Origin of the sequence: Streptomyces sp. NPDC004647 (genome assembly GCF_040609575.1) — a bacterium.
Taxonomy (GTDB): domain Bacteria; phylum Actinomycetota; class Actinomycetes; order Streptomycetales; family Streptomycetaceae; genus Streptomyces.
Genome location: NZ_JBEXKU010000055.1, coordinates 1 through 52,061, shown reverse-complemented (window position 1 = coordinate 52,061; position 52,061 = coordinate 1). Strand labels below are relative to the sequence as shown.

40 protein-coding genes and 1 pseudogene are annotated in these 52,061 nt (G+C 70.3%); 20 read left to right on the top strand and 21 right to left on the bottom strand.

Features of this window, described 5'->3' with window-relative positions:
- Positions 1 to 133: 133 nt before the first annotated feature.
- The 3 genes from ABZW18_RS23380 to ABZW18_RS23370 are packed head-to-tail and all read right to left on the bottom strand — an operon-like array spanning position 134 to position 2,847.
- The gene (locus ABZW18_RS23380) at positions 134 to 895 is read right to left on the bottom strand and encodes an amino acid ABC transporter ATP-binding protein (protein WP_356190468.1); all 762 of its coding nucleotides are present in this window, start codon (positions 893 to 895) and stop codon (positions 134 to 136) included.
- Entirely contained in the window at positions 892 to 1,833 is a 942-nt protein-coding gene (locus tag ABZW18_RS23375; protein ID WP_356190466.1) for an amino acid ABC transporter permease, read from the bottom strand. Before ABZW18_RS23375 ends, ABZW18_RS23380 begins: the two co-directional genes overlap by 4 nt.
- A 54-nt stretch (positions 1,834 to 1,887) precedes the next feature.
- Positions 1,888 to 2,847 (bottom strand): ABC transporter substrate-binding protein, encoded by a 960-nt coding sequence (locus tag ABZW18_RS23370; protein ID WP_356190463.1) that lies wholly within the window; start codon positions 2,845 to 2,847, stop codon positions 1,888 to 1,890.
- Positions 2,848 to 3,371: 524 nt separating this feature from the next.
- Between ABZW18_RS23370 and ABZW18_RS23365 the strand changes: the two genes are divergently transcribed.
- The 4 genes from ABZW18_RS23365 (at position 3,372) to ABZW18_RS23350 (ending at position 8,196) form a co-directional block, all read left to right on the top strand.
- Positions 3,372 to 4,577, top strand: a complete 1,206-nt coding sequence (locus ABZW18_RS23365) for an NADP-dependent malic enzyme (protein WP_356190461.1) — start codon at positions 3,372 to 3,374, stop codon at positions 4,575 to 4,577.
- Positions 4,578 to 4,973: 396 nt separating this feature from the next.
- Positions 4,974 to 5,558, top strand: a complete 585-nt coding sequence (locus ABZW18_RS23360; protein ID WP_356190458.1) for a phosphoesterase — start codon at positions 4,974 to 4,976, stop codon at positions 5,556 to 5,558.
- Positions 5,555 to 7,108, top strand: coding sequence for an alkaline phosphatase D family protein (locus ABZW18_RS23355; RefSeq protein ID WP_356190456.1), 1,554 nt, complete (start codon positions 5,555 to 5,557; stop codon positions 7,106 to 7,108). Before ABZW18_RS23360 ends, ABZW18_RS23355 begins: the two co-directional genes overlap by 4 nt.
- 125 nt (positions 7,109 to 7,233) lie before the next feature.
- Positions 7,234 to 8,196 (top strand): zinc-binding dehydrogenase, encoded by a 963-nt coding sequence (locus ABZW18_RS23350; protein WP_356190454.1) that lies wholly within the window; start codon positions 7,234 to 7,236, stop codon positions 8,194 to 8,196.
- Positions 8,197 to 8,308: 112 nt separating this feature from the next.
- On the opposite strand, the gene ABZW18_RS23345 is transcribed toward ABZW18_RS23350, so the two are convergent.
- The 3 genes from ABZW18_RS23345 to ABZW18_RS23335 form a co-directional block, all read right to left on the bottom strand.
- Positions 8,309 to 9,286, bottom strand: coding sequence for a helix-turn-helix transcriptional regulator (locus tag ABZW18_RS23345; protein ID WP_356190452.1), 978 nt, complete (start codon positions 9,284 to 9,286; stop codon positions 8,309 to 8,311).
- Between the two features lies 1 nt (position 9,287).
- Positions 9,288 to 10,283, bottom strand: a complete 996-nt coding sequence (locus tag ABZW18_RS23340; RefSeq protein WP_356190450.1) for a DUF4097 family beta strand repeat-containing protein — start codon at positions 10,281 to 10,283, stop codon at positions 9,288 to 9,290.
- A 169-nt stretch (positions 10,284 to 10,452) separates the two neighbouring features.
- The gene (locus ABZW18_RS23335) at positions 10,453 to 10,632 is read right to left on the bottom strand and encodes a DUF6104 family protein (RefSeq protein WP_356190447.1); all 180 of its coding nucleotides are present in this window, start codon (positions 10,630 to 10,632) and stop codon (positions 10,453 to 10,455) included.
- A 234-nt stretch (positions 10,633 to 10,866) separates the two neighbouring features.
- Here ABZW18_RS23335 and ABZW18_RS23330 point away from each other — a divergent pair, with 234 nt between their 5' ends.
- The 6 genes from ABZW18_RS23330 to fxsT all read left to right on the top strand — a co-directional run bounded on the left by ABZW18_RS23330 (position 10,867) and on the right by fxsT (position 22,730).
- The gene (locus ABZW18_RS23330) at positions 10,867 to 12,924 is read left to right on the top strand and encodes a trypsin-like peptidase domain-containing protein (protein ID WP_356190444.1); all 2,058 of its coding nucleotides are present in this window, start codon (positions 10,867 to 10,869) and stop codon (positions 12,922 to 12,924) included.
- 145 nt (positions 12,925 to 13,069) lie between these two features.
- Positions 13,070 to 14,074: a MoxR family ATPase gene (locus ABZW18_RS23325; RefSeq protein ID WP_356190442.1), complete on the top strand. Its 1,005-nt coding sequence runs from the start codon at positions 13,070 to 13,072 to the stop codon at positions 14,072 to 14,074.
- 6 nt (positions 14,075 to 14,080) lie between these two features.
- Positions 14,081 to 17,338, top strand: a complete 3,258-nt coding sequence (locus tag ABZW18_RS23320) for an SAV_2336 N-terminal domain-related protein (protein WP_356190440.1) — start codon at positions 14,081 to 14,083, stop codon at positions 17,336 to 17,338.
- A 108-nt stretch (positions 17,339 to 17,446) separates the two neighbouring features.
- On the top strand, positions 17,447 to 17,641 hold the full coding sequence (fxsA, locus tag ABZW18_RS23315; RefSeq protein WP_356190437.1) for an FxSxx-COOH cyclophane-containing RiPP peptide: 195 nt from the start codon (positions 17,447 to 17,449) through the stop codon (positions 17,639 to 17,641).
- Between the two features lie 692 nt (positions 17,642 to 18,333).
- Positions 18,334 to 19,620: an HEXXH motif-containing putative peptide modification protein gene (locus ABZW18_RS23310; protein WP_356190435.1), complete on the top strand. Its 1,287-nt coding sequence runs from the start codon at positions 18,334 to 18,336 to the stop codon at positions 19,618 to 19,620.
- 98 nt (positions 19,621 to 19,718) lie between these two features.
- Complete coding sequence (fxsT, locus tag ABZW18_RS23305; protein ID WP_356190432.1) at positions 19,719 to 22,730, top strand: FxSxx-COOH system tetratricopeptide repeat protein; 3,012 nt, start codon at positions 19,719 to 19,721, stop codon at positions 22,728 to 22,730.
- A 134-nt stretch (positions 22,731 to 22,864) separates the two neighbouring features.
- Here the strand turns inward: fxsT and ABZW18_RS23300 are convergent, their stop codons facing one another.
- The 9 genes from ABZW18_RS23300 to ABZW18_RS23260 form a co-directional block, all read right to left on the bottom strand.
- A complete protein-coding gene (locus ABZW18_RS23300; protein ID WP_356190430.1) occupies positions 22,865 to 26,815 on the bottom strand; it encodes a multifunctional oxoglutarate decarboxylase/oxoglutarate dehydrogenase thiamine pyrophosphate-binding subunit/dihydrolipoyllysine-residue succinyltransferase subunit in 3,951 nt (1,316 codons plus the stop codon).
- Between the two features lie 293 nt (positions 26,816 to 27,108).
- On the bottom strand, positions 27,109 to 28,209 hold the full coding sequence (locus ABZW18_RS23295) for an ATP-binding protein (RefSeq protein ID WP_356190475.1): 1,101 nt from the start codon (positions 28,207 to 28,209) through the stop codon (positions 27,109 to 27,111).
- Positions 28,210 to 28,235: 26 nt separating this feature from the next.
- Complete coding sequence (locus tag ABZW18_RS23290; RefSeq protein ID WP_356190427.1) at positions 28,236 to 28,985, bottom strand: response regulator transcription factor; 750 nt, start codon at positions 28,983 to 28,985, stop codon at positions 28,236 to 28,238.
- Positions 28,986 to 29,121: 136 nt separating this feature from the next.
- On the bottom strand, positions 29,122 to 29,847 hold the full coding sequence (locus tag ABZW18_RS23285) for a spermidine synthase (protein ID WP_356190425.1): 726 nt from the start codon (positions 29,845 to 29,847) through the stop codon (positions 29,122 to 29,124).
- Between the two features lie 149 nt (positions 29,848 to 29,996).
- Complete coding sequence (locus tag ABZW18_RS23280; RefSeq protein WP_356190423.1) at positions 29,997 to 30,614, bottom strand: hypothetical protein; 618 nt, start codon at positions 30,612 to 30,614, stop codon at positions 29,997 to 29,999.
- Between the two features lie 22 nt (positions 30,615 to 30,636).
- Entirely contained in the window at positions 30,637 to 31,941 is a 1,305-nt protein-coding gene (locus ABZW18_RS23275) for a hypothetical protein (RefSeq protein ID WP_356190420.1), read from the bottom strand.
- Entirely contained in the window at positions 31,938 to 32,747 is an 810-nt protein-coding gene (locus ABZW18_RS23270; RefSeq protein ID WP_356190418.1) for an ATP-binding cassette domain-containing protein, read from the bottom strand. Before ABZW18_RS23270 ends, ABZW18_RS23275 begins: the two co-directional genes overlap by 4 nt.
- A gap of 10 nt (positions 32,748 to 32,757) precedes the next feature.
- Positions 32,758 to 33,180 (bottom strand): hypothetical protein, encoded by a 423-nt coding sequence (locus ABZW18_RS23265; protein WP_356190416.1) that lies wholly within the window; start codon positions 33,178 to 33,180, stop codon positions 32,758 to 32,760.
- A 96-nt stretch (positions 33,181 to 33,276) separates the two neighbouring features.
- The gene (locus tag ABZW18_RS23260; protein WP_356190413.1) at positions 33,277 to 33,429 is read right to left on the bottom strand and encodes a hypothetical protein; all 153 of its coding nucleotides are present in this window, start codon (positions 33,427 to 33,429) and stop codon (positions 33,277 to 33,279) included.
- A gap of 232 nt (positions 33,430 to 33,661) precedes the next feature.
- Between ABZW18_RS23260 and lon the strand changes: the two genes are divergently transcribed.
- On the top strand, positions 33,662 to 36,088 hold the full coding sequence (gene lon, locus ABZW18_RS23255) for an endopeptidase La (RefSeq protein ID WP_356190411.1): 2,427 nt from the start codon (positions 33,662 to 33,664) through the stop codon (positions 36,086 to 36,088).
- Between the two features lie 198 nt (positions 36,089 to 36,286).
- Here the strand turns inward: lon and ABZW18_RS23250 are convergent, their stop codons facing one another.
- Entirely contained in the window at positions 36,287 to 36,619 is a 333-nt protein-coding gene (locus ABZW18_RS23250; protein WP_356190409.1) for a hypothetical protein, read from the bottom strand.
- Between the two features lie 206 nt (positions 36,620 to 36,825).
- Positions 36,826 to 37,638: pseudogene (locus tag ABZW18_RS23245) on the bottom strand (lysozyme); the annotation flags it as partial.
- A gap of 253 nt (positions 37,639 to 37,891) precedes the next feature.
- Here ABZW18_RS23245 and ABZW18_RS23240 point away from each other — a divergent pair.
- Positions 37,892 to 38,377: a MarR family transcriptional regulator gene (locus ABZW18_RS23240; protein WP_356190473.1), complete on the top strand. Its 486-nt coding sequence runs from the start codon at positions 37,892 to 37,894 to the stop codon at positions 38,375 to 38,377.
- A 243-nt stretch (positions 38,378 to 38,620) separates the two neighbouring features.
- On the top strand, positions 38,621 to 39,313 hold the full coding sequence (locus ABZW18_RS23235; RefSeq protein WP_356190407.1) for a methyltransferase domain-containing protein: 693 nt from the start codon (positions 38,621 to 38,623) through the stop codon (positions 39,311 to 39,313).
- 122 nt (positions 39,314 to 39,435) lie between these two features.
- Here the strand turns inward: ABZW18_RS23235 and ABZW18_RS23230 are convergent, their stop codons facing one another.
- From ABZW18_RS23230 to ABZW18_RS23215, 4 genes are all read right to left on the bottom strand, one after another.
- Positions 39,436 to 40,326: an alpha/beta fold hydrolase gene (locus tag ABZW18_RS23230; RefSeq protein ID WP_356190404.1), complete on the bottom strand. Its 891-nt coding sequence runs from the start codon at positions 40,324 to 40,326 to the stop codon at positions 39,436 to 39,438.
- Positions 40,327 to 40,467: 141 nt separating this feature from the next.
- Positions 40,468 to 40,788 (bottom strand): DUF397 domain-containing protein, encoded by a 321-nt coding sequence (locus ABZW18_RS23225; RefSeq protein ID WP_356190402.1) that lies wholly within the window; start codon positions 40,786 to 40,788, stop codon positions 40,468 to 40,470.
- Between the two features lie 101 nt (positions 40,789 to 40,889).
- Positions 40,890 to 41,597 (bottom strand): helix-turn-helix transcriptional regulator, encoded by a 708-nt coding sequence (locus tag ABZW18_RS23220; protein ID WP_356190399.1) that lies wholly within the window; start codon positions 41,595 to 41,597, stop codon positions 40,890 to 40,892.
- 532 nt (positions 41,598 to 42,129) lie between these two features.
- Entirely contained in the window at positions 42,130 to 42,984 is an 855-nt protein-coding gene (locus tag ABZW18_RS23215; RefSeq protein WP_356190397.1) for a hypothetical protein, read from the bottom strand.
- Between the two features lie 409 nt (positions 42,985 to 43,393).
- Here ABZW18_RS23215 and ABZW18_RS23210 point away from each other — a divergent pair, with 409 nt between their 5' ends.
- The 7 genes from ABZW18_RS23210 to ABZW18_RS23180 all read left to right on the top strand — a co-directional run bounded on the left by ABZW18_RS23210 (position 43,394) and on the right by ABZW18_RS23180 (position 51,516).
- Positions 43,394 to 46,663: a nitrate- and nitrite sensing domain-containing protein gene (locus ABZW18_RS23210; RefSeq protein WP_356190394.1), complete on the top strand. Its 3,270-nt coding sequence runs from the start codon at positions 43,394 to 43,396 to the stop codon at positions 46,661 to 46,663.
- Positions 46,660 to 47,181 (top strand): roadblock/LC7 domain-containing protein, encoded by a 522-nt coding sequence (locus ABZW18_RS23205; RefSeq protein WP_356190391.1) that lies wholly within the window; start codon positions 46,660 to 46,662, stop codon positions 47,179 to 47,181. The genes ABZW18_RS23210 and ABZW18_RS23205 overlap by 4 nt, the downstream gene beginning before the upstream one ends.
- Positions 47,178 to 47,579 carry a DUF742 domain-containing protein gene (locus ABZW18_RS23200; protein WP_356190388.1) on the top strand — a complete coding sequence of 134 codons (402 nt, stop codon included), beginning with the start codon at positions 47,178 to 47,180 and terminating at the stop codon, positions 47,577 to 47,579. Before ABZW18_RS23205 ends, ABZW18_RS23200 begins: the two co-directional genes overlap by 4 nt.
- 10 nt (positions 47,580 to 47,589) lie before the next feature.
- Complete coding sequence (locus ABZW18_RS23195) at positions 47,590 to 48,216, top strand: ATP/GTP-binding protein (RefSeq protein ID WP_356190470.1); 627 nt, start codon at positions 47,590 to 47,592, stop codon at positions 48,214 to 48,216.
- 66 nt (positions 48,217 to 48,282) lie between these two features.
- Positions 48,283 to 49,521, top strand: a complete 1,239-nt coding sequence (locus ABZW18_RS23190) for a styrene monooxygenase/indole monooxygenase family protein (protein ID WP_356190385.1) — start codon at positions 48,283 to 48,285, stop codon at positions 49,519 to 49,521.
- Between the two features lie 983 nt (positions 49,522 to 50,504).
- Positions 50,505 to 50,813: an HAD hydrolase-like protein gene (locus ABZW18_RS23185; protein ID WP_356190382.1), complete on the top strand. Its 309-nt coding sequence runs from the start codon at positions 50,505 to 50,507 to the stop codon at positions 50,811 to 50,813.
- Between the two features lie 541 nt (positions 50,814 to 51,354).
- Positions 51,355 to 51,516, top strand: a complete 162-nt coding sequence (locus ABZW18_RS23180) for a hypothetical protein (protein WP_356190380.1) — start codon at positions 51,355 to 51,357, stop codon at positions 51,514 to 51,516.
- Positions 51,517 to 52,061: the final 545 nt, after the last annotated feature.

The following is a 52,061-nucleotide window of genomic DNA, read 5'->3' as shown; positions in this document are numbered from 1 at the left end:
GTGTTTGTGTTTTTGGGGGGGGGGTTTTGGTTTTTGGGGTTGGGTTTTCACTTTAGCGGGTGCCGGGCGCCGGTCCCGGCCCCGTACCGCCTCTCTTTCTCCAGTGCGATCTTCCGCCGCTACAGCACCTTCGTTACAGCACCTTGGAGAGGAAGGACTTGGTCCGCTCGTGCTGCGGGTCGGTCAGGACGTCGCGCGGGTGGCCGGACTCGACCACGACGCCGTCGTCCATGAAGACCAGCGCGTCACCGGCCTCCCGGGCGAAGCCCATCTCGTGGGTGACCACGATCATCGTCATGCCGTCCTCGGCCAGCCCGCGCATGACGTCGAGGACGTCACCGACCAGCTCCGGGTCGAGAGCCGAGGTGGGCTCGTCGAAGAGCATGAGCTTGGGTTCCATGGCCAGCGCGCGGGCGATGGCCACCCGCTGCTGCTGGCCGCCGGAGAGCTGGGAGGGGTAGCTGCTCGCCTTGTCGGAGAGCCCCACCCGGTCCAGCAGCCGTGTCGCGCGCTCCCGCGCGACCGCCTTGGTCTCTCCCTTGGCCTGGACCGGGGCCTCGATGACATTCTCGATCGCGGTCATGTGGGGGAAGAGATTGAAGCGCTGGAACACCATGCCGATATCGCGGCGCTTCAGGGCGACTTCACTGTCCTTGAGCTCGTAGAGCTTGTCGCCGTGCTGCCGGTAGCCGACCAGGTCGCCGTCGACGTACAGCCGGCCGGCGTTGATCTTCTCGAGGTGGTTGATGCACCGCAGGAAGGTGGACTTGCCGGATCCGGACGGGCCGATCAGGCAGAACACCTCACGCGGGGCGACCTCGAGGTCGATCCCCTTGAGGATGTGAGCCGGGCCGAAGGACTTGTGAACGCCCTCGGCCTTCACCATCGCGCTCATGCGCCACCTCCGGAGGGACGGTTGCTGAACGCGGCCAGATTGACCTTGATGCGCTGCAACGGAGTGAGCGGCAGGCTACGGACCGAGCCACGGGCGTAGTACCGCTCCACATAGTACTGGCCAATGCTGAAGACGCTGGTCGTGATCAAGTACCAGAAAGCGGCGAGGAAAAGCATCTCGACCGTGGCGCCTGTCGTCTGGCCGATGTCCGAGGTGCTTCGCAGCAATTCGGAGTACTGCACGGCCGAGCAGAGAGACGAGGTCTTGAGCAGATTGATGAACTCGTTTCCGGTCGGCGGCACAATCACCCGCATCGCCTGCGGGAGAACGATCCGGCGCAGGGTCTTCGCGTGGGTCATGCCCAGCGCGTGCGAAGCCTCCGTCTGGCCCTCGTCCACCGACTGGATGCCGGCCCGCACGATCTCCGACATATAGGCGGCCTCGTTCAGGGCGAGCCCGAGGAAGGCGGCCATGAACGGCGTCATGAAGTCGCTCATCTCGTCTTTGTAGAAGCCGAGATTGAGGTACGGGAAGATCAGCGCGAGGTTGAACCAGAGCAGGAGCTGGACGAAGACGGGGGTGCCGCGGAAGAACCACACATAGCCCCAGGCCACCGAAGAGGTGACCGGGTTCTTCGACAGCCGCATGACGGCGAGCACGATACCGAGGAGCACGCCGACGATCATCGACAGGACCGAGATCAGCACGGTCTTGCCCAGACCGGTCAGCACGGTGTCGTTGAACATGAAGTCCGGGATGGCCCCGTAATTCACATCCGCGCTCGCGAAGGCGTTGACGATCAGGGCCAGCAGGGCCAGGACCACGATGCCGGAGACCCAGCGTCCGTAGTGCCGGACCGGAACGGCCTTGATGGCCTCGGGCTCCGAGCTCGGTGGCGGGGCGTCGTCAGGCCCCGCCTTGTCGAGGGGAACATTCACGGGTGTTGCCTTTCAGCGCTTCAGTGAACCGTGTGAATCAGCGAAAACCACGGTTCAGGAACCGCCGTTGATCTTGGCTTCCTTGATCTTGCCGTCCTCGACGCCCCACTCGGTGAGGATCTTGTCGTACTCGCCGTTCTTGATGATCGCGTCGATGGCGGCCTTCAGAGCGTCGCGCAGCTGGGTGTCCTTCTTGCCGACGGCGATGCCGTACGGGGCGGCCTCGACCTGGTCGCCCACGACCTCGAAGTCCTTGCCGCCACCGGAGGTCTTCACCGCGTACGCGGCCACCGGGAAGTCGCTGGCGCCGGCGGCCGCGCCACCGGCGCGCAGCCGGGTCTGGGCTTCCACATCGGTGTCGAAGGCCTCGATGGAGATCTTCTTGTCGCCGTCCTTGGCGCACTTCTCCGACTGGGCCTTGGCCAGGTCGTGCGAGACGGTGCCGCGCTGGACCACGACCTTCTTGCCGCAGAGGTCCGCCCAGCCCTTGATGCCCTGGGTGGCGCCCTTCTTGGTGTAGATCGACACGCCGGCGGTGAAGTAGTCGACGAAGTCGACGCCCTCGAAGACCTTCTTGCCGGTCTCGGGGTCGATGCCGTTCTGGCGGTCCTTGGTGTCGGTCATCGCGGACATGGCGATGTTGTACCTGCCCGAGCGCATACCGGTGAGCAGGGTGTCGAAGGTGCCGTTGTTGAACTCGAACCTGACGCCGAGCTCCTTGCCGAGCGCGTCGGCGATGTCCGGGTCCAGGCCGACGGTCTTGCCGTCCTTCTTGAACTCGACCGGCGGGTACGCGATGTCCGAGCCGACCTTGATGACCTTGGCGTCCTGGATGTCCTTGGGCAGCTGGTCGAAGAGCGGGGCGGCGGAACCCTTGGCGGTCTCGCCTTCCTTGGCGCCTTCCGTCTGGTCGCCGCACGCGCTCAGCAGCAGGGCGCCTGCGACCGCGATCGCGCCGGCGGCGGCCATCCGGGACCTGGCGCCGGCCGAGCGACGAGTGGTGCTTGCGGTCATTGCTGGTTCCTCCTGCGGGTGAGGGAGTAGCCGAAGGCCGTAGCACGCGTTTTCTAGCGTGACGACCTCGTGTGATTAGGGCATCTTGCCATCCGGACGGCTCCGATCAGGGGGCCAGCCATGTCAAAATCGGATAACGGGCGATCCCCTCGGTATGCCGAGCCGGTCCATACGACGGACTGTGCGGCATACACCCGGAGCGAGACCAGCATCACGCACGGCATGTCTCCGTACTTGGACATCCGGTAGCGGTTCGACCACTTTCACCGTAAATGCCAAGTGGTGGCACGTCGCTGCAATGGAAGTCACTCGTTCATGCCCTCGCGCGTCCGGTAGAAAAGACACTTACACCCCTCACCCGGGGCTCAGGGCGCGTGTGCGGCGCGCCCGGCGTCCGTATTTCCCCCCGCGGCTCCCGCCGCACGGCCGGCCATCCGCCGGACGGGGGCACGGACGCGGTGCCCGCCCGCTCCTCAACCTGGGGCGGTTACCCTCGACGGAATTCAGACAAAAAGGGGTCAACAGTGGCAGCGGAGATCGTGAATCCTCGCAGCGATGGTGAAACGGACGACGGTGAGCCCTTCGATCCGGCCTTCGCGCTGCACCGCGGCGGCAAGATGGCCATTCAGGCGACCGTGCCGGTCCGGAACAGGGACGACCTGTCCCTCGCCTACACGCCGGGCGTCGCCAAGGTGTGCAGCGCAATCGCCGAGAAGCCGGAGCTCGTCCATGACTTCACCTGGAAGTCCCAGGTGGTGGCCGTGGTGACGGATGGCAGCGCCGTGCTCGGGCTGGGTGACATCGGGCCGGAAGCGTCACTTCCGGTGATGGAGGGCAAGGCGATCCTCTTCAAGCAGTTCGGTGGGGTGGACGCGGTGCCGATCGCCCTGGACTGCCGGGACGTGGACGAACTCGTCGAGACCGTCGTCCGGCTCGCGCCCTCCTTCGGAGGGGTGAACCTGGAGGACATCTCCGCACCGCGCTGCTTCGAGATCGAGCGGAAGCTCCAGGAGCGGCTGGACATCCCGGTCTTCCACGACGACCAGCACGGCACGGCGGTCGTCAGCCTCGCCGCGCTCCGTAACTCCGCCCAGCTGACGGGCCGTGCGCTCGGCCAGCTTCGCGCGGTGATCTCCGGCGCGGGTGCGGCGGGGGTCGCCATCGCCAAGATCCTCGTCGAGGCCGGCATCGGCGATGTCGCGGTCTGCGACCGCAAGGGCATCGTCAGCCAGGACCGCGAGGACCTGACGGATGTGAAGCGGAATCTGGCCGGGTTCACCAACAAGGCCGGCCTCTCCGGATCGCTGGAGGCCGCCATGGACGGTGCGGACGTCTTCATCGGCGTCTCCGGTGGCACCGTCCCGGAGTCCGCGGTGGCGACGATGGCGAAGGACTCCCTGATCTTCGCCATGGCCAACCCGGACCCGGAGATCCACCCGGACGTCGCGAGCAAGTACGCGGCCGTGGTGGCGACCGGACGCAGCGACTTCCCGAACCAGATCAACAACGTGCTCGCCTTCCCGGGGATCTTCGCAGGCGCGCTTCAGGTGCGGGCCTCGCGGATCACGGAGGGCATGAAGCTGGCCGCGGCGGAGGCGCTGGCGGCTGTCGTCGCCGACGATCTGAGCGCGGACAAGGTGATTCCGTCGCCGTTCGACGAGCGGGTCGCCCCGGCGGTGACGGCGGCGGTGGCCGCGGCCGCGCGGGCGGAGGGCGTCGCCCGGCGGTAGTCCTGTCACCGGCCTGATCGGTCGGTTCTTTCACGGGCCGTGGCTCATTCTTCGGGATGAGCCACGGCCCGTTGTGCGTACGGAATTCCGGGCGTGGGGCCCGCCTGTCCAGGCGGGCACGCGCGGGGCCCCCGCCGGCGCGCCCGTCCACGGGTGCCCCGGGCAGTCCACCCGCCCGCGACCTCCGGCCTGGAACGGCCCGGATGCCGCCTGTCGCCCCACGGCTCTGCGGCGGAGCCCGGCCGTCCGGCAGCCGTGAGGATCCGGCAGCCGTTGAGGATCCGCCGGACAGCAGGTCCCGGCCAATGTTCCGCCGGTGTCTTCCGCTGGTTCACGTGTGGCTGGTGGGATTCCTGACGCGACGCCGGACGGGTCGAGTCGGGGAGGCATACGGCAGTGGATCTCGTGGTGAATGGGGACGCGGAGAGCGGGCCGGGAGGTACCGCCGAGCCGGTGGAGTCCGTCGTCGGGTGGACGGTCCGGCAGGGGGCGCCCGCGCTGATCCGGTACTCCGTCGGTGGGGGATACCCGGAGCCCGGGGACCCCGGGCCCGCCCAGCGCGGCAGCCGGTTCTTCTCCGGCGGCAACTCGCCCCGCACAGCCCTGGTCCAGGACGTGTCCCTGCCCGCGGCCGGCCGTACGGGCCGCCGGGCGGTCGACGCCGGGCGGGTGCGCTTCACCGCCACCGCCTGGCTCGGCGGATATGCGACGCAGGAGGACGGCGCCCGGCTGTCGGTGGAATTCCGGGATGGCAAGGGGACGCCGGTCGCGCTGGCGGTCCTCGGCCCGGTGACCGCCGCCGAGCGCAAGTCCGCCACCGGCCTGTTCGAGCGGAAGGCCACGGCCGCCGTGCCGCCCGGCGCCCGAACCGCCCGGCTGCTGCTGGTCCTCACCCGCTCCGGAAGCGGCATGTCCAACGACGGCTACGCCGACGCGATCTCCCTCACCCTCGAAACCACCACTGGAGACCGGTCGTCGTGAACCTCAACCGCCGTGATCTGCTGAAGGCCGCCGCCACCGCGGGTGCGCTCAATGTCCTCTGGCCGCTGAGCGCCGGACTCTCGCCCGCGCAGGCACGCGAGGCCGCCGAGGCGCTGGGCGCCGACTACGACCCCGCCCCCTTCACCCTGGGCGTTGCCTCCGGCGACCCGCAGCCCACCGGTGTCGTGCTGTGGACCCGGCTGGCGCCGGAGCCGCTCGCCGCCGAGCAGCAGCTCCCCGAGATCGTCGAGGTCGACTGGGCCGTCGCCGAGGACAGGTCGTTCAAACGGGTCGTCGCCCGCGGCACCGCGCCCGCGTCGGCCACGCTCGGGCACAGCGTGCACCTGCCGGTCGGCGGCCTGCGGCCGGGCCGGCACTACTGGTACGCGTTCGAGGCGCTGGGCGTGCGGAGCCGCATCGGGCGGACCAGGACCGCCCCGCTCGGCAGTGTGCCCAAGGTGCGCTTCGCCGCCGCCAACTGCCAGGCCTTCCACGACGGCTTCTTCGCCGCGCACCGCGGGATCGCCCGGGAGAACGTCGACTTCGTCGTCCACCTCGGCGACTACATCTACGAGCACGGGCCCGTGGGCGGGGACCACGTCCGCGACCACGACGGCCCGGAGATCTTCACGCTCGCCGACTACCGGCGCCGGCACGCCCTCTACAAGGGCGACGCGTCGCTGCGCGAGGCCCACGCCGCCCACCCCTGGTTCCTGACCTGGGACGACCACGAGGTGGCCAACGACTACAGCGGTACGGGCGGCGGCGCGCCCTTCATGCAGCGCCGCGCGGCCGCGTACCAGGCCTGGTACGAGAACATGCCGCACCGCGACAGCGGCGGCTCGGCACTGCCCGACCCCGAGATCCACCGGGTGCGCCGCTGGGGCGACCTGCTGGAGCTGACCGTCCTCGATCTGCGCTCGTACCGCTCGGCACAGAATCTGAGCGACGGCACCATCCTCGGCGCCGAGCAGAAGGCGTGGCTGAAGAAGGGCATCGACGGGGCGGCCGACAGCTGGCACGTCTGGGCCAACTCGATCATGCTCAGCCAGCTGCGCGACAAGCCGGGCGGCGGCTATATGTTCACCGATCAGTGGGACGGCTTCCTCGCCGAGCGCAAGGAGGTGCTGACGCATGTTCACGACAGCGGCCTGGAGGACCTGGTGGTGATCACCGGTGACTGGCACTCGGCGTTCGTGGACGACATCCGGCCGGACTTCGACGAGGCGTCCTCGCCGGTGGTCGGCACGGAGTTCACCGCCCACTCCATCACCTCGGGCGCGTACTCCGCCGAGTGGAACAAGGCCAACGGCCCGGTCATGGGCCGGGCGAATCCGCACCTGACGTACTTCGAGGGCAACCGCTACGGCTATGACGTGTACGAGGTCACCCCGGAGCGGTGGAGCACGCACATGCGGGTGATCGCGGACCGCCGCGACCCGGCTTCCCCCGTCAGCACCCTGACCACCTTCCATGTGGACCGCGGCACGGCGGGCAGCTACGAGGACCCGGCGACGAAGAACTCGCCCGCGCAGTACCGGAGGGACTGAGGCTGAGGGCTGCGGGCTCAGCCGGGCTTGAGAGGGGCCCGGAAGGACCGGGTCGGCGGGGACGCGGCGCGTGTCACACCGGCCCGTGGTTCCGCCGCGTCCCGCTCCGGCCTAGGGTCAAGGTCATGTTCGCCGCATACGCAGCCCGCATCGACCGTGACCAGCCGCTCAGTGGTCTGGAGTTGGGGGACCGCCCCGCCCCGGACGCCCGCCCCGGCTGGACGACCGTCAACGTCAAGGCCGCTTCGCTCAACCACCACGACCTGTGGTCGCTGCGCGGCGTGGGCCTCGGCGAGAAATCGCTGCCCATGATCCTCGGCTGCGACGCCGCCGGGATCGACGCGGACGGCAACGAGGTCGTCATCCACTCCGTCATCGGTCAGACGGGACACGGCGTGGGCCCGGACGAGCCGCGCTCCATCCTCACCGAGCGCTACCAGGGCACCTTCGCCGAGCAGGTCACCGTCCCGGCCTGGAACGTACTGCCCAAGCCGAAGGAGCTGTCCTTCGAGGAGGCGGCCTGTCTGCCGACGGCCTGGCTGACCGCGTACCGGATGCTCTTCACCAACGCGGGCGTACGGCCCGGCGACAGCGTCCTCGTCCAGGGAGCGGGCGGCGGGGTCGCCACCGCCGCGATCGTCCTGGGCAAGGCGGCCGGGCTGCGCGTGTACGCCACCAGCCGCGACGAGGCCAAACGCAAGCGGGCCGTCGAGCTGGGCGCGGTCGAGGCGTACGAGCCGGGGGCGCGGCTGCCGCAGCGCGTGGACGCGGTCATCGAGACCGTGGGCGCGGCCACCTGGTCGCACTCGGTCAAGTCGCTGAAGCCCGGCGGCACCCTGGTCATCTCGGGCGCCACGAGCGGGCCCAACCCCGCAGCCGCCGAGCTCAACCGGATCTTCTTCCTGGAGTTGAAGGTCGTCGGATCGACGATGGGCGGCAAGGACGAGCTAGAGGACCTGCTCAGCTTCTGCGCGACGGCGGGGGTGCGGCCCGTCATCGACTCCGTGCTGCCGCTGGACCGGGCCCGCGAGGGGTTCGAGAAGATGGCCGGTGGCGAGCTCTTCGGAAAGATCGTCCTGACCGTCTGACGGCCGACCGTCTGACAGCCGACCGTTTGACCGTCGGCCCGTCAGGCATTGCGCGGCGCAGTCCGACGGCGGCCCTGCAGGCCTCGCGCCGCGCAGTACGACGGTCCGCCTGTCAGGTCTTGGGGCCGCGCAGCAGCGCTGAGATATGGGCCGCCGCCGTCGAGAGATGGCGGCGGGCCTCGCCCAGCTCATCCGTGCTGACACCGTGGTCGCGGGCCGCGTCACGGATGTCGTCGCGGAAGCGGTCCAGAAGCCGTTCCAGGTCGCGTGCGGGGTCGGCCGACGGATCCGCCGGTTCCTCGGCCCACTCCGGCTGACGGACGCCGGCCGGATCGGGCTTGACGTACGGGGGCCAGGCGGTCGTCCGACCGGTGCCCCTGCCCAAACCGCTCATCTGCCGGGCGAGTTCCGTCATGCCCTCGTGCAGCGCGCCCTGCCAGTCGCCGGCCTTCGCACGCGACTGCACCTGGTCCTGCACTTGGCGGGCGATCCGCTGGACCTCCTCGCGGGCGAAGTCCTGAGCGTCCTTCGCCTGCTTACGGGCCTGCTGCGCGTCCTGCTTGGCGCGGCGGCTCTCGTCCTTGGCCCGGCGGGCCTGCTCCTTCCACTCCTCCTTGGCCCGGCGCAGCTCCTCCTTCGCCCGGCGCCAGGCCTCCCTGTCGCCCCAGGGCGTCTCCCGGCCCTCTTCGCCTCCCCCGGGCGTACGGGCCTCCCGGGCGGCCGCGCGCATCTCGCGCCGCAGATCGCCGGCCGAACCGCGTACGTCCTCACGGATCTCGGCGGCCAGCTCGGAGACGGACTCACCGATCTCCAGCTCCAGTTCGGCCAGTTCGCCCTGCCGGTCGGCGAGTTCGGCGCGTCCGGCGTCGGTGATCGAGTAGACCTTGCGGCCGCCCTCGGTGGCGTGCGTGACCAGGCCCTCGGCCTCGAGCTTGGCGAGGCGCGGGTAGACGGTGCCGGCGGACGGCGCGTACAGACCGTGGAAGCGCTCCTCGAGGAGCCGGATGACCTCGTAGCCGTGCCGCGGGGCCTCCTCCAGCAGCTTGAGGAGGTACAGGCGCAGTCGGCCGTGGGCGAAGACGGGGGGCACGTCAGAGCACCTTCTCGCCGACGGGCCCGGCGGGGGATCCGGGGGCGCCGGAGGAATCGGGGCCACCGGAGGTGTCGGGCGGGCCGGGCGCGGGGGGAGCGCCGGGCGCTTCGGGGTCGCGGGGGATGCCCGGGGCGTCGTGCGGGGATTCCTCGGCGGACGGCCCGCGCAGCAGGGCGATCGCGCCGGAGACGGTGGTGGCCTTGAGCCGGCCGTTGCCCGGGCCCAGGGTGCCGGTGATCCGCTTGGCCCCCCACTGACCGGTGACCCGCAGATCGTCGAAGGCGCAGGAGACGGCGCCGCCCGCGGTGTTGGCGTCGACCTTCGCGTCGGCGGGGTCCGGCAGCCGGATGGCGATCTCGCCCGAGACGGTCGTCAGCGCGATGTCCGCACCCTTGGCGGTGGGGGCGAGGTCGAGGACGATGTCGCCGCTGACGGACTCGGCCTTCACGGCGCTTCCGGAGCCCTCGACGACGGTGAGATCGCCGGAGACGGAGTTGAAACGCAGATCGCCGGTGACGGCCTGGGCCTCCACCCGCCCGGAGACGGTGTCGGCGCGGACCGCCCCGGTCAGCCGGACGAGCGTGCTGTCCCCCGAGACACCGCGCAGATCCGTATGCCCGGAGATCCCGGAGACCACGGCGGCGGCGCTGACGACGCCGACCTCGACGCGGGTGCCGGCCGGGACGGTGACGGAGACGACGGCGCTACGGTTCCAGCCCTTGCGGTCGAGCCACTTGAGGAAGCCGTTCCAGGGGAGGTCGTCGTACGCGACGGTCAGGGTGCCGTGCTCGTGGGTGACAGTGAGCGGCGGCCCGTGCACTGCGCTGATCTCGAGCCGTGCGGGGGCGGCGCCGTCGGTGCCGACGATGTTGACCGTGCCACCGACGGTTCGTACCTGGACGGCGCTGACGGGCTCATCGAGGTCGAGCTTCCGCGGCTCGTGGGGGTCTCCCCAGCGGTAGCCGGGGGAAGACCACTCGGACCGGGCTGACATCTCTGACCTCCTCCGGATGACGCAGTACGCAACATATCGCGTCTCTCGATAGACACGATATATCGCGCATGCTGGAAGTCAAGACAGCCGGGGACGTCGCGAGTGGACGGATCGGCCTGAACCCTCGGCCCGCTCAGCCGCGGGTGCGTCCGCTCGCCTGCCTGTCCGGCTACTCGTCGTCCTCGTCGTCGAGCCGCGCCAGCCAGGTCGCCAGCCGCTCGACCGGAACCTCGAAGTCCGGGTTGAGATCGACGAACTCGCGGAGCCGTTCGGCGACCCAGGCGAGAGAGACATCCTCCTCGCCGCGCCGGCTCTCCAGCTCCTCGATACCGCGGTCGGTGAAGTACAAGACGGTGCTCCGAAACAGAAACGACGGGAGTACGGGAAAATTGCGACGACTGTGCGGGGTCCGGTGTGTGAATACCCGGCCCCGGAAAACACAGCATGCCCAGGATAGACAGCCTCAGCCGATCCCCTCGCGCCCGCCGGAACCGCGGACTAGCCTTCTGCATCATTGTGGGGGAGCGGGGGGATTGCGTATGCCCGACGGAATCAGGCGGCCCGGCGACGGCGGCACGCCTTCGTGAGCTCCCTGCATGCTCTCGTGCGCAGGTCCGTGGTGCGCATCGCCGCGCCCGGGGACGGGTATGACCCGCAGGGCACCGAATACTGGGGCAGCGGCTTCTTCGTGGCTCCGGGCTGGGTGCTGACCTGCGCGCATGTCGTGGGAACAGGGGGTGGCGCCGTGTGGAGCGGAGAGCGCGTCGTCGGCATCTCCTGGCAGGGCGGCCAGGCCCTCGGGGAGGTCGCCCTCGCACTGCCGCGCCCGCCCGACCCCGATCTGCCGCCGCGCACCTGGCCGCTGCCCGACCTCGCGCTCGTCCGGGTGCCGGACGCCCCCGATCACGACTGCGTATGGCTGGGCGACATCTCGGGCGCCGGTCCGGTGGACATCAGCCTGCACGGCTGGTCGGCGGAGACCGGCGATGTGGCGTACCGATGGGTCGCCGGAGAGACCAGCGGCCGGGACGGCCGGGACGGCGGCGCCATGCTGCTGCGCGGTGAGCAGCCGGTGGACGGCTGCTCCGGCGGGCCGGTGGTGGACACCGGCCGGGGCAGCGTCATCGGGCTGTGCAAGGCCCGTATCGTGGACGATCCGACCGCCGGCCACGCGGTGCCCGTCAGCGCGCTGCGCGCCCTGTGCGACATTCCGGGCGGCGAGCTCTTCCACGAGGTGATCCGGGCCCATGACCGCCACCACCTGCAACGGCACCGGGCGGCGGGAGCCGACGACAGCTGGACCGACGTTCAGGCCGGGCTGCGGCCGGACGAGCCGGGCGGCTTCGGCCCGGTGCTGCGGACGAACCTCTACGGCAGGCTGGCCGAACTCACTCCGCCCCTGACGCCCGGACAGGTCACCGTGCTGGTGGACGACGTCAAGCGGCGGGTCTTCCGGGAGGCGTACCAGCCCGGCGTCGACCACGACCCGCGCTCCTGGCGCGAGGGGGCCGGGCTGCTCTACGACCTCCGGGACCGCAGCGCGCCCGGCAAGAACCCCGGCAGGAACGCCGAGTTGGAGGCCGTACTGCTGTACGCGGCCAAGGTCTGGGGCGCGGTCGGCCGGCTCGGGCACCCCGAGGACGACGTCGCGCTGGGCCAGCTGCGGACCTGGCTGGAGAGCACCGCCGAGCCGCTGCCCCGGGTCGTGCGCCAGGAGATCGAGGAGATCCTGGACGCCGTCGAGCTCCCCGGGACCGAGGACGGCCCGCGGGCGGACGTACTGATCGAGATAGACCAGAGCCTCTACGGCGACCGGTACCCCTGGCGGGTCAAACTGCTGCACGACGGGCGCCTGGTCACCCCGATCCACGGCGACGAACAGGGCGTCCCCCGGGCCGATCTGCGTGCCGCCTTACGGGAGCCGATCGCCGACGCGCTGCGGCGCGGCGACGTGGGCCACCATCTGGCGGCGGTGGAAGTGGCCCTGCCGCCTGAGCTGTTCGACGAGCCCCTCGACACCTGGCGGCTGGCTCCCCGGCACACCCCCGAGGGCTGGACCGATCTGCACGGCCTCCCGATCGGTGAGCGGCGCGTGGTCGTGGTGCGTGACCGCCAGCGGACCGGCACCGGGAATCCCGAGTGGCGCCGCCGCTGGAGCGGCGTCCAGCGCGGCCCCCTGACCGCGATCCCGATGCGCGACGGCATTCCCGGTTCCGGTCAGGAGCACGGCGCCTCCCGCGGCGAGAGCTGGAACGCCGCGTACGACCGGCTCTCCCGCGCCTCCTGGCCGTCCGTCCCGGTCTTCTGCGGACCGGTCGCCGCCGGTGACGGGGCGACCGCGATGGACGCGGCGCTCATCGCCGGCCACCCGGTCGCCATCTGGCGCAGATGCGCCGGTAGCCATTCGGATTGCGCCGAATTCCACCGTGCGGTGGAACGTCTCGTGACGCAGGCCGGGCGGGCCGACGGCCTCCACGAGCACATCCGGAGCCTGCGCATCCGGGCCGCCGACCCCGACCCGGACCGGGACGAGGCCGCCTGGGCGCAGTCGATTGCCCTGCTCTACGACCCACCGGATCGCCCCAGCTCACCGGGCGGACCGCTGTACGAGCCGGGCATGGCGCCGGAGCACCGATCATGACGCGGCGTCAACTCATGGACACGCTGGCGGAAAGGGGCTCAACACCCCGTGCCGCTGCCGGTACCGTCGATCGCGAACCGGTGGGGCACACGGGGAGAAGAGCGCGGAGCAGCGGCCAGGTTCACCACCAGCTGAGGAGCCCGATGTGAACGATTGGCGCATCTACCGGGGCGCAGGCCTGCCGCACGACGGAGTGGAGCGCTTACCGAAACCCCCGCCCTGGCGGGACTTCTCGCCACCGGATTCCGAAGCGGAAGCGGGAGTCGACCCCAGCACCGCGCGCAGGCTGGGCGTGCAGCGCAGGCTCGTGGAGAACCACCACCCGCGCCCGGAGGAGGTCGAGGCGGTCAACGCCGCGCTGTATCTGCGGCGCCCGCTGCTCGTCACCGGCAATCCGGGCACCGGAAAGTCCACGCTGGCCCACGCGGTCGCCCACGAGCTGGGCCTGGGCAGGGTGCTGCGGTGGCCCATCGTCAGCCGTACGACCCTCCAGGACGGCCTGTACCGGTACGACGCGATCGGCCGCCTCCAGGACGTCCAGCTGGAGCGCGCGGGAGGCGCGGGCGGACAGTGGCGGTCCATCGGCTCCTACGTGCGGCTCGGCCCGCTGGGGACGGCGCTGCTGCCCGCCGACCGGCCGCGTGTCCTGCTGGTGGACGAGCTCGACAAGAGCGATATGGACCTCCCCAACGATCTTCTGAACGCGCTGGAGGAAGGCGAGTTCGCGCTCCCCGAACTGGAGCGCATCGCCGACCGCGAACCCGAGGTCGAGGTCTCGACGGACGACGGCGGGCGGGCCGCGGTCCGGGACGGCCGGGTGCGCTGCACGGCCTTCCCCTTCATCGTTCTGACATCGAACGGCGAACGCGACTTCCCCGCGGCCCTGCTGCGCCGTTGCATCCAGCTCGAACTCAAGCCGCCGGGCGAGGACCAGCTCACGGCCATGGTCGAGGCCCACCTCGGCGATGTGGCCGTATCCGAGGGCCAGCCCCTGATCCAGCGCTTTCTGCACCGCGACCCCGGCGAGGTGGTCGCCGCCGACCAGCTGCTGAACGCCCTCTTCCTCACCCACTACGCCGCCCGCACCGAGAATGTGATGCGCGACCGGCTCGCCGAGATGCTCATGCAGCCGCTGGACCGTCCGAGGTGATGACCGATGACGGCGCCGCCCGACCGGCGGCTCAGAGAGGTGATCGGCCTGCTGCGCGCGGCCGGCTGGGACGTCACGGCGGAGGAGGTCGCGGACGCGCTCTGGCTGGCCCGGTGGACGGACGGGTCAGGACCGGCCGCACTGCCCTCTCAACGGCTGCCTGATGACCCGGCCGTCGCCGACCCGCAGCCGGAAGGCCATCCGCCGGAAGCGACCGCTCTGGGCTCCTCCCGCCGACGGTCCCCGCAGCAGGAGCAGGCCGCCGGCGCCGTGCCGGTGTCCCTCTACCCCGCGGGCTCAGGGCGGACGGCCGGGGAGCCCCGTACCGCTTTTCCGGTGCGGGCCCCGGCCGCCGCGGCGCTCCCCGGGCTGCTCGGCCTCCAGCGTGCCCTGCGCCCGCTCCGGCGCTACCGCCCCCTGGCCACGCCGGTCCTCGACGGGCTGGACGAGGACGCCACCGCCGACCTCAGCGCCCGCGCGGGAACGCTGTGGCCGGTCTTCAGCCGGGTCGAACGGCGGGACATCGGCATGCATCTGCTGATGGACGCCTCGCCGTCCATGGTCGTCTGGGAACGGATGCTCGAGGAACTACGGCAGACCTGCGAGCAGTTGGGCGTCTTCCGCGATGTCGCGGTGCACTATCTGCACCATGGGCGCGACGGTGCGCCGCTGGTCGGCAATGCGCCCGGGCCGCCGGACTCGCCGGGTGTACGGCTGCGCCCCGCCGACCAGCTCAGGGACCCGACGGGCCGCAGGCTCACCCTCCTCATCAGCGACTGCGTGGGCCCGCTGTGGCGGGAGGGCCGCGCCCAGCGGCTGCTGCACCAGTGGTCCCTGCACGCCCCCGTGGCCGTCGTCCAGCCGCTGCCGCCGCGGCTGTGGGGACGTACGGCACTGCCCGCGGGGCCGGGGCTGCTGGTCCGTGACCCCGGCTCCGGTGGCCGGCTGGGCTTCCGGCCGCAGGGGTACGGACCCCTCGCCGGTCCGCCCGGCCCTGCCGCTCTCCCGGTCCCCGTTCTGCTGCCCAACCAGGAGGCCCTGGGCTCCTGGGCCGGGCTGCTCTCCGGCGTCGGGCGGGTCACCGCCCGGGGCGCGGCGGGCTGGGTCCTGCCGGACCACCCGGTGTCCGTGCCGGAGCCGCGGGAGCGCGGGGCGGGCAGTGCCGACGAGCTGGTCGAGGCGTTCCGGGCGACGGCCTCCGCGGGAGCTCTGCGGCTCGCCGTACATCTGGCGGCTGCCCCCCTCGCGCTGCCGGTCATGCAGGTCGTCCAGCGTGCGATGCTCCCCGACACCGGGCCCACCGAACTCGCCGAGGTACTCCTCGGCGGACTGCTGCACCGGTTGCCCGATCCGCCGGGCGACCCGGACGCGGGGCCGTGGTACGAGTTCGCCGACGGCGTGCGGAACCTGCTGCTGCAGTCGCTCGGCCGGGACGAGGCCACGCTCGTTCTCAAGCACTGCTCGGAGTTCGTGTCCCAGCACTTCGGCAAGGGCGCGCGGAACTTCTCCGCGCTCGCGGTCGCCCAGCTCTCGGGCCGGGCGGTGCGGCCTCCACGGGAGCCGGCCGAGGACCGGCCCGGGACGCGCCCGCAGCCGGAGCCCTTCGCCGAGGTGCCGGCCCGTGTCGTCCGGTGGTTCCAGCCCTTGCCGCAGGACCCGGCGGGAGCCGGGCCGGTGGCCGAGGCGGAGCGGCTGATGACCGCCTACCGCACGGACGGCGACGCGCGGCTGCTGCTCGACGCCGTCCAGCTGATGCGGGGCGCGGCGGCTGCCGAGGGAGCCCAGGAGCAGGAGCACACCACCCTGGCCCGGGGTCTGTTGATGCTCTGGCAGGCCCAGGCGGATCCGGCGCTGCTGCACGAGGCGCGGGACAGGGCGGAGCAGGCCGTACGGCTCGCCGGCCGTGACCCGGGGAGCGGCACGCGGGCCCGGCTCGTCCTGGGCCGGGTGCTGCGCGTCCTCGCCGGCGCCGCGAGCGGGGGCGTACGCCGGGACACACCGCCGGTACGCGAACTGCTGGACCTGGCGGCCGTACGGCTGGAACAGGCCAGGGATCTGGCCGCGCCCGGCAGTGAGCAGCATACGGAGGCGGCGCTCGAACTGGCCGCGGTCCGGTACGCCTTGTGGCAGGAAAACAAGGACTCCGTGCAGCTCACCGCGGCGGAGCGCGTCCTGCGTGCCCTGCCGTCGCCGTCGGGCCCGGAGCGCCATCTTCAGCTGGGGCGGGTGCTGCTGGCACTGGCCGGTACCGGGGAGGACGCCGGGCGCCGCGCCGCGGAGGCCGCGGACGAGCTGCGGGCGGGATGCGATCTGCTCGCTTCCCCGGACACGCGGCTGGACACGCCGCTGGACACGGCGCTGGGCACGCTGCCGGGCGCGACCCCGGCAGAGACACCGGCCGGGCACCCGGCGGACGGCGATCCGGACGCGCGGCTCTGTACGGCGCTGCTGGACCTCGCGGCGGCTCTCCCGATGGCGGGCCGGGAGGCGGCGGAAGTGCTGCCCGTGCTGGCTCGCGCGGAGGCCGCGGCGGGCGGTGACGACGGGCTGCGGCTGCGCTGTCTGCTGGCCCGGGCCCGTACCTGCTCCGCGGCCGGCAGCCGGGCCGAGGCGGCGAGTTCGTATGCGGCGGCGGCCTCGCTCACCCGGCGGAACACCCGGCAGCGCCGCGAGGTGCTGGCGGAGTGGGGTGAGCTGCTGCTGGGCCAGGCGTTGGCGGACGGCCGGCGGCCGTCGATAGAGCGGGCGGAGGAGGTCCTGCGCGAGGCGGTGGCCGAGACCCCGGCCAGCGATCCGCTGACGGACCGGCTGAATCTGCTGCTCGGCCGCGTCCTGGCGCTGCGCTTCCACGAGGTGCGCCATCTGCCGGATCTGTACGAGGGCAGCTATCTGCTCGAGCGCGCCGCGCGCCGGGCCGAGGACGGCTGGGTACGGGCGGAGGCATGGCTGGAACTGGGCTCCGCGCGAAGGGCGTTCCACGCGCAGCCCACCGGGCCGCCGCAGGCGGCCGCGGCCGTGGCGTACGCGAGAGCGGCGGAAGAGGCGGCTCGGGCGGCGGGCGGCGAGGCGGGCTCGGTCCTCGCCGCGCGTGCCCTGCACCGTCGCGGGCAGGTGCTGGAGCTGACGGAGGGGCACGCTGCGGCGCTGGAGTCCTACCGCGCCGCGGCCCGGGAGTGGAGGCGGCTCGCGAGCGGGCTGGCGGAGGTGGACTGGGGCGAGGTCGAGGCGACCCGGGCACGGATCCGCGAGCTGGAGAGCGGTTGACCGGCTGACCGGTCCTCGACCGAACAGGTTTCCGCTTTACGGGCCTTGGGAAGAACCGTGCAGCCCTTGACTGCCGTGGCTGCGGCAGACGGCTGGGAGGAGACGAGGGTGCCGAAGCACCGAAGCACGGCGGCTGCTGACCCGTACGGTCCCGTGGAGGGCGGGCCACCGCTGCCGGACCTCACCGGCGTCGACCTGCGCTCCTTGCGCGATCTGCAGCATCCGGTCCTGTCGGCGGCGGTCGAGGACGTGCTGCGGCACACCCCTCAGACCTCGGACGCCTGGGCCAAGGACGGCGGCTAGGGCGGGCTCGGGAGTGACGCCGTCCACCCGGAGGGCGGGGCCCACGGCGTCCGGTGCCAGGGACCCGGCTACCGCTGGGGGTCCCCCCGGCCGGAGGCTGAGGGAGTCCGCGGGCCGAAAGCCGTCCTGGTACTGGGAGCACTGGGACCAGCCCGTCCATGCAGCGTGGGCCCGTCCGGGCCGAAGCGGCGGCCGGGGGAGGCTGGGAGCACTAGGACCAGCCCGTCCATGCAGCGTGGGCCCGTCCGGGCCGAAGCGGCGGCCGGGGGAGGGGTGCCACCCGGACGGAGTCCGGGCCTCGTTGGGCCAGGTCGTGAAACACGCCCCCGGGTGCCCCGGCCCCAGCCCCGGGCCGACGACGCTCCGAACGCCTCCCCCGTCCTCGGCCGGTCGGGCCCACGCGGGGCCGTCGGGCTCGTCCGTGTATGCCCCGTACGAGGAGGCCTCCCCCCAACTCCGTCCGGGGGCACCACCACCGCCGTGTGGTCGCACGCACCGGAAGCCGGGGCCCGTCGTCGGGCAGCGGCGCTAGCGGTGAAACGCGCCCTGGGGCAGGCGCGCGACGGTGGCGCGAACTGAATCGGGCAGACCCCGAGCGGAATCGGTCAGAAGCGTTCGAGACAGGTTTCTGCGAACTCCTGGGCAGGAAGGGTCGTGCCCAGAGGGTCCAGTGTGGGCCGGGGGGAGCTGCCGTGACCGGACCGAGCGCCGTCCGCGACGCGCTGCCACGTCTGGCCACCACCCGGTTCGCCTCCGAGGACGCGGTTCTGCTGCAAGGCGCCCTGCACAGCAGACGGCTGGTGCTCCTGAAGTCGCTGCTGACCCGGCTCGAGCGGCTTCCGGACGCTCTCCCGCCCCCGGCCCGCGAGGACTTCGAGCGGCACTGGCTCCTGCTGGAGCGGGCCGAGCGGAGCGACCCCGCCGCGCTGCGCACCACACTCGGCTACCCAGCCGTCGGCAGCTGGCTCACGCAGACCCTGGCCGCCCCGCCCGGCCCTGGATGGGAGCAGCTCGTGGGGCACTTCGGGGCGGTGGCCGCCGGTGCGGCGCTGCGCGCCGGGATTGTCTTCCGGACATTCCTGGCCGCCCCTGACGGGACGTTGGCGCTCCCCGGACTTGGCGTGCTGCACCCGCAGGAGCCCCGGTTCCGGCTCGCCGCGGGGCCGCACACCGTACGGATCACCGTCCCCGGCCGACGCGCGGCACACGTCCTGACGCGCCGGGGCGGACGGCTGAGTCCGGCCGGCCCCCCGTGGCAGGCCGTGCCGCCGCTGCCCGGCAGCCCGGCCGTGCTCGACGACCTCGACCCGTACCGCGCTCCGCGCACGGGAGTCGGCGGTGAGTCGCTGCCCGCCGGCGAGCGGACCACCGCCGAGCGGGAGCTGTGGCAGCGCCGCTGGCGCGAGGCTCTGCGGCTGATGGCCTCGGCCGACCCGGAACGGGTCGCCGAGACCTCCGCCCTGCTGCGCTGCCTCGTGCCGCTGGCCCGGCCGGACCACCGGGCGGTGGCAGCGGACGCCCAGCAGGCCAGCGCCACGCTGCGGTCCGCGCCCGGAGCTGTGCTGGCCACCGTTCCCGCCACCGCGGAAGACCTGGCCGATGTGCTCGTCCATGAACTCCAGCACAGCAAACTCGCCGTCCTGGCCGATCTCGCCCCGCTGCACCGGGCCGGCCCCGAGGCCGCGTACGAGGTGCCCTGGCGCCCCGACCCGCGCCCCTTCGACGGGGTCCTGCACGGCACGTACGCGCATCTGGCGCTCGCCGACTTCTGGCTGCGCGCCCGGGACCGCCCCGGCGCCACCGCGGATCAGCGGGCTGCCGCGGGCGCTCGCCACGAGCGTTGTCACGACCAGGTGTCCCGAACCCTGCCCATCGTCCTAGGATCAGGACAACTCACTTGTACGGGACGGGAGTTCGCTGTACGGATGAGGACGCATCACCAGAGCCTCGGACGGTCCCGGGGAGCAGCTCGCCACTAACGCTTGACAGAGCGTCATTCCACGGTGACGTGGGGTATCTTGCCCGTAACGTCACGCAGCGGTGTGGCGCGGCCCGACGCAGCGAGGGAGACAGCCGCATGGTCGTGCAGCGGCAGCCGGCGGGTGCCGGTGCAAAGGATCAAGAGCCCGAGCACTTCGTCGTCGTCTTCGCGGGTTACCACCGCCCATGGGCCACCTGGATCGCCCACCGGCTGGGGAGCTACGGACACCGGGCGACCCTGCAACGCTGGGACCCGCCGCGCGAGGTCCCGCTGGAGAACGCCTTCCAGGATCTGCTGCTGGCCAGCGGCCGGGTGCTGCTGGTGCTCAGCGACTGGTTCTTCCAGCTCGGCCCGCGGCCCGACGGCGAGTGGAACAAGGTCCTCCGCGGTCTCGTCGCCGACAACCCGGAACGCTTCGCGGCGGTCAACCTCACCAACCGCGCCCTGCTCCCCGCCACCGCGGTGCTGGAGCCGGTGGACCTCTGGGGCATCGGAGCCGAGGAAGCCGAGCGCCGTCTCCTGGGCCGCCTCGGCCTCCCGTCCGGCGCACCGCAGCGGGCGGTGACCGGGCCCGGCTCCCGCTACCCCAACGACCCGCCCGCAGTCTGGGGCGGAGTGCCCCGCCGGAACATCCGGTTCACCGGCCGCGACGAGATCCTCAACGAGCTCCAGCAGCAGCTGATGGACGCACAGCAGGGCACCGCCGTGGCCGCCCTGCTCGGCATGTCCGGCATCGGCAAGACGCAGATCGCCGCGGAGTACGCCTACCGCTTCAGCTCCGACTACGACATCGTCTGGTGGGTCAACTCCGACCAGCGCGGTACCCAGCGCGAGCGGCTGGGCGAGCTCGCCCAGGAGCTGGACCTGCGCACCGGCTCCGAGCCCGGCGAGCGCATCCGTGCCGTACGGGAAGCCCTGCGCCGGGGCGAGCCGCACCGGCGCTGGCTGCTGATCTTCGACGGCTGGGACGACACCGCCGACGCCTCCGAGCTGCTGCCCTCCGGCCCCGGGCATGTACTCGTCACCTCCCGCAACCGCAGCTGGAGCAACGGCAGTACGGCCGTCACCGAGGTCCCCGGCTTCGATCGCGCGGAGAGCACCGGCTATCTGATGCGCCGCGCCCCCCGGCTCACCGCCGACGAGGCCGACCAGGTGGCCGTCGAGTTCGAGGGCATCCCGCTGCAGCTCGCGCAGGCGGCGGCCTGGCTCGGCGAGTCCGACATGGCCGTCCCCGAGTATCTGCGCATGGTGCGCGAGGGGCAGTTCGTCGGGCTGGGCGACCAGGCGGGACTGGACGACTACCCGCTCTCCTCCCGTACGTCCTGGGCCATACTGATCAACCGGCTGCGCGAGTCGCAGCTGCACAGCGCCGAACTGCTCACCCTGTGCACCGCCTTCGCGCCCGGCCGGATTCCGCTCGGCCTCGTGCGGCAGGTCCCGACCGCCGAGCTGCCGGACCACCTCAGCTGGCTCTCGACCGATCTGGCGGGCTGGACCAGGGCCCTGGACACCCTCGTCAACTACTCGGTCATCACCCGGGAGTACCGGGAGCCCCTCTCCCACGAGACGGACCCCGAGCAGGACTCCGTGCACATGCACCGGCTGGTGCACGGCATCGTGCGCGAGCTGACCTCGCAGGAGGATCTGGAGGCGCACCGGCAGGTGGTGCGCCGGCTGCTCGCCGCGGCGGACCCGGGCGAACCGGGCGACAGCCGCCAGTGGCCGCGCTACGCGGAGCTGCTGCCGCACCTGGAACCCTCCGGCGCCCTCAGCAGCACCAACCGGCGGGTGCAGCGGCTGATCCTCAACAGCCTGCACTACTGCTTCCGCAGCGGTGAGTACCGCACCGGTATGGAGCTGGCCGAGAAGACCCGGGAACACTGGTCGGAGATGTTCGCCCCGGATGACCCGCGGATGCTCGAACTGACCCTCAACCAGAGCAGCGTCGTACGGTACGTGGGCCTGTACCGGCAGTCGTACGAGCTGAACCGGGCCGTCGTCGAGCGGCTGCGCGAAGCCTCCGAGATCGACGAGCTCTCCCTGATGCAGGCGGCCAGCAGCCTCGCCGCGGACCAGCGCTTCCTCGGGCAGTACACGGAAGCGCTACAGCTCCAGCGCGAGGTGCTGGAGACCTCGCTCAGGCTGCTCGGCCCGGACGAGCCACGCACGCTCGACGCTCAGCACAACCTCGCCGTCGGCCTGCGACTGCTGGGCAGATACGCCGAGGCGTACGAACTCGACCTGGAGACACTGCGCCAGCGCGAGAACCTGCTCCGCGCCCGGCACTGGGCGACGCTCAACTCGGGGAACGGCTGCGCCCGCGACCTGCGGCTGATGGGCCGCTTCCGGGAGGCGCTGGCCCGCCAGGAGCTGGGGATGCGGCTCCATGTGCAGATCCTGGGCGCCAACCATCCGCAGACCCTGCGGGCCCGGCACAACCTGGCGCTCTGCGAGCGGCGCGCGGGCAGCTCGCGGGAGGCCGGAGGGATGCTGGGCACGCTGCTGGAGCAGGTGGAGCAGGTGCACGGACGCTCCAACCCCGCCACGCTGCTGCTGATGGCCGACTACGGCAGCTACCTCCGCGAACACGGCCCGCTGTCGGTGGCCCGCGAACTGACCAGCGAGGCGGACACCGCCCTCCGCGCGCTGCTGGGGCCCGCCCATCCGATCACCACCGGAATGCTGTCCAACGTCGGGTTGGTCCTCCAGGCGGCCGGTGAACGGGCCGACGCGCTCTCGATGTTCGAGGCGGCCCTCGCCGGCCTGAAGGCGGCACTCGGCGAGGACCACCCCTGGGTGCTGGGCTGCGCGCTCAACGCGACGAGCGGGCGCAGCTTCAACGGGCGGCTGGAGAGCGCGATGGAGCTCAGCCGGGACACGCTGCGCAGGGCTCAGCGGGCGCTCGGCCCGGAGCACCCGCTGACGCTCTCCTGCGAGGTGGCCCTCGCCGCCGACCTGCGGGCGCTGCGTGAGGACGAGGAGGCCGGGAAGCTCGAGGACGACGCTCTGCAACGGCTCACCCGGACGCTCGGCGCGCAGCATCCGCATACGCTCGCGGCGCGCAAGAGGTCGCGTCCCTACTGGGACTTCGAGCCGTATCTGGGCTGAGCGGGCACGCGCGCCGTACGCCGTACCGCCCGTACGCGGGCAGGCCCCGGCACAGCGAACAGGACACAGCGCAACGGGCCGGGCCCCCACCCTCGCGGTGGGGGCCCGGCCCGTTCCGTGAAGCGTGCCGCGGGTCAGCTGCCGAAGACCTCGTTGACCAGGGCCTGCTGCTCCGCCTGGTGGCGCTTCGCCGAGCCCACCGCCGGGGAGGAGGAGTGCGGCCGGGAGACCCGGACCAGGCGCTCCTTGTGCGGGACATCGGCGCCGACTGCCAGGTCCAGGTAGTCGATCAGGTTGATCGCGACGAACGGCCACGCACCCTGGTTCGCCGGCTCCTCCTGGGCCCACACGAACTTCTCCGCGTTCGGGTACTTGGCGAGCTCGGTCTGGAGCTCGCGCCCCGGCAGCGGGTACAGGCGCTCGAGCCGGACGATGGCCGTGTCGGTGGCGCCCCGCTTCTCCCGCTCCGCCGCCAGGTCGTAGTAGACCTTGCCGGAGGTGAAGACGACCTTGCGGATCGCCGACGCCTCCACGGCGCCGCTCTCCACACCGGTGTCGCCGATCACCGGGCGGAAGTTGCCGTCGGTGAACTCCTCCGTCTTCGACGCCGCGGCCTTGAGCCGGAGCATCGACTTCGGGGTGAAGACGACCAGCGGCTTGTGGTGCGGGTTGTGGACCTGCCAGCGCAGCAGATGGAAGTAGTTCGACGGCAGCGTCGGCATGGCGACCGTCATGTTGTTCTGGGCGCACACCTGGAGGAAGCGCTCGATACGGGCCGAGGAGTGGTCCGGGCCCTGTCCCTCGTAGCCGTGCGGCAGCAGCAGGGTGACGCCGGAGGTCTGGCCCCACTTCTGCTCGGCGGAGGAGATGAACTCGTCGACGACGGTCTGCGCGCCGTTGACGAAGTCACCGAACTGGGCCTCCCAGAGCACGAGCGCTTCGGGGCGGGCCAGCGAGTAGCCGTACTCGAAGCCCATCGCCGCGTACTCGCTGAGCAGCGAGTCGTAGATGTTGTAGCGGGCCTGGTCCTCGGACAGGTACAGCAGCGGTGTGTAGTCGTCGCCGGTCTCCCGGTCGACGAGCACCGCGTGCCGCTGGCCGAACGTGCCGCGGCGGGAGTCCTGGCCGGACAGCCGGACCGGGGTGCCCTCCATCAGCAGCGAGCCGATGGCGAGGGTCTCGCCCATCGCCCAGTCGATCGTGCCGTCCTCGACCATCGCCGCGCGGCGCTGCAGCTGCGGCAGCAGTCGCGGATGGACGGTGATCCGGTCGGGGACGGTGACCTGCGACTCGGCGATCCGCTTGACGACCTCCTGGGAGATCCCGGTGTTCACCGTGACGGGGAACTCCGGCTGGGCCTCGGGGACCTCCGTCGGGGCCGGAGCCGCGGTGGCCTCCCGGACCTCGGTGAAGACCTTCTCCAGCTGACCCTGGTAGTCCTGCAGTGCCTGCTCGGCCTCTTCCAGCGTGATGTCGCCACGGCCGATCAGGGACTCGGTGTAGAGCTTGCGCACCGAGCGCTTCTTGTCGATCAGGTCGTACATCAGCGGCTGCGTGAAGGACGGGTTGTCCGCCTCGTTGTGACCGCGGCGGCGGTAGCAGACGAGGTCGATCACCACGTCCTTGTTGAACGCCTGGCGGAACTCGAAGGCCAGCCGCGCCACGCGGACCACGGCCTCCGGGTCGTCGCCGTTGACGTGGAAGATCGGCGCCTCGATCATCCGCGCCACATCGGTGCAGTACATCGAGGAGCGCGAGGCCGCCGGGGCGGCGGTGAAGCCGACCTGGTTGTTGATCACGATGTGCACGGTGCCGCCGGTGCGGTAGCCGCGCAGCTGCGACATGTTGAGCGTCTCCGCGACCACACCCTGGCCCGCGAAGGCCGCGTCACCGTGCAGCTGGATCGGCAGGACCGTGAAGTCCGTGCCCGCCTTGCCGATGATGTCCTGCTTGGCGCGCGCGACACCCTCGACGATCGGGTCGACGGCCTCCAGGTGGGAGGGGTTGGCGGCGAGCGAGACCTTGATCTGCTCACCGTCCAGGCCCGTGAAGGTGCCCTCGGCGCCCAGGTGGTACTTCACATCGCCGGAGCCGTGCATCGACTTCGGGTCGAGGTTGCCCTCGAACTCGCGGAAGATCTGCGCGTACGACTTGCCCACGATGTTGGCGAGCACGTTCAGCCGGCCGCGGTGGGCCATGCCGATGACGGCCTCGTCCAGACGGGACTCGGCGGCCGAGTCGATCACGGCGTCGAGCATCGGGATGACGGACTCGCCGCCCTCCAGCGAGAAGCGCTTCTGGCCGACGTACTTCGTCTGCAGGAAGGTCTCGAAGGCCTCTGCGGCGTTGAGCCGGCGCAGAATCCGCAGCTGCTCCTCGCGCTCCGGCTTGGTGTGCTGGCGCTCGACGCGGTCCTGGATCCACTTGCGCTGCTTGGGGTCCTGGATGTGCATGAACTCGATGCCGGTGGTGCGGCAGTACGAGTCGCGCAGCACGCCCAGGATGTCGCGCAGCTTCATCATCGACTTGCCGGCGAAGCCGCCGACCGCGAACTCGCGCTCCAGGTCCCACAGGGTGAGGCCGTGCTCGATGATGTCGAGGTCGGGGTGCTTGCGCTGCTTGTACTCCAGCGGGTCGGTGTCGGCCATGACATGGCCGCGGACCCGGTAGGAGTGGATCAGGTCGAAGACGCGCGCGGCCTTGGTGACGTCGTCGTCGTGGCTCACGTCGATGTCACGGAGCCAGCGGACCGGCTCGTACGGGATGCGCAGCGACTTGAAGATCTCGTCGAAGAACTCGTTCTCGCCGAGCAGAAGCTGGTTCATGATCCGCAGGAACTCGCCGGAGGCGGCGCCCTGGATCACACGGTGGTCGTACGTGCTGGTCAGCGTCATGACCTTGGAGATGCCCAGCTTGTTCAGGGTGTCCTGCGAGGTGCCCTGGAACTCCGCGGGGTAGTCCATCGAGCCGACGCCGATGATCAGGCCCTGGCCGGGCATCAGCCGCGGCACCGAGTGCACGGTGCCGATGCCGCCGGGGTTCGTCAGTGACGCGGTGACGCCGCTGAAGTCGTCCATCGTCAGCTTGTTGTTCCGGGCGCGGCGGACGATGTCCTCGTACGCCTGCCAGAACTCGAAGAAGTTGAGCGTCTCGGCCTTCTTGATCGCCGCGACGACGAGCTGGCGGTCGCCGTTCGGCTTGACCAGGTCGATGGCGAGGCCGAGGTTGATGTGCTCGGGCTTGACGAGGGTCGGCTTGCCGTCCTTCGTCGCGAACGAGTAGTTCATCGACGGCATCGCCTTCAGCGCCTGCACCATGGCGTAGCCGATGAGGTGCGTGAAGGACACCTTGCCGCCGCGAGCGCGCTTGAGGTGGTTGTTCATGACGATGCGGTTGTCGAACAGCAGCTTCACCGGGACCGCGCGGACGGACGTGGCCGTCGGCAGCTCCAGCGAGGCGTTCATGTTCTTCGCCACGGCGGCGGACGGACCGCGCAGGGGTACGAGCTCCGGCCCGTTCCCGGCGGCGGCGGCCGCTGCGGGCTTGGCGGGGGCGGCCGGCTCGGCCGTCTTGCCGGCAGCGGCTGCCTGCTTGGCCGGAGCTGCCGGCGCGGCTGCCGGGGCCGGCTGCTGCGCGGCGGCCGTGGAGGCACTGCCCGCGGCCGGGGCCTGCTGGGCCGCCGGGGCAGCCTTCTGCGGCGCGGCCGTATCCGTGGAAGCGCCCGCGGCCGGAGCCTGAGCGCCCGCGGCCCGGCCCTTCGCGGCGGTCGGCGCACCCGCGGCCGGCTTGGCCTGGGTGGCGTCGGCGCTCGGCGCAGCAGTCTGCGCCGCGACGGGCGATGCCGGGGCTGCCGCCCCGGTCTTCGCCTGCGGCGGCGAGGCAGCCGCAGAGCTGGTGTCCTGGCCCGGCTTGTAGTCGGCGAAGAAGTCCCACCAGGCTCGGTCGACCGAGTTCGGGTCCTGGAGGTACTGCTGGTAGATCTCGTCGACGAGCCACTCGTTCGGTCCGAAGGCGGACGAAGGGTTCTTCCCCTGCCCGTCTTCGTCTGTCGAGATGCTCGAGGTGTTGGGGGACTGTGGCGACACGGCGGCAACCGCCCTCTTCCGCTTCCTAAGGTGGTGGACAGCGGAAATAAAGGCTACGCCTCTTACACCGCTCGGTGCAGGCCGGGCCGCCCAGTCGTCGCGCAAGTCACATTGATCGACGGGTTTCGGCGCAGGATTTGGCGGGAAAAACCGAAAGTTCTGCACCGGAACGGGATCGTCCGATCTCGGCGGCGGCATGCTCGCCGCAACCGTTTCGGGTCGCCTGTCCTTCCGTATCCACGTCCGGGGCAACCTTCAGCCCCCCGGAAGTGCACTTCCGCTTCGACCCTACGTCAACCCGTCGCCTTGCCGGTGCCCGGGAGGGTGACGCGTATCCGGCAGCCGCGAGGGGATTCGGCCACTCCGATGCTGCCGCCGTGCAGATCCACCGCCCAGCGTGCGATCGCGAGCCCCAGTCCCGTACCGCCGTCGCTCCCCGGCCCGTGCGGGGTCGAGACGCTGCCGCGGTTGAAGCGCTCGAAGATGCGATGCCGCTCCGCCTCCGGGATGCCCGGCCCCTCGTCCAGCACCTCCAGGTCCAGGCTTCCGGGGCCGTCCGCACCGCGCCGGGCACGCAGCGTGACGCGGCCGTGCGCCGGGCTGTGCTTGACCGCGTTGTCGACCAGATTCGCCACCACCTGGTGCAGCCGCTCGGCGTCCGCGTGCGCGGTCAGCTCGGGCGGCGAGACGTCCAGGTGCAGATGGACGTCCGCCCGGGCGTGCGAGCCGGGGCCGCCGCCATGCCCGCGGGCCGCGGCGGCCAGACTGGCCTCCCGCAGCACGCCCGAGAGGTACGGCCACACCTCGAAGCGTTGGGTCCGCAGCGGTACGACACCGTTGTCCAGCCGGGACAGGTCGAGCAGGGTCTCCACCAGACGCCCGAGCCGCTCGGTCTGCCGCAGCGCGGTCCGCATGGTCTCCGGGTCGGCCTCGGACACCCCATCCACGACGTTCTCCAGCACGGCCCGCAGCCCCGCGATCGGGGTGCGCAGCTCGTGCGAGACATTCGCCACCAGCTCCTTGCGGTGCCGGTCCACGGCCTCCAGGTCGGCGGCCATGTAGTTGAAGGTCGCGGCGAGCTCGCCCAGCTCGTCGCGCCGGACCGCCCGTACCCGGCGCCCGTAGTCGCCGTTCGCCATCGCGCGGGCGACGGTCTTCATCTCGTCCAGCGGCGAGGTCAGCCCGTGCGCCACGAACTGGGTGATCAGCATCGTGGCGATGATCGAGAAGATGGTGACGATCCGCAGCTCGGTGTCGGTGTGGATCGCGACGAACACCAGCAGGGTGGTGATGGTCACCGACACGATCACCAGCGCGCCGAGCGCGGCCTTCACCGAGCGGTACGGGTCCAGCGGCCGAAGCGCCTCCCAGAGCCGGGCCCACAGGCCTGACATCACGGATCGCAGGGGCGGCCGTTTCCTCACGGGGCGGGGGCCGCCGGGGACTCCAGCGCGTAGCCCACCCCGTGGACCGTACGGATCCGCTCCGCGCCGATCTTCCGGCGCAGCGCCTTGATGTGGCTGTCGACGGTGCGGGTGCCGGAGGCGTCCGCCCAGTCCCACACCTCGGCGAGCAGCTGCTCCCGGGAGAGCACCGCGCGCGGCGTGTTCGCGAGGCAGACCAGCAGGTCGAACTCGGTCGGCGTCAGGTGCACGTCGTCGCCGCGCACCCGTACCCGCCGCTGCGCGTGGTCGATCTCCAGCTCGCCGAGCCGCAGGATTCCGGTGCGCGGGGTGATCGCGGCCTGTGTCGCCCGCTCCACACGCCGCAGCAGCACATGCACCCGCGCCGCCAGCTCCCGCATCGAGAACGGCTTGGTCATGTAGTCGTCGGCGCCGACGCCGAGGCCCACGAGCATGTCGGTCTCGTCGTCGCGGGCGGTCAGCATCAGCACCGGTACGGGCCGCTGGGCCTGTACCCGCCGGCACACCTCGAGCCCGTCGAAGCCGGGCAGCATGATGTCGAGAACCAGCAGGTCGGGCTGCCAGGCCTCGGCGGTGTCGACGGCGGCCGGGCCGTCCATGGCCGTCTGCACCTGAAAGCCCTCGGCACGCAACCGGACCGCGATGGCATCGACGATCGTCGAGTCGTCCTCGACCACCAGGACGCGTCGCTGGGCACCGGGAGTGGCCATCGCGCCGCCGACCGCGCCGTTGTGTGTCTGCTCCATTGCCCGCCCCTGCGTGTTCCTGCGTGTTCCTGCGTGTTCCTGCGTGTTCCTGCGTGTTCCTGCGTGTCCGCGCGTGCCTGCCGAGCCTCTTACGGTCTTTGCTGGCAGCAGCGTACGGGCACGGTGCGCACCTCGGCTACGCAGGGCGAATCGCGAGATGGACTGCGTCGGGGACGCCCCGGGCAACCGGCATCTCTTCGGTTGTTACGTCGATGAACCCGGCATTCCTCATGGCGCGTTCGAAAGCGGTGGACGGCCGTGCGGACCAGACGGCCAGCACACCGCCGGGACTCAGCCGATCGTGGCAGGCGGCGAGGCCTGCGGGACCGTACAGGCTGTCGTTGTCCGGGGTGACGGTCCAGTCCGGGCCGTTGTCGATGTCCAGGCAGAGCGCGTCGTACTCCCCCACAGCCTCAGGGGCGTGGGAGGTGCCCCCATCGGGCGCGCTGCGGATGAATTCGACCAGGTCGGCCCGGACGATCCCGGTGCGCGGGTCGGCGAGCGCCTCCGCGGAGATCCGTGCGAGCGGCCCGGAACGGTGCCAGTCGATCACGGCCTCCTCGCGTTCGACGACGGTGATCCGGCCCCAGCGCTGTTCCGCGGCGGCGTGAGCGAGGGAGAAGCCGACGCCCAGGCCGCCGATCAGCAGCGAGGGCGAGGCGTGGGCGCGCTCTGCGGACAGCGCGCCGAGCGCAGCGTCGATCAGCAGTCGCTCGGAGCGGCCGTCCGAGGTGTCCATGAGGAAGCAGCCGTTGGCGATGATCTCGAAGTCCTCGCCGCGCTGCCGCAGCGCGACCTCGCCGTATGGGCCCTCCCGGCGGTCCACGGTGACTGGCGGGGTGTCTCCGGTCGTCGGGACCATGGCTGACGGGCTCCTCTCAGCGGGCGCGAGGCACGTGATGCGATGTGCACCGACCAGCGTACGAGCCCTGGGCAGCCGTGGTTGCCGGTCACTGCTGCGCTGCCGGGAGGGTGAGCGGGCGCGGCGCGGCCCATCGCGCAGCAGCGCTGCTACTGCCGCTCGGCGCGCTCGTTCCGGCGGGGTCCCCCGGTGGCGGCTGCGACCAGTCCGACGAACCAGAGGGCTGCCGCGATGACCGCGGCGGAGGTGCTGGAGGCGCTGTGGATGGACCAGGCCCAGGTCTCCGGTGTGTTGTCGACACCTACGCCGAGGAGGAGGGTCGGCGCGAACATGGCCAGTGGCAGGAGCCAGGCCAGGCCGCTGCCGAAGACGCGGGCGCCGATCATGGCCAGTCCCAGGTAGCCCGTGACGTTCCGGACAGCAGCCGTGCAGACGTCCGGGGCCAGGCCTCCGGCCAGCGGCAGCGCGGCAAGGACGGCACCGAGGGCGAGCAGGACTGCCATGTGGGTGGCGCGGTAGCGGCGCATCGGTTGGGCGGCCGTGTGCTCGAGGTCGGCCATCGGGGAGAACAGCGTGGTCGCGAGGACGACCGCATGCGCGACGGGAACGGTCGCGGCGAGCGGCACGCTGAAATCCGAGAGATAGCGGAGCTGCGGGATCTGCACCTGCCGGCCCGCGTAGAGAGTGGCCGCGAAGGCGATGGCCAGGCTCACGAGCGCGGCCCGCGGAAGCTTGCGGCTGCGGGCGTAGGCGACGGCTGCGTTCATTCGGTGGTGGTCACTCACTGAGTCACTTGGGGAGCGGGGGGACGGCACGGCAGTCGCGGATGCTGTCGGCCGCCGAGGCGATCCACCGGTCCTGCTCCGGCCGGGACGCAGCTCGGAACTCCTCGACCGCGGCGCCGAACTTCTCGCCCATGTACTCGGACGGTGCTCCGGCCCGGCCGCGGACGACCGCCTCGAAGAAGTAGGTGTCCGGGTAGTCACCGATGGCTTTGAGCAGATGGGGTTCGCACTGTGAAGGAGCTGCGGGGAGGGACGCGGCGAGCATGTCGTCCGTCAGCGCGTCCCGGGTGATGCCCGGTGACATGACGGTGAGTTCGGCCGTGTGGCCACGGCCCCGGGGTACGAGCCCCCGCTCGTAGAAGGTGCGGTTCAGTCCCGGAACGGGGCCCAGTCTGCTGTCGACGGACTTCACGGCATCGCGCAGCTGAGGCATCAGATGGCGCTCTTGGGGCCACAGGCAGGCGGTGGTCCGCCCGGAGGTGGTGCACGTGGGCCGGTCGGGCTGCGGTGCTTCCACGGCCCAGGCCAACTCGACCTTCGGGGCGCGGTGGTCCAGCAGCACGCCGGCCGCGACCGCTGCCGCGAGGACGGCGGGGATCAGGGTGTACGGGCGCGGCCGAACGGCGTGCCGACGCAGCAATGCGGGGAGCGAGAGCAGGACCAGACCGGCTGCCAGGCACCATCCGGCCGCAGTGAGCAGGCGGGAGTCGTTCGGGAGGAAGGACATGTCCCAGTGCTCGTCGATGGCCGGAAAGAGAGAGGACATCCGGGAGCCGGCGTTCCCGGCGAGGGCGACCAGAAGGCCGTACCAGATGATGCCGACGACGGGCGCGACGATACGGGAGGGCGACAGGGATCCGGCGGCGACTCCGGCGGCCGTCTCCAGCCCGATCATCGCGGCCCCGAGAATCAGCGGTGTCCAGACCGGCTCGGTGACCGCGCTGATGCTTGCCGTGCGCTGCAGGGCGATGAACGCCAGGAGCGCGTAGCCGAGCAGAGCCCACAGCCAGGTCGCCAGCCACAGGACGACGGTCTGCGTCCAGACGCTCCTGGCCGCGGTGTCCGTCCAGGCACGGGTCCGGTACCGCTGTGATCGTCCGGCTCCCCAGGCGGCGACGGTGCTCATCAGCGGGCCCATCACCATGACGGCGAAGATCTCTACCTCGATGCTCGCCTGGGTCCACCAACCGATCCAGTCGCTCTCCGCAGGATCGGCACTCAGGAAGTAGGTGCCACCGATCAGGGCCAGCAGACCGGCGACCCACTTCGCTTCGCCACGGCGCATCTCGGTCCACAGGATGCGGATCACAGAGCGGCTCCTTCAGGACCGACCAGATGCAGATATCCGGCTTCGACGGAGCCCCCGCCCACTGACGTATCCGTATCCGTACCGGCAGCCGCGTCGGGCAGACGGCACAGTTCGGACAGACTTCCGGTGAAGCGGACCTGTCCCCCGAGGAGCACCGAGATCCGGTCGCATGTGTGGGCCACGTCCTCGGCCAGATGCGTGCTCATGACGACGGCCGTGCGCTCACCGAGATTCTTGATGAGGGTTCGGAACCCTACGCGTTGAGCCGGGTCGAGGCCCACGGTGGGCTCGTCGAGCAGCACCAGAGCCGGTTGGTTGACCACGGCCTGAGCGATGCCCACCCTGCGGAGCATGCCGCCGGAGAGCTCTCCCATCCGCCGGTCGGCGTACTTCTGCATCTCGACCGACTGCAGTGCTTCGCGGGCCTGGTCGCGACGCTGCCGCGACGGCATTCTCCGGAGCCAGGCGGCGTATTCGACGAACTCCAGCGCGGTGAAGCGCGGATAGAAACCGAACGACTGCGGGAGCACACCGATGCGCTCACGCAGCTTGCGCACCTGGGCGCGGTTCACGGCCTGTTCGCCGAACAGGGTGACCGTGCCGTGCTTGGGCTGCTGCGCCGTGCTCAGGAGCGACAACAAGGTGCTCTTTCCGGCTCCGTTCGGCCCCAGCAGGCCGGTTACGCCGGGGGAAAAGCCGAGGCAAACGCTCTTGAGGGCGACCAGGGATCCGTACTGGACCGTAACGCCCTCGACCGCCGCGACCGGCGCTGAGCCGGTCGCGGCGGGATCGGTGTCGAGAGACACAGTATTCCTGTCAGTTCTGGGCGTTGACGTGACCGTAGGCGCGGCTCCCGGGGATACCGGCCCACGATGCCTTGGTGTAGTACTTGTTGCTTCGGCTGGTGCTCTTGTAGGAGCCGCAGCCGTAACGGGATGAGTAATTCTTCGACACGGATGCGATCTTCGGGTCGGGCGCCCACGACCTGTCGTGGTAGATGTACCCGCTGAAGGTCCGGGAGTCGTTCACCGGTACATCGCCGCAGGCCTTGGCCTTGCCGCTGCTCTTCCCGTTCCAGCGGTCGCCGTCCTCCTTGCTGCCCGAGGTGGCTATGGAGAACGGAATGCGGCTGCCGCTGATTTCGGCGGCCACGGCCTGGACCGTCGGCGCGGCGACGGCCAGTAAGGTCACCGCCCCGATGAATGCACGCTTCCGCTTCGCCGTCATGGTCTTCTGCATATGAATCCCCCTGCAAATAGGCCCAGTTGGTCGCCTCCTAGGCTATTCGGGAACCAGTGGATGTATAGCGAATTATGTTAGCTGTGGCGATGATCACTACGAGTCGGGCGCGGCTGCGTGATGCCCGGCGGGCCCGTCCTCGAGCTCGGCCACCTGCGGGTCGCGCAGGGCGCGCAGGCCGCCGTCGCGGGGCTGTGCGGCCAGGAAGCCGTAGCGGCCCAGGCGGTACGCGGCGGACGGCAGCCCCACGCTGGGCCAGTCATACGATCTTCCGCCGATCCCCTCGGCGGAATCGATCACTGTGGGAAGCGGTCAAGAGCGTCCCATTGCGCCACGGCCGTTCCCTGTTCCCCGGGGCGGATCCGCCCCGGGGATGCGGCCTCCGAGAGTGATCGCTCACAGCGAACGCGTTCCGGGGAACACCCCGGGCACTCCGTGCATTGAGTCATTAGCGCTCAACTTGACTGCCGAAGGGGAGATCATGGCTTCGACGTCCACACCGCTCACCCTGCCTGTGCTGCCGCTCGACGAAGAGGTCGTGCTGCCCGGGATGGTGGTGCCGCTGGACCTGTCCGACACCGATGTACGCGCCGCGGTGGAGGCCGCCCAGGCCGCCGCCCGTTCCGGGGGCGCCTCGCCCTCCGAAGGCCGTGGGGGAGGGAAGCCGCAGGTGCTGCTGGTGCCCCGGGTCGAGGGGACGTACGCCGCCGTCGGCACGCTCGGCGCCGTCGAACAGGTGGGCAGGCTCTCCGACGGCGACCCCGGTGCGCTGATCCGCGGCGTGAGCCGGGTGCGTGTCGGGGCCGGCACCACCGGGCCCGGCGCCGCGCTCTGGATCGAGGGGACCCTGATCGAGGAGGTCACTCCCGACCCTCTGCCGGGTTCGGTCACCGAACTGATGAAGGAGTACAAGGCCCTGGCCACCAGCTGGCTGCGCAAGCGCGGAGCCTGGCAGGTCGTGGACCGGGTGCAGCAGATCGACGATGTGTCCCAGCTCGCCGACAACTCCGGGTACTCGCCGTTCCTCAATGTCCAGCAGCGCGTCCAGCTGCTGGAGACCGCCGACCCGGTGGCCCGTCTCAAGCTCGCCGTCAGCTGGCTCAGCGAGCACCTCGCCGAGCAGGACGTCGCCGAGTCCATCGCCAAGGACGTCCAGGAGGGCGTCGACAAGCAGCAGCGCGAATTCCTGCTCCGGCGTCAGCTCGAGGCGGTCCGCAAGGAGCTGTCCGACCTGAGTGACGACCCCGGGGACGAGTCCGACGACTACCGCGCCCGGGTCGAGGCCGCCGACCTGCCGGAGAAGGTCCGCGAAGCCGCCCTCAAGGAGGTCGACAAGCTCGAGCGGTCCTCCGACCAGAGCCCCGAGGGCAGCTGGATCCGCACCTGGCTGGACACCGTCCTGGAGCTGCCGTGGAACGAGCGCACCGAGGACGCGTACGACATTCCCGGCGCGAAGGACGTCCTCGACGCCGATCACGCCGGTCTGGACGACGTGAAGGAGCGCATCACCGAGTACCTCGCGGTGCGCAAGCGCCGCGCGGACCGCGGCCTCGGCGTCGTCGGCGGCCGCCGTGGCGGTGCGGTGCTCGCGCTCGTCGGCCCGCCGGGCGTCGGAAAGACCTCGCTCGGCGAGAGCGTCGCCCGCGCCATGGGACGGAAGTTCGTCCGCGTCGCGCTCGGCGGCGTCCGGGACGAGGCCGAGATCCGCGGCCACCGGCGTACGTACGTCGGCGCGCTGCCCGGCCGCATCGTCCGGGCCGTCAAGGAGGCCGGGTCGATGAACCCGGTGGTCCTGCTCGACGAGATCGACAAGGTGGGCTCCGACTTCCGCGGCGACCCGGCCGCGGCCCTGCTCGAAGTCCTCGACCCGGCGCAGAACCACACCTTCCGGGACCACTACCTGGAGGTGGAGCTGGACCTGTCCGACGTGGTCTTCCTCGCCACGGCCAACGTCCTGGAGGCGATCCCGGAGGCGCTGCTGGACCGGATGGAACTGGTCCGGCTGGACGGATACACCGAGGACGAGAAGGTCACCATCGCCCGCGACCACCTGCTCGCACGCCAGTTGGAGCGGGCCGGTCTCGAGCCCGGAGAGGTCGTGCTGGAGGACGGCGCGCTGCGCAGGCTCGCCGGGGAGTACACCCGCGAGGCGGGCGTACGGAATCTGGAGCGGGCCGTCGCCCGGCTGCTCCGCAAGATCGCGGCGAAGCACGAGCTCGGCGATCAGGAACTGCCGGTGACCATCGGTCCTGACGGCCTGCGCGCGCTGATCGGACAGCCGCACCACGTGCCGGAGTCCGCCCAGGACCCGGAGGAGCGGCGGACCGCCGTGCCGGGTGTCGCCACCGGACTCGCGGTCACCGGCGCGGGCGGCGACGTCCTCTATATAGAGGCATCGCTCGCCGACCCGGAGACCGGCGGCAGCGGGCTGCAGCTCACCGGCCAGCTCGGTGATGTGATGAAGGAGTCGGCGCAGATCGCGCTCTCCTATCTGCGCAGCCGCGGCGCGGAGCTGGAACTCCCCGTCGCCGACCTGAAGGAGCGCGGCGTCCACCTGCACGTTCCGGCCGGGGCCGTCCCCAAGGACGGCCCGAGCGCGGGCATCACCATGACGGCCGCGCTGGCGTCGCTGCTCTCCGGCCGCCGGGTCCGTACGGATGTGGCGATGACCGGCGAGGTGTCGCTGACCGGGCGGGTCCTGCCGATCGGGGGCGTCAAACAGAAGCTGCTGGCGGCGCAGCGCGCCGGGATCACCACGGTGGTGATCCCCAAGAGGAATGAGCCGGATCTGGACGACGTGCCGACCGCCGTACGCGACGAGTTGACCGTGCACCTGGTCTCCGACGTGCGTCAGGTGCTGGAACTGGCGCTGGAATCGGACGTCGCCGCGATGCCCGCGGCCGCCTGACGCGGCCCGGGCGGTCCGACCGCGGCACAGCGGTGACGCGGACGCGAACGCAGCCCCCGGCCCGTCGGCCGGGGGCTGCATCCGTCCCGCACGCCATGTCCCGCAGCTCACGCCATGTCCCGCAGCCACGGAAGGGCCGAACGCGATGGTCCCCGCCACCCTCGCGGAGCGGCCCCTGCGTCAGAGGCTGCGCATACGTCAGAGGCCGCGAAGCCTGGCTGCCAGCTTATGCCCGATCAGCAGGTAGAGACCGGCGGGTATCCCGTAGTTGAGCAGCACCCGCAGCCAGTCCGTCTCCATGGTGAACAGATCCTGGGACCAGCCCGCGAGCCAGTTCGCCGCATCCTGCACAAAACTCACCAGACCATTCGCCTGGTTCGCCTCGAGCACGTACATCAGGATCCACAGGATGAGGATGCCCGCCGCGATGTCCGCGATGGTGTGGATCGTCAGGGCTGCCCGGTCTGCGCCCCTGGGGGACCGGGTTACTCCGCCGCTGGGACTCGCAGCTGGTTCATTGACATGGCTCATGCCCCCCTTATGTGCCTCACTGGGTTGGCTGAAACCTAACTCAGGGAAGCAGTCTTCGGATCTACTCAAGTACCTGTTCAGAAGGGTTTGGACGGTTCAGCGGGAGGGGGGCAAGGGGTGCAATTTGCGCCATGGCATGACGACGGCCTCCCCGGAGCACCCGGGGTGGTCCGGGGAGGCCGCCGGTGCGGGACGGTGGCCGGACAGCCGCGGGCCGGCGCCTGGAGCCGGTCGTACGCCCCGTTGAACTTGTTGTGGTCACCGACGATCGGTCCGGTCGAGGTGTACTGCCAGAACCTGTGGGTGTCCCAGCCGGCTGGCAGCGTGCCGGGCGTGGTGTTGTAGCGGGCGACCCACAGGGGGTTGGCCGAGCCGAAACCGCCGTTGTTCCCGGTGCACTGCGTCCACCAGTCGGTGGTCGTGTAGATCACCGCGTCGCGGCCGGTCCGCGCCTTGTAGGTGCTGGTGAAGTCCCGGATCCAGTTGACCATCGCGGACCGGCTGAGGCCGTAGCAGGTGGCCCCGTACGGGTTGTACTCGATGTCGAGCACGCCCGGCAGGTCTTGCCGTCGCCCGACCAGCCGCCGCCGTGGTCGACGAAGTAGTTCGCCTGGTTGGCGCCGCCGGAGTCGCTGGGCGTCGCGAAGTGGTACGCGCCGCGGATCATGCCGATCTTGTACGAGCCGTTGTACTGCTGGGCGACGTAGGGATTGCGGTAGTAGTTTCCTTCGCTGGCCTTGACATAGGCGAAGCGCACGCCGCTGCTCCAGAGGGCGGACCAATTGACCTTGCCCTGATGGCTGCTGACGTCGACGCCTTCGACGGTGGCGGAGGCGGTGGGGGCCGGAACGGCGCCGGGAATGCCCGGTTCGTGAAACTGGACGGTGGAACCCATCCAGTTGAGCTCCGGGTGGCGGTCGGGGTGGTCGGGGTGGTCGGTCGCGGCTGCGGTGGACGCCGTACCGGGCAGGGCGATCACGAGGGGGCAGGGCGAGGAGAAACCATCCGCGCACGGACATGGCGTGCCTCCGGTGACCTCGAGGGGAGCACGTCTTTGGATGTGGACATGCCACACGCCGACGCTACGCGCGTGGAAAGGTGGGATGAAGGGGCGCAGTCTGCTGCCGTTGGTCTAATCCTGCGAAATACTGGACGAGCTGCGGAGACCATCGCCGCTGAAAGAAAAGTTCCCCGCCGAGGAAACCCGGAGAGGTCGCCGACGTGCACAACAGCAGGGCCAACGGAGCCGAGAGCGCCGCGAGCGCCGAGCCGCTGAACGGCGCTGACCACGCCTTTCTCGCGCTTGAACGGGAGTTGGCCGTCTTCCTCCGCCGCGCCCGCGCCTCCTCGGGCGAGATGGCACGCGAGGTGCATCCGGATCTGGAGCCGGCGGCGTACGGGCTGCTGGTACGGCTGGAGGACGCCGGACAGCAGCGCGCCACCGACCTCGCCGCCTACTTCGGCGTCGGCAAGGCGACCATGAGTCGCCAGCTGCGCGCCCTGGAGGAGCTGGGTCTGGTCACCCGCGAGCCGGACCCCGCCGACGGCCGGGCCTCACTGGTCGATCTCACGGAGGTCGGCCGGACCCGGTTCTCCGCGGTACGGAGCGCGCGCCGGCAGCGTTACGTACGCAAGCTGGAGGGCTGGAACCGAGCGGAGATCGCCGAACTCGCCCGGCTGCTCAACCGGTTCAACCGCCTGGGCGAGGCGGACGAGCAGGACGAGAACGGCTCGCGGCGTCCGGGCGGTCCTGCCTGAACCGCCCCGGCTCGAGCGGGGATCCGGCACGGGAGCTTCGTCATGCAGAAACGAGGAGCGGTCCGGACGTCCGCCGCTGAGCATGAGAGCCGCGAATTCCCGCCGAGGTCGGCCGCCACCCGATCGATGGAGGAGATCAGCGGGGCTACCATCCCGGCTGAATTCACCGCATAGCATCACTCTCGATCGCCGAGTGTCCGCACGACTGCACCACTCCAGCAGACGTGACCGAGAGGAACACACATGCACCAGTCTGCCTACGATCAGATGGAACTCTGTGTCCAGGAGTACATGCCGACAGGCCGGCGGCTGAAGCTCGTGGATCTGGGATCGCGCGTGTCCGACAGGCAGAGTGTCACGCACAGAGACATGCTCGGTGAGCACGACATCGACTATGTGGGCGTCGATGTGCGCAACGGGCCGAACGTGGATGCGGTCATGACCAAGCCGTACCGGATTCCGGTGAAGTCCAACAGTGCCGACTTCGTGCTCTCCGGCCAGGCATTCGAACACATCCCGTTCTTCTGGGCCACGATGATGGAGATCGCACGGGTGCTCAAGCCCAGGGGAATGGCCTTTGTCACGGCGCCCTCGCGCGGCCATCCGCACGATGCGCAGGACTGCTGGCGGTACTACCCGGACGGGTTCCGTGCCATGGCCGCGTACTCAGGACTCGCACTGCGCGAGGCCTACACCGATTTCCCGCCCATGAAGGGAATCCGGCATGACTACACGGCCATTGACGCCAAGCATGCCTATTGGGGCGACTCCGTCGGGGTTTTCCAGAAGCCCCGCCGCTACCCGCGAGCGCCGATGTTCCTCGTACGCGAGCTGACGGTCTGGTGGGCCAACCGCGTCGGAGGTGTCGAGGGCACGCCCCTGCCCAAGCCGATCGAAGGACGCCCGCTGTGCGGCCGTCCCGCGGAGCTGCCGTAGCCGGGCGAGGACCCGGATCCGTAGCCGGGCGAGGAGACCCGGATCCGGAGCCGGCGCGGCGTACGGGCTGCTGGTACGGCTGGAGGATGCCGGACAGCAGCGGGCCACCCGGACCTCGCGGCCTACTTCGATGTCCTGGTCTCCGCACTCCTGATGAACTCCGGCACCCGCGCGTTGACAACATCCGCGGGCAGCGTGTGCCCTGCGCCCGGAACGATCTCCGCCTGGGCCGCGGGCATGAAGTCCTGGGCACGGGCCAGCGCCTTCCGTGCGTCGTGGACCGTGCTGCGCTCCCCGAGGAGAACGAGCGTGGGCGTGCTGACCGAACGCAGCTCCTCGTTCCCCACTTCCTGCGGCGGCATCAGCGCACTCCGGTAGGACCGCACGCCCGCCAGCAGCAGATCGAGCCTACGCTGTGCGGACTCGTCCTCCTCGTCCACTCCGCCCATCAAAGAGGCGAAGTACCGGCGCCGGAACCGGTCGGAGCCGCTCACCATCGTGAGGATCGCGCCGAGCAGGAAACCCGGCTTGAAAGGCGCCAGCGCGCGGACCGGGTCGAGCAGGCTGATCGAGGCGAGGCGGCCGGGGGAGTGCACGGCCTGGTTCAGCGCGATCCAGCCGCCCTGCGAAGCACCGACGAGGTGGGCCTCCCGCAGACCCAGTCCCTCGAGAACCTCGTCGAGCCAGGCCGCCATGGACCGCGGCTCCAGGATCGGAGCCGTCTGCTCGCTGCGCCCGGGTCCGCCGATGATGTCCACACCCAGTACGCGGTGGTGCTTCCCGAACGTCGCTACGTTGGCCGCCCACACGGCGGGGCTGCCCCCGCGGCCGGGCAGCAGCACTATGGGTCTGCCGTCGCCCGAGCCGTATCCGAAGACGCGGGTGGAACCGAACCGTGTTGTCACATCGCGTTCGCTGTGGGGGCGGGGCCACAGCTGCATCGCCCGGTCATAGGTCTCCAGGAAGCGTGATCGCGCCGCTTCACTGGTGAAGGAACCCACCTTGCTGCCCATGTCGCGACTCCTGCTCTTCACGATGGGAACGCGGGCCTGCTGCCAACTGACGTTTCCCGTATGCGAATTCTTGCAGGAGCTTCGGCGCGGACTCCAGGCAGGTGGCACGGCCTGAGCGCGGCCGTGCGGTCAGCCATTGGCTCAACAGTTTCCGGAAGCGACCGTTCGGTGCGAGGCAAAGTCGAGGAAGCTGGACCAGGCGTCGGGGGTGAAGGACAGGCTGGGACCGGTCGCGTCCTTGGAGTCACGCACATGGACGGTGTCGGGGCAGGTGGCGACCTCGATGCACTCGCCCTCGTTGCCGCTGTGGCTGGACTTGTGCCAAGGGGCTGAGACCTCGACGCAGTCCCCGCCTTCGCTCCCGCTGTAGCTGGACTTGCGCCACTCGACGGCGACCTCGATGCACTCGCCACCCTCGTTGCCGCTGTAGCTGCTCTTGAACCACGTCAGCTCGCTGCTCATAGTTCTCCTGCCAACTTCTCGATCAGCTCGGCTGATTCCCTGGTGGTGAGGGCCTGAGTTCGGATCATGCCATAGCGCGCCACGAGGGCGCTGACCTTCTTTCAGTCGGATACGAGCAAGCTGCCGCCCTGGCCTTCGACATAGGCGAGCGTGCGTGGCTCAGGAGTTTCCACGACAGTCAGTTGACCTTCGAGCCCCGGGTGTTCCTCGCAGGCGGTCGGCAGGACTTGGAAGGAGACATGGCGTAGTTGTACGCCCTCCAGCAACCGACCGAGTTGCCGCTTCTGCACCGAACGCCCACCGATGGGCCGTTCCAGGACAACTTGGTCAATAACAAAGTTGAGCATTGGCAATGGATCGCGAACGAGCACAGCCTGCCGGTCCATGCGAGCGCTGACACGGCGGGCGATCTCCTCATCAGAGAGGGACGGGACCCGAGCGCCGATTACGGCTTGTGCATACTCCTCGATTTGAAGCAGTCCGGGGATGGCATGTGGTGCGTAGAAGTAGAGACTCAGTGCCTCCGCCTCCAGCTTCGCGAAGTCGCGGAAGAACTCCGGGTACCGCGCTTCCTCCAGCGCCGGGATGGCCGCCGTCAAGATGCCCCGCGCCCCAAGGACTTCATCGGCCTTCTCAACCAGCTCCTTCTTGGCGATGCGCCGCGCCAGTTCCACGGCCTTGACCGTCTCCTCGGAGTACCCGACCTGCCCCGCCAGGTCCGCCCGGCTCATCTCTGCCAGCTCGCGAAACATCTTCAGCTGATTGCCGAAGACCCGCACGCCGGTCGATGCGGATGCATTGCTCCCCACGGCTTCCCTCCCCGTGCCCAAAGACGCCCGTGTACGCGCCCGTTCGCGCCGCGTACAGCAACTCTCTGTCCTTGCGTCATCACTGGTCAGGCTAGCCGCGGGCCGTGATCGTTGGCGTCATGAACCGAGAAACACCACCCGGATCTCCCTCCTCCGAATCGCCACTCGCCGTCGGCCGCCGCGCCGCTGAGGAGTTGGCCGACGCGCTGACCCGGGCGGACTGCAAACTTCCCTCCCGGTCATGGGCCAGCCGTACGTCAACCTCGGGGGCGCGTCCGCCGCCGAGGTGTTCCGGCTCGCCGCGTGGATCCGGGAGCGGGCGTGAACCCTCCCAACCAGCCTCATCTGATGACGATGCGGGTGTATCGCCTCGCGCCGACCGGCGAGCGGACCCCGCTCCGGGACGTCACCGTCCGCGCCGACGATCCGTGTCACCTGCTGTCCGGCCCGGGGACGTACCCGCCCTGCCAGTGCCCCCGCCACAGGAAGCAGCAGCGATGAGTCCGTACGAGAGCACCCGGCCGCACCGCGTTCACAACTCGACGAGTACCGCCGCCGCGTCGTCTCGGCCCTTGCCGCGCGGGAATGTCGTACATGCCGGATCGGACGCCTCCGCTGCCCGAACCCGGCGGACCAGTGCCCGTGTCCCCTCCTTATGGAGCAGTGCCACGCACTCGGTCCAGTTCCCCTCCCCGAAGACCTCGACCCAGCGCGCCGCGCCGTCCGTCAGCGCCGCGATCGCCCGTACGTCCGCCCGGTTCGAGGTCCCCGTGACGGCCCGGCGGGCCACATCCGGGTCGGCGGCCGCCGTGAAGAAGGCACCTTCGACGCCCGCTGCGTTGCGCAGGGCCTCGACCGCGCGTCCGTACTCCGCGCCCGCCGCTGCCCGTTCCGCCGAGCCACGCCTCATCGCGCGTACCGCATCGCGCAGGGCCAACACGCCCTCCGGCAGCTCGCCGAGGCGTTCGTCCAGCACCGGCGTGACCGCGCCGTCCGTCCCCTCGATGAGCAACACCGAGTCGGAAAGCACCAGATGTTCCACGATCGACCCGTTCCAGCGTGCTGCGACGACCGTCGCCTGCGGAGTACGTACGTGAGAAAGGTCACAGGTTGAACTGTGGGCCTCGGCGGTACGGCCGATGGCCGCTGTTAGACAGTCCGTCAGTGTCATATCCCATCGCGAACCGGACAGTTCGAGCATCGCTCCGCCCAGCCGCGCGGTGAACCACGGCACTCCGTGAACACAACCGACGTCGCCCGGCGGAGGCGTCACCCCGTCGAGCAATACGAGCGCGCCACCGTGTCCCGATGCTGGTAGGGCTACCGAAACGTAGTCCTCATTGGGGCGTTCGGGGTCTCCGGGCTCGGTCGTCAGGTCGATGCGCATGCGGTCAGTCTGCCGGAATGAGGGTGATCTCGGTGGTAAGCCTCTGACCTGCGGGGTAACAGTCGGCAACAGTGTCCCGGCTGCCGGAATTCCGCCGGAATTCCCGGCTCCGAAATGCTGCGGGCGGGCATCCTGCCAGGCCCCCGGAAGGTTTTCCAACCGGCTCTCCGGAAACGCTGGCGATGGTGCAAACTCGGAGTTGTTCGCCAACTCCGGAGTGATGTTCACTCGTTCAGGTGGCCAGGCAGGCGATGGGCGCCCTGCCCATACCGGTGCTGGAATGGTCGATTTCGTACCGAGGGGTGGGGCCGACCGCTCGTCGGCGCTCCGCGAGGCGCGGCTGGGCACGAGTGAACTGTTGTCACCTCGGCCATGGGCAGACGAGAACAGATTGCGAGCATCCGTGCAGATGATGCGGCCTCGGGGCAACAAGCGTGGGGCGACGGCAACTGCGGGAGCGGCCTCGGCCGGTACTCCCCCGGAGCAGCGCACCACGCAGGTCCGTAACCGCCTGGTAGCTGCCGTAGCCGTCGTGGGCGTCGCGGTGCTTGCGGCAGGCGCGCCCGGAATCGCCACCGGCTCGCGCGACCTCTCGGAGTCCCAGCGGCTGGTGTCGCTGTCCGAGTTGAACGGCCAGGCCGTCGGCCTCGCCCACTCGCTCGCCGACGAGCGCGACACGATGACCGAGTTCGTCGCCGCGGGCCGTACCACCGCATCCGGCGCCGCCGGGGTCTCCGAGAGCCGGCGCGCCCGCGTCGACCGGCAGGTGTCGGAGATCCGTGCCGAGGCCCCCGCGGGGCTGAAGCGCGCGCTGGCCGAACTGCCGAAGATGCGCCAGGAGGCGCTGTCCGGCCGCGGCAGGGCGGCGGACACCTTCCAGTCGTACACCGAGGCGGTCCGGACGCTGCACGCCGTCTCCGCCGACCTCGGCCGCAGGATTCCCCCGCGCGCCTCCGGCGGCCCCGCCGAAGGGCTGCCCTTCCTCGGACGCGCCGTCGAACAGGCCTCCGCCACCCGCGCGCTGGCCCTCGGCGCGCTCTCCGCCGGTGGCAGCCAGCCGCAACTCATCGCCGCCGCCCAGCGCAGCCGCGTACAGGAGCAGGCGGCGCTCGCCGACTTCGACCAGACGGCCCCCGAGGCCCATGTCGACCGGTACAGCAACACGGTCAACGGCACCGAGATCAGCACCGCCGAGCGCTACCTCACCCGGCTCACCGACCAGCCCCAGCTGTCCTCTTCGGACACGCGGCTGGACCGGGACCGGGTCGAGGCGTCGCTGTCCAGCCGGATCGACCGGATGAGAGCCGTCGAATCGGCCCTCACCACTACCGAGACCAAACGCCTCGCCGCGCTGCGTGACAACGACGTCACCGCGCTGGAGCTGGGGATAGCCCTGGTCGGTTTCTGCCTGCTGCTCGCCATCGGCATCAGCATGTCGGCCGCCCGGTCGATGACCCGGCCGCTGGCCGTGCTGCGGCTCGGCGCACAGCGGCTCGCGGCGGACCCGGTCGAGGAGGAGCCGGTCAGGTTCACCGGTCGCAACGACGAGTTCGCGGACGCCGTACGGGCCATCAACGAACTCCGGGAGACGGCGGTACGGCTGCACGGGCGCGCCGGACAGCTCGGCGACGACCGGACCCGGCTGGTGGGAGAGCGGAAGCGGCTCGCGGACGAGCGGACGGAGCTGCTGGCCGTACAGAAGGACCTGAACGAACGCCTCACCGGACTCCAGGACCGCGTGCACGGCAGCTACGTCAACCTCGCGCTGCGCACCCTCACCCTCGTCGAGCGGCAGCTCGGTGTCATCGAGGGGCTGGAGGACCGCGAGGAGGACCCGGAGCGCCTCGACACACTCTTCAAGCTCGACCACCTCGCCACCCGGATGCGGCGGCACAGCGAGAACCTGCTGGTTCTGGCGGGTGCCGAGCACAGTGGCGGGCACGCCGGGCCGGTGCCGCTGCTGGACGTGCTGCGCGCCTCGATCAGTGAGATCGAGCGCTACGAGCGGGTGCAGATCCATTCCCTGCCGCCGCACGCGCAGGTCGCGGGCTTCGCGGCGGACGCGGTCAGCCACCTGGTGGCCGAACTGCTGGAGAACGCCACGGCGTTCTCGCCCCCGGACGTGGAGGTGCAGCTGTCCGGCTGGCTGCTGGAGAGCGGCGAGGTCATGCTCTCCGTGCTGGACGAGGGCATCGGCATGACGACCGAACGTCTGGAGCAGCTGAACGCCCGCCTCGCCGATCCGCGCCCGCAGGACGGTCACGTCCCGGGCGAGGACGATGCGCTGGGCCTCGGCCTGTACGTGGTGGCCCGGCTCGCGGCACGGCACGGTGTCCGGGTGCAGGTGCGCGAACAGAAGCAGGGCGGGGTGGCGGCCGTGGTCGTCCTCCCGAAGTCGATTCTGCCCGCGCGTCCGGCGCCGTCGGGCTCGGGTGTGCGCCGGTCCTCCGGTGGCGCCCCGGCGGTGAGCCTTCCCGGCTCGGTGGCGGAGGCCAACTCCAACGCGCTCCCGCGTCGCAGCCCGGCTCCGATCGATTCCCAGTTGTCTCCGGGGCGTGAACCGCAGCCGACCCCGCCGGGTGCCGGTGAGGCGCCCGCGGCCGAGCCCGCGCAGGACACGGCCCCCACCGACGCGGCTCTTATCGACTCTGCCCCCACCGACGCGGGGCCCGACCCGCTGGTGGAGGCGGCCGAACGCGCCGTCGCCGCGGCCGAGTCCGATCAGGTACCGGAACCGGAACCGTGGAACGGCGGCACCGGTGGCACCGGCGACACCGCGGCTTCCGAGGACCCGTACGCGACGACGGAGTTCGCGGCAGCCGGGCCGTACGTGACGACGGAGTTCGCGGCAGCCGGCCCGTACGCCGCGGCAGAGCCCACGGCACCCGGGCTGCTCCCGGAGGAGTCCCCGGAGGAGCTCCCGGGGTCGGGCGAGCCGGGCACCGGGCCCGTTCCGGCGGACGGTTTCACCGAAACTCCCGAGTCTGCCGGCGGGCACGGCCCGCAGCCCGACCCGGAGCCCGCGTTCGACGGCTTCGCGCCGGCGGCCGGTCCCGGCAGTGAGCCGGGCGGGCAGGTCTTCCCGCCCCGCGACGGCGACAAGCGCCAGGTGAGCCAGGACGAGGACCCGCTCGCGGTGCCGGGGCGGCCCGCCCGGCCCGCCGCGGAGAGCCCGTATGCCATCGGTCCGGAGCAGCACACCCGTTCCGAGGACGGCAGCACGGTCGGCAAGAGCACCGACCAGCCGACGCACCCGATCCGCGTGCCACGGCAGGGCGGTGTCACACCTGCCGTCACCGCGGACCTCGCGGAGCCGGCCCGGACGGATCCCGCGCGAACGGAGCCGGCAACGGAGCCCGCGCACGCGGAGCCCGCGCCGGACGGCGAACAGACGCCGGACGGCGGCCCCGCACAGGCCAATGCGCCCAAGTGGGAGCGCATCACGGACAAGGGCCTGCCCAAGCGGACGCCGAAGGCAACCGCACCGGCGGAACCAAGGCACGAGCGGAGCAAGTCCGTCGACGCGGACGCGCTGCGGCGCAAGCTCGGTGGCTTCCAGCAGGGAGCCCTGAACGGCCGTCGCGACGCGGAGGCCGAGGCCGAAGTCGCAGAATCAGCCGGAGATCACCACACGGGGGCGCTGGACGAGGGTGGCACAGTCGAGGAGGCACGCGGTTGAACGCGCATACCAAGCCCAGCCCGGACCCGCACGGTGCGACAACGTACGGGCTGAGCAACGAGGCCCGTAATCTGCACTGGCTGCTGGCCAATCTGGTCAACGAGGTGCCAGGCGTCCACTCGGTGGCCGTCGTCTCCTCCGACGGCCTGCTGCTGCTCTCCTCGGACCCGGGGCAGGCGGCGGCCGCACAGGGAGGGGAGGACAGCGGAATCCAGGCGGGGCCCAAGGGTTCGAGCGCGGATCTCGCCACCATCGTCTCCGGCCTCGGCGCCCTCACCACCGGCGCCGCCAAGCTGATGGCCGCGGGCAACGTCAAACAGACGATGGTCGCCATGGAGGAAGGCAGCCTCTTCGTCATGTCCATCAGCGACGGATCGCTCCTCGGCGTGCACGCCAGTCCGGATTGCGACATGAGCGTCATCGCGTACCACATGGCTCTGTTCGTAGGCCGCGCCGGCCACGTCCTCACCCCCGAACTCCGCAGTGAATTGCGCAAGTCCATGGAGAAGGACCAGTGACCTCCTCGCCCAAACTGCCGGTGCGCGGCTCGGAGCACAAACCCGCGCGCGTACGCCCGTACTCGCTCACCGGCGGCCGCACCCGCTTCGGACATGTGCTGCTCGTCGAGACGTTCGTGGCCGCGCTCGACGCACCCGAGGAGCGGGCCGAACTGACCTCCGGCGGGTGGGCGTCCCGGGTGATGCCCGAAATGCAGATGATCGTCGAGCTGTGCCGCCGCATGCGCTCGGTCGCGGAGATATCCGCGCTGCTGAAAATGCCGCTGGGTGTGGTCCGTGTGCTGCTCAGCGACTTGGCCGACCAGGGAAAGATTCGCGTCTACGGCACCGGGCACGGCACCGGCCAGCCCGACCGCGCGCTGCTCGAAAGGGTGCTGAGTGGACTTCGCAGGCTCTGACGCCAACACGATGACCGCGGAGGCGGGCACACACGAGCCCTCCGCGGCGGCTGACGAGGCGGTGCAGAGCTGGCAGACGGACCGTTCCCGCGCACCGATAGCCACCAAAATAGTCGTGGCCGGCGGCTTCGGGGTGGGCAAGACGACCTTCGTCGCGTCGGTCTCGGAGATCACGCCCCTCACCACCGAGGCGATGATGACCCGGGCGGCCGAGGAATTCGACGACATCGAGGCCACCCCGGACAAGACCACGACCACGGTCGCCATGGACTTCGGCCGGATCACCCTCGACGCCGACCTCGTGCTCTACCTCTTCGGTACGCCCGGCCAGCAGCGCTTCTGGTTCATGTGGGACGACCTGGTGCGCGGTGCGATCGGTGCCATCGTGATGGCCGACACCCGCAGGCTGGACGACTGCTTCCCGGCGCTCGACTACTTCGAGAGCTGCGGGCTTCCCTACGTCGTCGCGGTCAACCACTTCGAGGGGACCCACGCGTACGCGGTCGAGGACGTCCGCGACGCGCTGTCCGTACCGTCGAAGGTCCCCGTCGTGATCATGGATGCGCGCAAGCGGATCACGGTCGTCGAGTCGCTGCTGGCCCTGGTGAGCCATGCCCTTGACGTCACCCCTGAGTGACGTACCCTCGGCCCCGCCGCTTCGGAACTCACAGTTCCCCTTGATGTTTTGAGAGAGAGCACTGTCATGCGGAAGATACTCGTCGTGGGGGCCGGGCAGGCCGGCCTTCAACTCGCCCTCGGCCTGCAGTCGCAGGGCTACGAGGTCACCCTGATGTCGAACCGCACGGCCGACGAGATCCGCGCCGGGCGGGTCATGTCCACCCAGTGCATGTTCCACACGGCGCTCCAGCACGAACGAGATCTGCAGATCAACTTCTGGGAGAGCCAGGCCCCGCGCATCGAGGGCCTCGGTGTCTCCGTCTCGGGCCCGGAGTCCCAGAGGGTCATCGACTGGGTGGGCAAGCTCGACGGCTACGCGCAGTCCGTCGACCAGCGGGTGAAGATGGCCGGCTGGATGGAGACCTTCGCCCAGCGTGGCGGGCAGCTGGTCATCCATGGCGCGGCGGTCTCCGACCTGGACTTCTTCGCGCGGAAGTACGACCTGGTGATGGTGTCGGCCGGCAAGGGCGAGCTGGTGTCGATGTTCGGCCGTGACGCCTCCCGGTCGCCGTACGACGCCCCGCAGCGCGCGCTCGCCGTGGCGTATGTCCACGGGCTGGGCCCGCGCCCCGAGCACCCGGACTACGACGCGGTTCGCTGCAACCTGGTGCCGGGCGTCGGCGAGCTGTTCGTCATGCCGTGCTTCACCACCTCCGGCCGCGCCGACATCCTGTTCTGGGAGGGCATTCCGGGCGGGCCGCTCGATGTCTTCCAGGGGGTCAAGGACCCGAACGAGCATCTGGCGCTGACCCTGGAGCTGATGGAGCGGTACACACCCTGGGAGTACGCGCGCGCCACCAAGGTCGAGCTGACGGACGGGAACGGCACGCTGGCCGGGCGGTACGCCCCGACGGTCCGTCACCCCGTCGGGCAGCTCCCGAGCGGCGGGCTCGTCCTGGGCGTCGCGGATGTGGTCGTCGCCAACGACCCGATCACCGGCCAGGGCTCGAACTCCGCCTCCAAGTGCGCGGCCGCGTACCTGTCGAGCATCGTCGAGCACGGTGACAAGCCGTTCGACGAGGAGTGGATGCAGGAGACCTTCGACCGCTACTGGGCCACGGCTCAGCACGTCACCAAGTGGACGAACGCGATGCTGGGCCCGCCGCCCGAGCACGTGCTGAACCTCATCGGTGCCGGCGGTCAGCTCCAGCCGGTCGCGGACCGCTTCGCCAACGGCTTCAACGACCCGGCGGACTTCGAGAACTTCTTCTATGAGCCGGAGAAGACCGAGGCGTACCTGGCCTCAGTCACTCCGGCCGTGTAGTCGCCTGACCTGCGAAGTAGCGGTTGGCATTGGTCAACGTTGGTGGTTGTGGGCCGTCCTCGGACGGCCCACAGACGGCCCGAAGGGAGACCTCAGCCAGCGAGCGGCACCGGGTGCGCCTATGAGATGTCGGACAAGACCTTGGGCTTGTCGAGAACCATTTCGCGCTGCACCTTGCAGGGGTCTGCGTCTGCACCGTTGTTGCTGGCAAGTCCCCGTGAGTCCCCGCCTGTTATGGCACGGTTCTGCGGTAGCGGTGAGGCAGCCGGCCCTTGTCGCACCCGGGGCCGCGGCCTTTACCGTCCGGCCTGGTGTTCACTGCGCCTGGCGTCACTCAACGGCCGCTGGGGACTGCTCTCAACTTCTACGTTGGGTTGCGCAGTACCTCACCCGCGGTAGCAACGAATGAGTTGTATGCCGGCTCAGTCTCATAATCCCGGTACCGCGCCTCATGTGTCGCAATGTCGGCTGCCGAAGTCTCAACGGCGTGAGCCCATTCCTTCATCAGGTAAAGGGCACCCATGACCCTCAAAATGAGTTCACCCACTGCGTCACATAGCTCAGGTGGACCCCACAGGTCCAGTTGACGGCTCACGGGCGGCATGGCCACATGCAGGCTATCTATCGCCTGATTTTGTTCGGCAGTGAGCAGCTCCCCCCGCCAAAGTGCGCTCCTTGCGCCTGCCAACGCCTCAAGCGTTCCAGCGTATTGCTCCATGAGCTGTGAGCAAGCCTGCCGCCGGTGCTCCCGTGCCCAGTGGCGGTGCTCGATCTCAGCCTGGTCCTGTGTCTGCTTCAGAAGAGCCGCAGAGGTCTTCTCCGCGCCGATTCGTGCGCCACGCACTGCGGCCAGACCTCCAGTCGCAGCCCCACCAAGCGCGCCGACCATGCCAGCTACACCAGCAACAACCCCTGCGATCCCCGCATCCATTCGTTCATAGTGGATCACCGTGGCGGCGCCCAAGTGACTTTCTGACAAAAGGATGCCCCCCCGATCCCCGCAACCGCGGGGGGCTGCCCAGCTCAATCCACGACCCGTGCCTTCGTCCCCGCCTATAGCCGCCGCCGACCTCTGCGGCGCCGCCCTCGCTGTTGGCGGGTGGATGGTGGGGGACAACGTCGAGACTGACATCGCGGGTGGCCGCTCTGCGGGGCTACGGACGGCATGGATCGCGGCCGGACGGCAGTGGCCGGCACACGTCCGCAGCCCCGACTTGATGGCGGAGGATGTCTCAGCCGCCATCAGCTCGCTCATGGAATGGGGCAGGCACAGGGCGGTTTCAAAGTCCTGATGCTCATGAATCTGTGGAGGTCACGGCCGTGCGACGGTGTATCGGTGAGCCGCCACGCACGCAACGAAGCTCCAGTTGAAGGGGTGACCTTGCCAAGTCGCCCTGCCCAACCGGAGCTTCGAGCAAGGTCATTGCATGCGCGGAGTGCCCGCTGGTAGCGTTCTTGGTGCATTGACCAAGCAATTTCAGTAAGTTGGGGGAACGGCTTCGTGAGCATGCGCAACAAGGGGATATCTGTCGTGATCGCCTGCGCCTTAACCGGGGTAGTGGGCAACACGGCATATGCGGCTTCAGCGCATGACGAGGGGAATGCAGTAGCCGCGCGGTCAGCAGCGGATCACCAGGTTCTCGGCGCGGATGAGATCTGTGCCGTCCTGGGGATCGGTAGTGGTGCGGCAGGCCTTACCAAGGCGCTGGCCAAGGGGCATCGTGGGTAGGAATCGGCGCCAGCATTGGGTGCTACGCGTACACGAAGGCGAAGCAACAGACGCCTGCGCAGAAGCGAGCAGCCATGATCAGGTCGTACAAGAATTACCAGGCAATGAGTGCCATCAAGAAGCTTGATGCACTCGGCTATTACTGCCGGAAGCAAAGCGGCGGCGGCGGTGGCGGAACTGATGTCGCCCCGATTAACACGATGGCAGGGTGGCGGACCATCAAGATGAAGGGCGTCAAATACTCATGCACCGCCAACAGGGACTGATGGGGCGCCGTGGCCCGGGATATGGAGAGCGATTTCTGTTCTCCATGGCGCTGGTCGTAGTGAGCTTGCTGTGGATCACACAGGAAATGGCTCAATGGGCGACTGTGTTGTGTGGCGCTGGTGCAGTTGGCGGAGCACTGGGAATGCTCTACTTTGGTCGGCGCCACATGCGATCACGCGGAAATTCGCAGTGAGGTTTTCTCGCTAGCCGAATCGGCGCACACAAGGGCCACCCGCACCTTCCGGTGGGGCGGCCCTTGCCCTTGGAAGACCAGTCGTAGGGTGAATTTCGCACGCGACGAAACAGGAGGCTGGGGGCAGGGCTGTTGCAAACTCTCTTGATCTTGGATCGGCGCTGATCAGGTGACGCCGAGGAGGTCCAGCGACAGACGCTGGCAGACTTTGAAACCACCCTGGGGGCAGGCATGCCGAGCCTTATTCCTTTGGTGCCTCGTGAAGCTGTGCGAGCGCCTCACCCAAAACGATTGGCTGATCTCTGGAGTTCGCCCACCGTTCCATGACCGAGGCTGAGGCTTCCGCAAGTT

Bases quoted from the DNA above. Each gene is read 5' to 3' on its own strand.
- ABZW18_RS23380 (WP_356190468.1), bottom strand. From the start codon at position 895: ATGAGCGCGATGGTGAAGGCCGAGGGCGTTCACAAGTCCTTCGGCCCG.
- ABZW18_RS23370 (WP_356190463.1), bottom strand. From the start codon at position 2,847: ATGACCGCAAGCACCACTCGTCGCTCGGCCGGCGCCAGGTCCCGGATG.
- ABZW18_RS23350 (WP_356190454.1), top strand. From the start codon at position 7,234: ATGTTCGCCGCATACGCAGCCCGCATCGACCGTGACCAGCCGCTCAGT.
- ABZW18_RS23340 (WP_356190450.1), bottom strand. From the start codon at position 10,283: ATGTCAGCCCGGTCCGAGTGGTCTTCCCCCGGCTACCGCTGGGGAGAC.
- ABZW18_RS23320 (WP_356190440.1), top strand. From the start codon at position 14,081: ATGACGGCGCCGCCCGACCGGCGGCTCAGAGAGGTGATCGGCCTGCTG.
- fxsT (WP_356190432.1), top strand. From the start codon at position 19,719: ATGGTCGTGCAGCGGCAGCCGGCGGGTGCCGGTGCAAAGGATCAAGAG.
- ABZW18_RS23295 (WP_356190475.1), bottom strand. From the start codon at position 28,209: ATGTCAGGCCTGTGGGCCCGGCTCTGGGAGGCGCTTCGGCCGCTGGAC.
- ABZW18_RS23290 (WP_356190427.1), bottom strand. From the start codon at position 28,985: ATGGAGCAGACACACAACGGCGCGGTCGGCGGCGCGATGGCCACTCCC.
- ABZW18_RS23285 (WP_356190425.1), bottom strand. From the start codon at position 29,847: ATGGTCCCGACGACCGGAGACACCCCGCCAGTCACCGTGGACCGCCGG.
- ABZW18_RS23280 (WP_356190423.1), bottom strand. From the start codon at position 30,614: ATGAACGCAGCCGTCGCCTACGCCCGCAGCCGCAAGCTTCCGCGGGCC.
- ABZW18_RS23265 (WP_356190416.1), bottom strand. From the start codon at position 33,180: ATGCAGAAGACCATGACGGCGAAGCGGAAGCGTGCATTCATCGGGGCG.
- lon (WP_356190411.1), top strand. From the start codon at position 33,662: ATGGCTTCGACGTCCACACCGCTCACCCTGCCTGTGCTGCCGCTCGAC.
- ABZW18_RS23250 (WP_356190409.1), bottom strand. From the start codon at position 36,619: ATGAGCCATGTCAATGAACCAGCTGCGAGTCCCAGCGGCGGAGTAACC.
- ABZW18_RS23235 (WP_356190407.1), top strand. From the start codon at position 38,621: ATGCACCAGTCTGCCTACGATCAGATGGAACTCTGTGTCCAGGAGTAC.
- ABZW18_RS23230 (WP_356190404.1), bottom strand. From the start codon at position 40,326: ATGGGCAGCAAGGTGGGTTCCTTCACCAGTGAAGCGGCGCGATCACGC.
- ABZW18_RS23225 (WP_356190402.1), bottom strand. From the start codon at position 40,788: ATGAGCAGCGAGCTGACGTGGTTCAAGAGCAGCTACAGCGGCAACGAG.
- ABZW18_RS23215 (WP_356190397.1), bottom strand. From the start codon at position 42,984: ATGCGCATCGACCTGACGACCGAGCCCGGAGACCCCGAACGCCCCAAT.
- ABZW18_RS23210 (WP_356190394.1), top strand. From the start codon at position 43,394: ATGATGCGGCCTCGGGGCAACAAGCGTGGGGCGACGGCAACTGCGGGA.
- ABZW18_RS23195 (WP_356190470.1), top strand. From the start codon at position 47,590: ATGACCGCGGAGGCGGGCACACACGAGCCCTCCGCGGCGGCTGACGAG.
- ABZW18_RS23190 (WP_356190385.1), top strand. From the start codon at position 48,283: ATGCGGAAGATACTCGTCGTGGGGGCCGGGCAGGCCGGCCTTCAACTC.
- ABZW18_RS23185 (WP_356190382.1), top strand. From the start codon at position 50,505: ATGCCCCCCCGATCCCCGCAACCGCGGGGGGCTGCCCAGCTCAATCCA.
- ABZW18_RS23180 (WP_356190380.1), top strand. From the start codon at position 51,355: ATGAGTGCCATCAAGAAGCTTGATGCACTCGGCTATTACTGCCGGAAG.